Source organism: Comamonas resistens, from assembly GCF_030064165.1.
Lineage (GTDB): Bacteria > Pseudomonadota > Gammaproteobacteria > Burkholderiales > Burkholderiaceae_C > Comamonas > Comamonas resistens.
Genome location: NZ_CP125947.1, coordinates 797185 through 853575 on the forward strand (window position 1 = coordinate 797185; position 56391 = coordinate 853575).

A 56391-nucleotide genomic window follows, 5' to 3' on the forward strand; every position below is an offset into this window, starting at 1 on the left:
CATCGAAGGCTGGCTGGACCTGGATGTGGGCGCGCGTTGCCCGGTGACTGGCCATGGCGTGCCCAAGGCGGGCGAATAATGGCCAGGCTGGACAAGAAGCAGATGGGTAAAAAGCTTCAGACTGCCCCTCAGGATATTGCTGCGCAGTTGGATCTGAAGCCAGGCCAGAGCATAGAGTTGCTCAAGGCGCTGCATATTCTGACGCGCGAAGGCAAGCTCAACCAGGATTCGCGCCGCAAGCTCAAGCAGGTCTATCACCTCTATCAGTTCATCGAACCCTTGCTGGCCGAGTTGTCCAAGGATGAGCATGCGGTGACCTTGGCCGATCATGGTGCGGGTAAATCCTATTTAGGCTTCATCCTCTACGATCTGCATTTCAAGGCTCAGGGGCGTGGCCGAATTTACGGTATCGAAACCCGTGCGCCGCTGGTGGAGGCTTCGCAGAAGCTGGCCGCAGAGCTGGGTTTTGAGCGCATGGAATTTCTCAATATGTCGGTGGCCGAGTCCACGCGCGCCGACTTCATGCCAGCGCAGTTCGATGTGGTCACGGCGCTTCATGCCTGTGACACGGCGACCGATGATGCGATTGCCTTTGGTCTGGAGAAAAAAGCCAAGGCCATGGTGCTGGTGCCCTGCTGTCAGGCCGAAGTGGCTGCCTGCCTGCGCCAGACCAAGGCCATGAGCCTGTCGCGCACGCCACTGGCCGAGCTGTGGCGCCATCCCATTCATACGCGCGAGATGGGTAGCCAGATCACCAATGTGCTGCGCTGCCTGTATCTGGAGGCCTGCGGCTACCAGGTCACGGTGACCGAGCTGGTGGGTTGGGAACACAGCATGAAGAACGAGCTCATCGTGGCGCGCTATACCGGTCAGAAAAAGCGCAGCGCGGCCGAGCGGCTGCGCCAGCTGCTGGCAGAGTTCGGCATCGCCTCGCTGCAGGCCAGCCGCTTCCCCATGCTGCCAGCGGAAACGAAAAAAGATGAGCTGCCTACGCCTGCAGATCAATGATCTGATGCTTGTTTCTTGCTGATATGCAGGCCAGAACTGCGTCAGCAGCTCTGTTTATATGAGCCCTGCCAAGCTTGATTGCGGCAGGGCTTTTTTCATGCACCCAAGGCCCGCTGCGCAGCAACTAGCGCCTGGCTGCGCCCGATCTGTCATGCAGCAGTCATGGTGCTGACACGTTGGTTTTTTACAGTGCCTCCATCAATCTAATGGGAGGCATGTTGCATATGGGATGCGGCATACCCCCGATCTATGAGAGGGTCCGCATGAAACAGAAATTGTTGTGCAGTGCACTGGCTGGCGTCCTGTTGTCGCTCAGTGCCTGTGGTGGCAGCGACAGCAGCCCGTCCACGAGCGCGGCGCCGACCAAGAACGTGTTGTTCTTCCTGGGCGATGGCATGGGCATGACGACCATGACTGCGGCGCGCATCTACAGCGTGGGAGAGGATGGCGAGCTGACCATGGACCAACTGCCCGAGACGGCGTTTGTCCATACCTTCTCGAACGATGCCCAGGTGACCGACAGCGCACCTTCCATGGCAGCCTATATGACGGGCGTGAAGATGAACAACGAAGTCATCTCCATGACCGCTGCGACCAAGGCCACGGATGCCAACGGCAAGCCCTACCAGGTCAACTATGACAGCACCTGCCCGACTTCCAATGGTCAGGCCGTGCCCACGCTGCTGGAAGAGATGAAGGCCGCAGGCTATGGTACGGGTGTGGTTTCCACTGCGCGCATCACCCATGCCACGCCGGCTGCGACCTATTCGCATGTCTGCCACCGCGATGCCGAGAACACCATTGCCGCAGCCCTGGTGCCGGGCGGTTCCGGCTACAACGCCAAGCTTGGCGATGGCGTGGATGTGGTCTTCGGTGGCGGCTCCAGCTATTTCACACCCAAGGAGGACGGTGGCAGGCGCAACGACAAGCGCAATCTGATTGCCGAATTCAAGGCGCAGAAGTACAGCTTCGCTGCGAACAAGGCCGATTTCGACAAGCTGCCCGTGGACGGCAGCAAGATTGCCGGCCTGTTCACCAAGGACCATATGGCTTACGACCTGGACCGCGATGCGTCCAAGGAGCCTAGCCTGGCCGAGATGACGGACAAGGCCATCGATGCGCTGACGGCCAAGAAGAAGGGCTTCTTCCTGATGGTCGAAGGCGGTCGCATCGACCATGCGCTGCACGCCACCAATGCCCGTCGCGCGCTGCAGGACACCGTGGCTTTCGACAACGCCATCAAGGCGGCACTGCTCAAGATGCAGCAGGTCGACCCCGGCCTGAAGAACACGTTGATCGTCGTTACTGCCGACCACGACCACACGATGCACCTCAACGGCTACGCCCAGCGCACGGGCAAGACCGAATCCGGCAAGCCCGGCATTCTGGGCCTGGTCAAGGACTATGTGACTGGTCAGCCGTCCAAGGATGTGGGCGGCAACCCCTACACCATTATCGGCTTCGGCAATGGTCCTGGACGCAAGGATGTGCGCGGTCCCATCGACAGCACCACGCTGGAAAGCCCCGACTATCTGCAGGAAGCCGTGGTGCCGCTGGCCTCCGAAACCCATGGCGGTGCCGACGTGTTCCTGGGTGCCCAGGGTCTGGGAGCCGAAAACTTCTCTGGTGTGATCGACAACACCGAAGTGTTCAGCCTGATCAAGAAGAGCATCGGCCTGTGATGCCGCGCCTTGTCAAGACCGCATCCAAGGAATTCCAAATGCATTCGATTTTCCGCAAGACCTCTCTCGCCCTGGCCGCTTTTGCATCGCTGACCATGCTGGCGCCTGCCGCATACGCGGCTGGCGAGGCCAAGAACGTGATTTTCTTCCTGGGCGACGGCATGGGCCCGGTGACCGTCACGGCTGCTCGCATCTACAAAGGCGAGAAGCAACTGGCGGCCCAGCCTGGCTCGCTCAAGAGCAGTGAATATGCCAAGCTGCAGATGCAGTCGCTGCCCTATGCCGCGCGTGTCAAGACCTTCTCGCTTGACGGCCAGACCACGGACAGCGCGCCTTCCATGTCGGCTTATATGACTGGCGTGAAGATGAATAACGAAGTCATCTCCATGTCGGCAGAGACCTCGGCCGTTGACGGCAGCGGCAAGCAGTACATCAATGGCGAAGACACGACCTGCCCGCCCGGCAACGGCCGGCCCGCGCAGACCTTGCTGGAGCTCTCCAAGGCTCTGGGCCGCTCGGTAGGTGCGGTCTCGACGACGCGTGTCGGTCACGCCACGCCCGCTGCGACCTATGCCCATATCTGCAACCGCAATGGCTACAACACCATTGCCGAGCAGTCCGTGCCCGGCCACGCCAATTACAACCTCAAGCTCGGCGACGGTGTCGATGTGCTCATGGGCGGCGGCCAGCGCAATTATTTTCCGAAGTCCACGGCCGGCAGCAAGCGTTCGGACGAGGTCAATCTGGTGGACATGATGAAGGCCAAGGGCTATTCGTTCGTGAGCAAGGGCAGCGAGCTGGCCGCGCTCGACGCGACCAAGGCCGGCAAGCTGCTGGGCCTGTTCACGCAAAGCGAAATGTCCTATGAGCTGGACCGTGTCAAGCAGAACAAGGACGAACCCAGTCTGGCCGATATGACGACCAAGGCGCTGGATGTGGTGAGCCGCAACAACAAGGGCTTCTTCCTGATGGTGGAGGGCGGTCGAATCGACCATGCCCTGCACGGCACCAATGCCAAGCGTGCGCTGGAAGACACTCTGGCCTTCGACAAGGCCATTGAAAGCGCCATGGCCTATATGCAGAAAAAGGACCCGGGCCTGAAGAACACGCTGATCGTGGTGACCGCCGATCATGACCACAACATGGTGTTCAACGGCTACTCCAAGCTGGGCAATCCGATTCTGGGCAAGGTGGCTGACTACCAGAGCGGCAATCTGTCCAAGGATGCCAATGGCAAGCCCTATACCACTCTGGTCTTCGGCAATGGCGGCCGCCCCAATGGCACGGCTTCCAGCCAGGTCAACCCCGAGGATGGCAACAAGGCCTGGATTGCACCGGCTCGCGGCACATCACGCGACGACCTGACGGCCGTGGATACCACCGATGACAACTTCTTGCAGGAAGTGGGCATCAACCTGGGTACGCCCGGCTCCGAAACCCATGGCGGTGGCGACGTGATGCTGTTCGCCAGCGGCGCGGGCGCCAAGATCTTCAAGGGCACCATGGACAACACCAGGGTGTTCAGCAAGGTCAGGGAAGCCGCAGGCCTGTAATTTCCATGATCCGGGTTGGCTTGAGGCCAACTGCGACCGGAGCCGTGGCGCTTGCGCCCGGCGCCGGTTTTTGTGCATCTACCGTCTCCATCACCTGTCATTCATGAGCTCTTCCGCATTTCCTATTCGTTCCCTGTCTGGCATCTGGCTTGCGGCCGCCTGGCTGGCTTGCTCCATGGCGGCTTCGCCGGCCCTCGCGCAGACCGCCAAACCCGCATCCGCCACAGCTTCGGTCAACACCAAGGCGGCTGATGCCATGGTCCGTACTTCGGCTGCCGTGCAGGCCACGCCCGAGGCCGATCTGCGCATTAGCTACGAGGCCATGAGTGTTGGCAGTGACGGCGTACAGCGCAGCAGCATCTATACCAACCGTGTCTACCGCCGCAAGGGCCAGCTGTGGATTGAGCGTGAACTGCCCGCCGCGCTGCGTCAGAGTCAGGAGCATGGCCACGAGCATGAGCATGGCCCGCATGCGGGTCACGCACACGACGAGGCGCGTGCCGCGCCGTTGTCCGTGCGCCGCACGGATGATGGCAAGGTGGCGGTGGAGGTCGTGCTGGCCAAGCTGCGTCGCGTGATCTCGGTGGACCAGGCTCACCATGGCAATGTCGGATATGGCGGCTCGTTCGAGAATGTTTACTGGATCGTGCCGCCCACGGCGCTGCAGAGCATGGAGCGTGTGGGCAAGCCCCAGGCTGGTGTGCAGCGCTACAAGGCCGCGGCCGGCGAGCAGACCACGGTGGTCGATTGGGACATCACCAACCAGTTCGCTCGCCGCGTGGAGCGCGGCGATGCTCATGGCACGGAGCGCATCGTGGTCACTGCCACACGCCTGCCTGGGCCGCTGGCACAGCCCTGGAAGCGGATCGAAGGCTACGACCGCGGCGATTACTCCGATCTGCTGGACTGATCACATGGTCGGAGTCGTGAAAGCTTTCCGCCTATCCAGGCGTCTGGCCCGGTTTAGCGATCGCTCTGGGTCAGGCGCTGCATCAGCCCCTGGGTTGAGGCGTCGACTCCTTCCCAGTCCTGACTGTCCTGACGCTGATGCAGTTGCTTGGCGAGTTTTTTGCCAAGCTCGACTCCCCACTGATCGAAGCTGTTGATATTCCAGATAGCGCCGGACACAAAAATCCGGTGCTCATAGAGTGCAATCAGGGCGCCCAGCGATGCAGGATCCAGCTGCTGCAGCAGCAAAAAGCTGCTGGGGCGGTTGCCCGGGCAGAATTTCTCGGCCCCGTCTCCATCGCGTCCCACCATCAGGGCCTGGGCTTGGGCAATTGCGTTGACGACCAGGCTCTGGTGATGCTTGCCCAGATATTTGCCTCCGTCGCGTAAAGCAATGAATTCCACGGGAATCACATCCTGGCCCTGGTGCAGCATCTGAAAGAAAGCATGTTGCCCATTGGTGCCTGGTTCGCCCCAGATGACGGGGGCCGAAGGCACGGCCAGAGGCTGTCCGTCCTTGGTGACGCGCTTGCCATTGCTTTCCATCTCCAGTTGCTGCAGATAGGCGGTGAGCCGGCGCAGGCCGTGGCTGTAGGGGGCAATGCAGCGGCTGGAAAAATGACAGAAGTCGCGATACCAGACGTCGAGCAGGCCTAGCTGGACGGGCAGATTCTGTGTCGTGGGTGTCTCAAAAAAATGCGCATCCATCGCATGTGCACCGCCCAGCATGGCGCGAAACTGCTTTGAACCGATGGCAATCGCAATCGGCAGGCCAATGGCAGACCATAGGGAAAAGCGCCCGCCCACCCAGTCCCAGAAACCCAGCGTGCGTTGAATACCGAACTCTGCCGCTGCCTTCTTGTTGGTGGTGAGTGCGACAAAATGAGCATCGACGGAGCAGGCCGCCCCAGGGTCTTCGCTGCCACCCTGGTCCAGAAACCACTGCCGGGCCGAGCGGGCATTGAGCATGGTCTCGGCCGTGGTGAAGGATTTGGAGGCGATCAGAAACAGCGTGCTTTCAGGTTTGACCCGGCGCAGCACATGGCCCAGTTCGTGACCGTCGACATTGGAGACAAAGTAAAAATTCTTGCCCCTGTCTATCCAGTCTTCGAGTGCATTGACCACGACCTCGGGGCCAAGATGCGAGCCGCCTATGCCGATGTTGACGATATCGGTGATCTGCGGATTGTTCCTGAGCTGATCGGCCAGGGCCAGCATCTGGTCCAGCGTCTCATGCACATCTGCCAAAGCGGTCTGCATGGCGGGCGACCAGTGCTTGACGACGCAGGAGTTCGCCAGATTGCCGCCATCACGCGGTGTGCGCAGCAGCCAGTGCATGACGCTGCGCTGCTCGCTGGTGTTGATGGCCTCGCCCGCCAGCATGGCGTCGCGCTTGGCGTCGAGCTGGCTCTGCCTGGCAAGCTGCTGCAGCAGCGCAGCGGTTTCCGTGGTCCACAGGTTCTTGGACAGGTCGGCAAACACATGCGGTGCCTGCAGGCTCAAACTGCCCAGACGTTGCTCGTCCTGTGCAAAAGCCTGGCACAGATCCAGATGCTGAATCTGTGACTGGTAATGGGTTTGCAATAACTGCCAGGCGGGCAGTTCGTGACAAAGAGAAGTCAAAAGAATTTCCGTTCCATCAGGCGGCGGCCTGCTGCATCAGCACTTCGAGCTTGCGGGTATCGACGGCAAAAGCGCGTATGCCTTCGGCCAGCTTTTCGGTGGCCATGGCATCTTCGTTGAGGGCAAAGCGGAACGATGGCTGGTCGTACAGCACGCGTTCCAGCGCTTGCTCCTTGGCAGTTTGCGAGTTGAGGGCGGGGCGCAACTGGGCGCTCGTCTCATGGCTGGACAGTTGTGCCAGCAACTCGGGTGCAATGGTAAGCAGGTCGCAGCCGGCCAGCGCCAGAATCTGCCCGGTGTTACGAAAGCTTGCACCCATGACTTCGGTGGCGATATCGAAGTGCTTGTAGTAGTGATAAATCTGGGCGACCGAGCGAACGCCGGGATCGTTGGCGCCAGCCATGGCAGTTTCGTCCCATTGCGCGCCGGCCTGCTTCTTGTACCAGTCGTAGATACGGCCCACAAAAGGCGAGATCAACTGAACCTTGGCCTGTCCGCAGGCCACGGCCTGACAGAAGGAGAACAGCAGGGTCAGATTGGTGTGAATGCCGCGCTGCTCCAGCATGCGGGCGGCTTCAATGCCCTCCCAGGTGGCGGCAATCTTGATGAGTACCCGATCTGTGTGCACTCCCGCAGCTTGATAGAGCTCGATCAGGCGTTCGGCACGGGTGACGGTGGCGTTGGTATCGAAAGACAGGCGTGCATCGACCTCGGTGGAAACACGGCCTGGAATGGTATTCAGAATCTCGCAACCGAAGCGCACCAGAATCCGGTCCATGATTTCGCCGAGATCGCGATCCTTGAATTGGGCCACGGTGGCGCGCATCAGCGGAGCATATTCAGGCTTTTGAACGGCCTTGAGAATCAGAGAGGGATTGGTGGTTGCATCCTGAGGCTGAAATTGCGCCAGTTGATGAAAATCACCGGTATCTGCGACGACGGTGGTGAACTGCTTGAGAGCCTCCAACTGATTCATGTCCATCCTTTGCTGTTATTCAGACGATTGGATAAGTGTAGAGGGTGAATCTTCTGCAGAAAACGATGACAGCTCATGGTTTGTCGCGAGCTGTCACGTAAATGCTGTGATTCTGTGGATGCTGCTTCGGCTTATTGAGCTAAATATGGACGTTTTTCCATATTGCGCCGTCTGGGACTTCACTTCGGTCTTATGCTTGAGCATTCCTGCCCTTCAATTCTTCTGCCCTTATCTGCTGCTCCTATGCTTGATCGCATCACCGCCTCCCTTCCGTCCTTGGCGCCAGCAGAGCAGCGTGTGGCGCGTTTGGTGCTGGCGGATCCAAGGGTGTTTGCGCATCTGCCGGTACGTGAGCTGGCTGTGCGGGCGCATGTCAGCAAGCCGACCGTGGTGCGTTTTTGCCGCAGCATGGGGTATGACGGCCTGGCTGATTTCAAGCTCAAGCTGGCTGGCAGTGTCAGCGAAGGCGTGCCATTTATTCACCGCAGCGTGGACAGCGACGACAAGACCAGCGATGTCATGGTCAAGGTGGTGGATAACGCGGTGGCGGCCTTCTTGCAGTACCGCAATGCTGCCAGCACGGCTGCAATCGAGCAGGCCGCGCAGGCCATTGCCGCAACCTGGCAGACAGGCAAGCGCATCGAGTTCTATGGCGCGGGCAACTCGGGCATTGTGGCTCTGGATGCCCAGCACAAATTCTTTCGCCTGGGTGTGACCAGTCTGGCCACCAGCGATGGGCATATGCAGGTGATGAGTGCCACCCTGCTGGGGCCTGGTGACTGCGTGGTGATCATTTCCAACTCGGGTCGTACACGAGACCTGATGGATGCTGCAGATATCGCCCGCAAGAACGGAGCGACCACCATTGCCATCACGGCCAGCGGATCACCATTGGCATCGGCTTGCCAGATACATCTGGCGGCCGACCACCCCGAGGGCTATGACCGCTACAGCCCCATGGTGTCGCGCCTGCTGCATTTGCTCATCATCGACGTGCTGGCGACATGTGTGGCCCTGCGCATCGGTCCAGCACTGCAGCCTGCGCTGGAACAGATGAAAAACAACCTTAGAGCCAAGCGCTACACAGGCTAGTAGCTATTAAATCAGGAGTTTCAGACTTTCTCGATCACCATGGCAATGCCCTGGCCGACGCCAATGCACATGGTGCACAAGGCGTAGCGTCCACCCAGGGTGTGCAACTGGTTGACAGCGGTGGTGACCAGGCGTGCGCCTGATGCCCCAAGAGGGTGGCCCAGCGCGATGGCTCCTCCCCACTGGTTGACGCGGGAGTCATCGTCTTTCAGACCGAGTTCGCGCAGCACGGCCAAACCTTGAGCTGCAAAAGCCTCGTTGAGCTCGATGATGTCCATCTGTTCAAGCGTCAGGCCCGTCAGCTCCAATACCTTACGTGTGGCGGGTGCAGGGCCTATGCCCATGATGCGAGGCGGCACGCCAGCGACTGCCATACCGACGACGCGTGCCTTAGGGCGAAGTCCGTATTGTTTGACCGCTTCATCATTGGCCAGCAGCAATGCGCAGGCTCCGTCATTGACGCCGGATGCATTGCCTGCGGTTACCGTGCCTTCGGGGTGAACCACGCCTTTGAGCTTGCCAAGCGCTTCCAGCGTGGTAGCGCGAGGGTGCTCATCCTGGCTGACCAGTGTGGGCTCTCCCTTGCGTTGAGGAATGGCGACCGGCACGATTTCCTTGGCCAGATATCCTGCCGCGATTGCAGCGGCAGCCTTTTGTTGGCTGGCATGTGCCATGCGGTCTTGCGCATCGCGTTCGATCTTGAAATCGCTGGCTACGTTTTCTGCTGTCTCGGGCATGGAATCCACACCGTGGAGGGCCTTCATCTGTTTGTTGATGAAGCGCCAGCCAATCGTGGTGTCATGGATGGCATTGCTGCGGCTGAAGGCTGAGTCGGCCTTGGGCATGACAAAGGGTGCCCGGCTCATGCTTTCCACGCCACCGGCAATCACCAGCCGGGCTTCTCCCGATTTGATGGCGCGAGCCGCAATACCCACAGCATCCAGGCCGGAGCCGCATAGGCGGTTGATAGTGGCTCCGGCCACTTCCACGGGCAAGCCTGCCAAAAGGGATGCCATATGTGCCACATTGCGATTGTCCTCACCGGCCTGGTTGGCGCAGCCATAGATCACATCGCTCACGGCTTTCCAGTCCACGGTGGGATTGCGCTCCATCAGTGCCTTGATGGGGAGGGCGGCCAGATCATCGGTGCGCACGCCTGAGAGCGCGCCGCCATAGCGGCCAATGGGCGTGCGGATTGCGTCGCAGATAAAAGCCTGTGTGCTGCTTGCCATAAAGTCTCCGGATGTCTCGTCATGCAATGGATAGTTCCTGCCGCAGTCTAGAGGCGCCGGTAAAAAATGTCGGCGCACACTGGTGACAACGTCTGGCCGGATAATGAAAGTGCTGACTTCTGAATAGCTTGCAATCATGGCCCGTCTTCCCCGTCTTACGCTGGCAAATCTGCCGCATCACATCATCCAGCGCGGAAACAATGGCGGCGAGATCTTTGTGGACGCGCAGGACCGCCTGGTCATGCTGGATTTGCTGCGCGAGATGGCGCGGCGCTTCGAGGTCGATGTGCATGCCTATGTGCTCATGCCCAACCACTTTCATCTGCTGCTGACGCCCAGAACCGTGCAGGGCGTGCCCCATTTCATGCAGGCCGTGGGGCGTAGCTATGTGCGCTACTTCAACAACCGGCACGGACGTACCGGCACCCTCTGGGAGGGGCGCTACCGCTGCACCGTGCTGCAGGCCGAGCAGTGGCTGATGGCCACCATGGTCTCCATGGATCTCAATCCCGTGCGCGACGGGCTGGTGCAGCGCGCGGTGGACTGGCCCTGGTCCAGCTATGCGCACAACGCAGGCCTGCAAAGCGATGCGCTCATCAGCCCGCACGCACTTTTCTGGGCTCTGGGCAACACGCCGTTTGCCAGAGATGCTGCTTATGTCAGGGCCGTGGAGGCAGGTCTCGACCCGGACACCCAGGAGCAGATCAGCCATGCCGCACTGCGTGGCTGGGCGCTGGGCGAGCCCGATTTCATTGAAAATTTGCAACAGAAAACCGAGCGGCGCGTGAAGCGGCAGAAGGCCGGCAGGCCTGCAGCACGCACAGCTTCGGTGCACAAGGACTAGGTGGTTCTTTCAACCCCTTGTTTTTATTGGATTGCTTTGTGCTGTTTTTATGTGTCCCTAATTAAATGCAAATAAAAAAAGTTGGGAATTAATTGGAATCTGACCCCAATTAAAACTTATTGCATAACTTCATGTCCTGTCGTAATCTTGCGTTCCCCGCGATTGATATAAGAGGATTCCCCATGACGACTGCTGCCGAGATCAAGTATCTCCAGGACCACGGTCTGTACTCCAAGAGCAACGAACACGATGCCTGCGGTCTGGGCTTTGTGGCCCATATCAAGGGCCAGAAGCGCCATGACATCGTGCTGGGGGCACTGAAGATCCTCGAAAACATCGACCATCGCGGTGCGGTGGGCGCCGACCCCCTGATGGGCGACGGTGCTGGTATCCTGATCCAGATCCCCGATCAGCTCTACCGCGAAGAAATGGCCCGGGCCGGTACGGCCCCTGACGGTTCCGTGGGCGTGGCACTGCCCCCCGCCGGCGAATATGGCGTGGGCATGATCTTCCTGCCCAAGGAACATGCTTCGCGCCTGGCTTGCCAGCAGGAGATGGAGCGCGCCATCAAGGCCGAAGGCCAGGTGCTGCTGGGCTGGCGCGATGTGCCGGTGAACCGCGACATGCCCATGTCGCCTACCGTGCAGGAAAAGGAGCCCATCCTGCGCCAGGTCTTCATCGGCCGTGGCGCCGATGTCATCGTGCAGGACGCGCTGGAGCGCAAGCTGTACGTGATCCGCAAGACGGCCTCGGCTGCCATCCAGAACCTGGGCCTCAAGCACAGCAAGGAATACTACGTTCCGAGCATGAGCAGCCGCACCGTGGTCTACAAGGGCCTGCTGCTGGCCGATCAGGTGGGTGTTTACTATCGCGATCTGGCAGACGAGCGTTGCGTCTCGGCCATCGGTCTGGTGCACCAGCGTTTCTCCACCAACACCTTCCCCGAGTGGCCCCTGGCCCACCCCTACCGCTATGTGGCCCACAACGGTGAAATCAACACCGTGCGCGGCAACTACAACTGGATGCTGGCGCGCGAAGGCGTGATGGCCTCTCCCGTGCTGGGCGAAGACCTGCAAAAGCTCTATCCCATCAGCTTTGCCGGTCAGTCCGACACGGCCACCTTCGACAACTGCCTGGAACTGCTGACCATGGCCGGCTACCCCATCAGCCAGGCCGTGATGATGATGATTCCCGAGCCCTGGGAGCAGCACGAGGCCATGGACGAGCGCCGCCGCGCCTTCTATGAATACCACGCCGCGATGATCGAGCCCTGGGACGGCCCCGCCTCCATCGTGTTCACCGATGGCCGCCAGATCGGCGCCACGCTGGACCGCAACGGCCTGCGTCCCTCGCGCTACTGCATCACCGACGACGATATGGTGATCCTGGCTTCCGAAGCCGGCGTGCTGCCCGTGCCCGATAGCAAGATCGTGCGCAAGTGGCGCCTGCAGCCCGGCAAGATGCTGCTGATCGACCTGGAGCAGGGTCGCATGATCGAAGACGAAGAGCTCAAGGCCAACGTCGTCAACACCAAGCCCTATAAGCAGTGGATCGAGAACCTGCGCATCAAGCTCGACGAGGTGGAAATCCCCGCCGATTTCAAGGCCCCTGCAGCCAAGACCGAGCTGTCTCTGCTGGACCGCCAGCAAGCCTTTGGCTTCACGCAGGAAGACATCAAGTTTCTGCTGACACCCATGGCCGAAAAGGGCGAGGAAGGCATTGGCTCCATGGGCAACGACAGCCCGCTGGCTGTACTGTCCGACAAGAACAAGCCGCTCTACAACTATTTCCGCCAGATGTTCGCCCAGGTGACGAACCCGCCCATCGACCCGATCCGCGAAGCGATCGTGATGTCGCTGGTGTCGTTCGTGGGGCCCAAGCCCAACCTGCTGGACATCAACCAAGTCAACCCGCCCATGCGCCTGGAGCTGCAGCAGCCCGTGCTCGACTTCGAAGGCATGGCGCGGCTGCGCGATATCGAGAAGCACACCAACGGCAAGTTCAAGAGCTCGACGATCGACATCACCTACCCGCTGTCCTGGGGCAAGCAGGGTGTGGAAGCCAAGCTGGCCTCGCTGTGCGCCCACGCCGTGGACGAGATCAAGGGCGGTGCCAACATCCTGATCATCAGCGACCGCAACATGAGCGCCACGCAAGTGGCCATCCCTGCGCTGCTGGCCCTGTCTGCCATCCACCAGCATCTGGTGCGTGAAGGTCTGCGCACCACCGCCGGTCTGGTGGTGGAGACCGGCACGGCCCGCGAAGTGCACCACTTCGCCGTGCTGGCCGGCTACGGCGCGGAAGCCGTGCACCCCTACCTGGCGATGGAGACCCTGGTCGACATCTTCAGCCGCGAAGCTGCGCCCATCACTGCCGACAAGGCCATCTATCACTACGTGAAGGCCATCGGCAAGGGTCTGTCCAAGATCATGTCCAAGATGGGCGTGTCCACCTACATGTCCTACTGCGGTGCGCAGCTGTTCGAAGCCGTGGGCCTGAACAGCGAGACCGTGGACAAGTACTTCACGGGCACGGCCAGCCGCGTGGAAGGTATCGGCGTCTTCGAGATCGCCGAGGAAACCATCCGCAACCACGTGGCAGCCTTCAGCGACGACCCCGTGCTGGAAACCATGCTGGATGCCGGCGGCGAGTACGCCTGGCGTGCCCGTGGCGAAGAGCATATGTGGACACCTGACGTGATCGCCAAGCTGCAGCACTCCACGCGTGCCAACAACTTCAGCACCTACAAGGAATACGCCCAACTGATCAACGACCAGACCAAGCGCCACATGACGCTGCGCGGCCTGTTCGAGTTCAAGTTCGATCCCGCCAAAGCCATTCCCGTGGACCAGGTCGAGTCTGCCAAGGAGATCGTGAAGCGCTTTGCCACGGGTGCCATGTCGCTGGGCTCCATCTCCACCGAAGCCCATGCCACCCTGGCCGTGGCCATGAACCGCATCGGCGGCAAGAGCAACACCGGCGAAGGCGGCGAGGATCCCAAGCGCTATCGCAACGAGCTCAAGGGCATTCCCATCAGCAAGGGTGAAACCCTGGCCTCCATCATCGGCAAGGACAAGGTCGAGTCGGACATTGAACTGCAGGCCGGCGACTCGCTGCGCTCCAAGATCAAGCAGGTCGCGTCCGGTCGTTTCGGCGTGACTGCCGAATACCTGGCATCCTCGGACCAGATCCAGATCAAGATGGCCCAGGGCGCCAAGCCCGGCGAAGGCGGCCAGCTGCCCGGCGGCAAGGTCTCCGACTACATCGGTGCACTGCGTCACTCGGTGCCCGGTGTGGGCCTGATCTCGCCTCCTCCTCACCACGACATCTACTCGATCGAAGACCTGGCACAGCTGATCCACGATCTCAAGAACGTGGCTCCGCACGCCAGCATCAGCACCAAGCTGGTGTCCGAAGTCGGTGTGGGCACGATCGCCGCAGGCGTGACCAAGTGCAAGAGCGATCACCTGGTGATCGCAGGGCACGACGGCGGCACCGGTGCCTCGCCCTGGTCCTCCATCAAGCATGCGGGCGGCCCCTGGGAAATTGGCCTGGCCGAGACCCAGCAGACCCTGGTGTTGAACCGTCTGCGCGGCCGTGTGCGTGTGCAGGCCGACGGCCAGATGAAGACCGGCCGCGACGTGGTCATCGGTGCTCTGCTGGGGGCCGACGAGTTCGGCTTCGCCACGGCTCCGCTGGTGGTGGAAGGCTGCATCATGATGCGCAAGTGCCACCTCAACACCTGCCCCGTGGGCGTGGCCACGCAAGACCCCGTGCTGCGTGCCAAGTTCACCGGCAAGCCCGAGCATGTGGTGAACTATTTCTTCTTCATCGCCGAAGAAGTGCGCCAGATCATGGCCCAGCTGGGTATCGCCAAGTTCGACGACCTGATCGGCCGCAGCGACCTGCTCGACACCCGCAAGGGCATCGCGCACTGGAAGGCTCAGGGCCTGGACTTCAGCCGTCTGTTCGCCCAGCCCGAAGTGCCTGCCGACGTGGCCCGCTACCACGTGGAAAGCCAGGATCACCTGCTGGACAAGGCGCTGGACGTCAAGCTCATCGAGCGCTGCAAGCCCGCCATCGAAAACGGCGAGAAGGTGCGCATCATGGAAGTGGCGCGCAACGTGAACCGCTCCGTCGGTGCCATGCTCTCGGGCGCAGTGACCAAGCATCACGCCGAAGGCCTGCCAGACGACACCATCCGTATCCACTTCGAAGGTACGGGCGGCCAGTCCTTCGGTGCCTTCCTGTGCAACGGCATCACGCTGAACCTCAGCGGCGAAGCCAACGACTACACCGGCAAGGGCCTGTCCGGCGGCCGTGTGGTGGTGCATCCCAGCCATGAGTTCCGTGGCTCGACCACGACCAACACCATCGTGGGCAACACCGTGATGTTCGGTGCCACCAGCGGTGAGGCCTTCTTCAGCGGCGTGGCCGGCGAGCGCTTTGCCGTGCGCCTGTCGGGTGCCACGGCGGTGGTCGAAGGCGTGGGTGACCACGGCTGCGAATACATGACCGGCGGTACCGTAGTCGTGCTGGGCAAGACCGGTCGCAACTTCGCGGCCGGCATGAGCGGCGGCGTGGCCTATGTCTACGACGAGGACGGCAAGTTTGCCGAGCGTTGCAACACCGCTTCGGTGAAGCTGGAGAAGGTGCTGCCGCACGACGAGTTTGTCTCGCGTGTCGATCCCGGCATCTGGCACCGCGGCCAGAGCGACGATCAGCAACTGCGCAATATGGTGGAGGCTCACAGCCGCTGGACGGGTTCCAAGCGTGCCCGTGATCTGCTGGACAACTGGGCCGCAGCGCGTGCCAAGTTTGTCAAGGTGTTCCCGACCGAGTACCAGCGTGCACTCGGCGAGATCTTTGAACGCAAACAGAAGGAAAAGCAAGCTGCGAAAGCGCCAGCAGCTCCTCAAAAAGAAGCAGTAGCCGCCAAGTAAACACGGCTCGAAGCGGTGGCGGCCAGGCGGCCACCGCACTGCAAGCGAACACAGATTTCAAGGATTAAAGATCATGGGAAAGACCACCGGCTTCATGGAATACGAGCGCATCGAAGAGGGCTATGCCCCCGTTGCGGAACGTCTCAAGCACTACAAGGAATTCGTCATCGGCCTGACGACCGATCAGGCCAAGGTGCAGGCTGCACGCTGCATGGACTGCGGCACGCCGTTCTGCAACAACGGCTGCCCGGTCAACAACATCATTCCGGACTTCAACGACCTCGTGTACCAGGGTGACTGGAAGAACGCCATCACCACGCTGCACAGCACCAACAACTTCCCCGAGTTCACGGGCCGCATCTGCCCCGCACCCTGCGAAGCGGCCTGTGTGGCCAACATCAATGGCGACGCCATCGGCATCAAGTCCATCGAGCACTCCATCATCGACCGTGCCTGGAGCGAAGGCTGGGTCAAGCCCCTGCCTGCCAAGCACAAGACCGGCAAGAAGGTGGCCGTGGTCGGTGCCGGCCCTGCAGGCATGGCAGCGGCCCAGCAGCTGGTGCGCGCCGGCCACGACGTGACCCTGTTCGAGAAGAACGACCGCGTGGGCGGCCTGCTGCGCTACGGCATTCCCGACTTCAAGCTGGACAAGGGCCTGATCGACCGCCGTGTCGAGCAGATGGTGGCCGAAGGCCTGAAGATCCGCACCGGCGTGCTGATTGCCGGCAAGGACGGTCTGGGCAAGGATTCCAAGGTCACCAACTGGGCCAAGGAAACCATCAGCCCCGAGCAGCTCAATGCCGAGTTCGACGCCGTGCTGCTGACCGGCGGCTCCGAGCAGTCGCGTGATCTGCCCGTGCCCGGCCGCGATCTGGAAGGCGTGCACTTCGCGATGGAGTTCCTGCCCCAGCAGAACAAGGTCAACGCGGGCGACAAGCTCAAGGGCCAGATCCGTGCCGACGGCAAGCATGTCATCGTCATCGGCGGTGGCGACACCGGCTCCGACTGCGTGGGCACCTCCAACCGCCATGGCGCCAAGAGCGTGACCCAGTTCGAGGTCATGCCCATGCCGCCCGAGCAGGAGAACAAGCCTCTGGTCTGGCCTTACTGGCCGATCAAGCTGCGCACCTCGTCCAGTCACGAAGAAGGCGTGGTGCGCGAGTTCGCGATCTCGACCAAGGAGTTCGGCGGCGAAAAGGGCAAGGTCAAGAGCCTGACCACCGTGCAGGTCGAGTTCAGGGACGGCAAGCTGAGCGAAGTGCCCGGCACGGAAAAGGTCTGGCCCGCCGATCTGGTGCTGCTGGCCATGGGCTTTGTGAATCCGGTGGCCACTGTGCTCGAAGCCTTTGGCGTCGACAAGGATGCACGCGGCAACGCCAAGGCCAGCACCGACTTCATCGGCGGCTATGCCACCAGCGTGCCCAAGGTGTTCGCCGCCGGCGACATCCGCCGCGGCCAGTCGTTGGTCGTGTGGGCTATTCGCGAAGGCCGCCAGGCAGCGCGTGCCGTGGACGAGTTCCTGATGGGCGCCAGCGAACTGCCGCGTTGAGCCGCAGCCTTGCGAGTCAAGGCCTTTCCAAGGTTCTCATAGGCGCCCTCAAGGGCGCCTTTTTTATGGCAAAACTGATTGCTAGCTGAGCTGATAGCAGCTTGCGCTTGATGAATCAGGGTTTGAAGCAGATTCAACTGCTGCTTTCAGTGCAGGTGCGCGCAAGCTGCTATCAAAAAAGATCTGTCTCAGCCAGAGCAACTGGGGTACGGCATCGGCGCTGCACCAGAGCACGGCGTTCTGCTGCCATTGCTCGCCCCAGATCCGGGCCGTGAGCGCGTCCATGCCCCAGATCAGCACGCTGGCTTCGCCGGGCCATCGGCCCTGCGGGTCCTCGCCGAAGCCGGTGCCGAAGACCCAGCCTTCAGCCGCCAAGGCTTCGCACAATTGGCGCATGCGTAGGGCATTGTCATTGGCGTTGAGCAGTTGTCCGTGTGGATTGCAGGCCGTCAGATAGGTAGCGCAGCAGACTCGGTGCTGCGCGTAGCCAGCCAGCAGCCGGGGCTGATGCGTGCCGACCTGCAGCCACCAATCGCTTGCGGGGCCGGATTCACCATGTACGCGGTATATGGCGCGGCAATAGGCTCGCTGCAATGACACAGGCAGCCCTGTTTTTTGCTGATTCATGGCCTGTTTATCAAGCTTCGAATGCGGTGAACGGGATTATTTTGTAGTGGGCTGGTGGAGCTTACAGCGCCCGCGACTGAAGCCTTGATTGGGTGGCGCAGGTGCTTGTACCAAGCTTTCTTGCCATAAATGTTTCAATTGATGCTTTTAAGCAAAATACAAAACAAAAAGAACTCAAAAGACACATTGGCTGACATATTGGGGTGGATGTGGTGTTTACCCCAGTGGTTAAGAGTTTTTGACAAACGAAAATCAAAATTAAATACAAAATAACTATCTAGATACTCAAAAACACACTCTAAGGACGAGGCCGTGAACGCTTTCCTGCGAAGCTGCGTGTTCTGTTGCGCATTGTTGTACAGCTGGTGTACCCAGGCTGCGGAGCCGACGGTTGCTGTTTATTACGGAGACAAGGCCTCGCTGAGCGAATTGAGTCTGTATGACATTGCTGTCGTCGAGCCCGACCATGGTTACGATCCCGTGCGCTTTCGCAAGCAGGCTCCAGGCAGTGATCTCTATGCCTATGCCTCGGTGGCCGAGGTGCAGCCCAGCAGAGGGTACTTCCAGAAGATTCCGGCGGAGTGGAAGATGGCTCGCAATGGCGCCTGGCGTTCGATCGTGGTCGACCAGACTCCTGCACAGTGGCCTGCCTTCTTCGCGGACGAGGTGATCGCTCCGCTCTGGGACAAGGGCTTTCGGGGATTTTTCCTGGATACGCTGGATTCCTACCGTCTGGCGGAGCGCTTTGATGAAGCTGCGCAGCAGGAAGGGCTGGTCCGTGTCATCGACACCCTGCATCAGCGCTTTCCCGGCATCAAGCTGATCCTCAACCGCGGCTTCGAAATCGTGCCACGCGTGCGCGACAAGATTCAGATGGTGGCGGCGGAGTCGCTGTATCGCGGCTGGGATGCCAACCTCAAGCGCTATGTCGAGATACCGGCCAAGGAGCGGGACTGGTTGCAGCAGCAACTGCAGACCATTCGTGAGCGCGACAAGCTGCCGGTATTGTCCATTGACTATGTGGCCCCGCATGACCGCGACACGACGCGCGCCACCGCACAGCGTATCGCGCAGCTGGGCTTTATTCCCTGGGTGACTGATGCCGGTTTGCAGACCCTGGGCATAGGCGCCGTGGAAGCCGTGGCACGCCGTTTGCTGGTTCTCTACAACGGCTCCGATGACCCGGCACTCAACTATTCCTCGGCACATCGCTTCCTGGAAATGCCCATCAATTACATGGGCTATATCGTGGACTATGCCGATGTGCGCTCCCCGTTGCCGGCCGACGTGGGGCGTGACCGCTATGCGGGGGTGGTGAGCTGGTTCGGGGGAGCCATCCCCGATGAGCGCTTCAAGGATGTGCGCAGCTGGGTGGTGCGCCAGGTCCAGCAGGGCATGCCGCTGCTGATGATGGAAGCCCCCGGCCTGCCCCTGGATCGTACGCTGGCGACCACGCTGGGCGTGCGCAGCATGGAGGGCGCGCCGACCTTTCCACTGAAAAAGGCCGAGCAGGCGCCGCTCATGGGGTTCGAGACCGAACCCGGGATGCCGGCTCATGACTATACGGGCTGGCTGTTGACGCCGCAGCTGCAGCAGCAAAGCCGGCAACTGCTTTCCTTTGACGATGCCAAGGGCCAGCGCTTTGTCTCTGCAGCCATCACGCCCTGGGGCGGTTTCGTGATGACTCCCTATGTGTTGACGGATGTGCCGGGTACGGAACAGTCGCGCTGGGTAGTCGATCCTTTCGCCCTGCTCAAGCAGGCCTTGCGACTCAGTGACATTCCGGTCCCCGATGTGACCACCGAGAACGGTCGCCGCCTGCTGCTGGCCCATGTGGATGGAGACGGTTTCCCATCCAAGGCCGAAGCACCTGGCGCCCCCTTTGCCGGCGAGATGCTGCGCCGCGAGATCCTGGAGCGCTACCGCATTCCGCATACGGTATCCGTCATCGAAGCCGAGGTGTCTCCCCAGGGGCTGTACCCGAAATGGGCGGACCAACTCGAAGGCATTGCCAAGCGCATCTTCGCCATGCCGCATGTCGAGATCGCCAGCCATTCCTACTCCCACCCCTATCTGTGGGATCGGCGCGTAAGCCACGGCCTGTTTGCGGAAAGCAAGGAGGTCGACCTGAATCTCAATATTCCGGGCTATCAGATGGACCTGCGCCGCGAGATCATCGGCTCGGCCGACTACATCCAGAAGCGCCTGGCGCCCGAGGGCAAGCCGGTCAAGGTATTTCTGTGGACCGGCGACACGGCGCCCAGCGCCGAGGCTCTGGCGATCTCCGATGCGGCCGGGCTGCTCAACATGAATGGGGGGGATACCTCCATCACACGCAGCAGCCCATCGCTGACCGAAGTCAAGAGCTGGGGGATCCGGAAAGGCGGGCATCTGCAGATCTACGCCCCCGTCACCAACGAAAACATCTATACCAACCTCTGGCATGGTCCGTTCTATGGTTTCGAGCGTGTCATCGAGACTTTCGAGATGACCGATGCGCCGCGGCGCCTCAAGGCTGTGGATATCTACTACCACTCCTATTCGGCCAGCAAACAGGCCAGCCTCAAGGCCTTGCACAAGGCCTACCAATGGGCACTGAGACACAAGCTGCACCCGATCTACGGCTCGGAATACATACGCAAGGTCGAGGATTTCTACGAGTTCGCTATCGGTCGTGAAGGCGAGGGCTGGCGTTTGCGTGGTCCCGGGCGGCTGCGCACGCTGCGCCTGCCTCCGAGTCTGGGCACGCCTGTAGTGGCCGAAAGCACTGGCGTTGCCGGCTATGCGCCGGGAGTGGACGGCAGCTATCTGCACCTGGCTAGCGGCGCGGCTCGGATGGTAGTGCGCGCAGGTGCCGTGCCGGCGGCATCCATTCCCTATCTGGTGGATGCCAACGCCCGGCTCAAGGACTGGCAAACCCAGGCCGACGGTAGCCTGCGCTTCACGCTGGAAGGCCATGTGCCGCTGGAGTTGCGCATGTATCTGCCGCCTGGCTGCTCGCTGAGCTCAGCCACCGCCGATTCCTCCATCAGCGCGGTTTCCACTGCGGACCGCTCTGCCATCCGTTCCTTCAGAAGTGCTAACAACAGTGCCCAACTCCAAGCGCAATGCCGTGCGTTCTGAGCGCCCGACCACGGTCCCTCCCTGGCTGATCGCACTGCTGGCAGTGCTGATAGGCGGAGCCTTGTGGATGCTGTTTCCCAAGCAGGCGCTGGAGCGCCGGCTCGCGGATACGGCGGACGACTCCGAGCTCTCGCTCAACTATCTGAACAATCTGCTCAAAAGTGATCCCGGCAACGAGCGCCTGCAAGCTTTGCTCAAGGCCAAGCAGCAGCGGCTGGACGCCATCAAGCAGGCGGCCGAGGAGGCGCGCAAGCAGGCCCTGCCCAGTGCTGCGGCACAGGCCTGGGATCGCTGGCAGACGCTGTACCAGCGCTATCTGGAGACCAAACAACAGGGCCATGGATCAGCTGGTCAGGCCAAGCAGCTGGCATCTACGGTGATGCAGGCGCTCAAGGCTGTGCCGCGCGGCGATCTGAGTCAGGAGCAAAGCCTTTATCTGGCATCTTCGGCGCTGGTGCTGAATGATGAGTCTCAGGCCCTGAAAATCTATGAGGAGCTGGCCAGCAAACAGGTATCTCCCGAGCGCAAGGCGCAGGTCTACGAGGCCGCGGCACGCCAGGCGCTGGGGCTGTCCATGTACGAGCAGTCCGTCAGGCTGTGGCGCGAGGCCAGCGCCGCGACGCAGGATGTGCAGCAGTCGCGCGACTATATGTGGCAGGCCTTGCAGGTGCTGCAGGCCAGCAACCGTGCCCAGGAGGCACTGGCTCTGGCGCGCGAGCAGCAGGAGCTGTTGGGCAGCGACCCCGAGACGCTGCGTCGGCTGATAGGCCTGGCGCGTGCTGCCGGTGCTTCGGCCGAGGCCGAGCGCTATGCCAAGCAGTTGCTCAAGCTGTCGCTGCTGCAGCAATGGCAGGGCATGCAGGCAACGGCTGTTGCCGATATGAGCGGCGAGGCCGACGATGGCGCCTGGGCGCTACGCCCCGTGCTTTGGAAGGCGCCGGGATGGACGCTGCAGCGCACGGCTGCTCCGGCCAAGAGCCAGGCACCAGGACTGCCGTTCGACGACAAAACCTATGAGCTGGGCTACCAGGTGTTCCTCGAGAACCGAAATCTCGAGGATGCCTGGCGCGTGGCCGCAGCTGCTGTGAACCAGGCCCCGGGCAATATGGTATGGCGCGAGCGTCTGGCCCAGGTGGCCGAGTGGAGCGGTCGCCAGCAGGTGGCCCTGGATAACTGGCTGGCCATCGCTCAGGCCACGCAGAGTGAGGCTGCCTGGCAGTCCGTGATGCGGTTGGCGCCGGGATTGTTCGACGATCGGGCGCTGGTGGCTGGGATCAAGCATGAACTGGGCCGCCGTCCTGGTGATGCAGCGCTGCAGCTGGCTCTGATCCAGGCCTACGAGCGCCAGGCAGAGCCGCAACCGGCGATCGACTATTTGCTGGCTCACGGGAATACGCCGCAAGCGCAGATTTTGCTGGCCCAACTGGCCGAACGTGCGGGCCAGCCCGTGGTGGCACTTAATGCCTGGAAGCGCCTGCTCAGCGATCCCGCTCAGCGCGTTCCTGCCAATGTCATGCCGGCTGCGGTGTTGGCATTCCTGCAAGGCGAGCGGGAACTTGGCCTGAGCTGGCTGGACGATGCTCAGGCGAGAATACCAGCCGGTATGGGGGCCGAAGCCGAGACCGAATACTGGCGCTTGCTGGGCGATATGGCACAAAAGCAGAACCAGGAGGCTTTGTCGTTGAAGGCCTTTCGGCGCCTTTTGGAGATGCCGGATGCAACGGCACGGGATTTCGACGAGGTCATCAACCTGCTGATGCGTACGAACCGGAGTGAGGCAGCGCAGGTCTCCCTGCGCGCCTGGGAGCAGTTCCATGATCCGCGTCATCTGACCCAGGCCTTTTACATGCTGGAAGACCAGGGGGACTGGGACAGTGTGGGCCGGCAACTCGATCTGGTCATGGTGGACCCCAAGGTGGCCAGCATTTTGCTGACGCAGCCGGCCTTTCTGCATGCCGCAGCGCTTTACTACCAGCATGTGGGCCAGGGGACTAAAGCCCTGGAGCTGCTGCAAAAAGGTCTGGCCCTGGATGGGAGTTCGACCCTGATGCGCCAGTCGCTGCTGTGGTTGCTGATAGACACGCAAAATGCCGCGCTGCTTGCACCCCTGCTGGCCCAGGCTGAGCCGACCTGGGCCCAGGATCCGGAGATGCACGATGCGCTGGCGGCTGCCTATATGGCGTTGTCCCGTCCGGCCGTGGCACTGCAGCGCTATCTGCGTCCCCATCTGCAGGAGAACGGTGACGACTTTCTCTGGATGATGAGCTATGCCGATGCACTCGAGCAGAATCAGCAGGCTGATCTGGCCTGGAGACTCAGGCGCGAGCTGTGGACCAAGCAGGCTCTCCAGACGAGGGATGCCGGGCTGGCCGATACCGCGACAGGCAAAGCCAAGGGTAGCAAGCTGCGCCGCTGGTTGAACCCCAAGGATCTGAGCAAGGTGCAGAGCCAGGCTCGCAACCGGCTGATGCTCTCGCAAGCGCACGGCGATGACGAGCTGGTCCTGCTACGTGAGCTCATGCGCATGGACCGCAATGCGGACCGAGATCTTTCCCCGGCGGCTGTGGAGCTGGCCATTGCCTGGTTGCAGGACAAGGGCGAATACTCGACCGAGCGGGGCTATCTGTGGCAGCAATATGCGCTGAGCCGCAGCAAGCGGGCGAACCGGCCGCTGTGGGCCGAGATTACCGTGGCACTGGCCGAAAAGGATCACGCCCAGGTCGGCCAGTTGCTGGAGCAATATGACGCCAGCCTGTCACGCTACGATCGCATCAATGCCGCGGCCCTGACGGGCGACGGCCGACTGGCGCAGTCGGCGGCCTTCGAGACCCAGCACGATCAGCCCGACGATGACAGTCTGCATCTGGCTCTCACGGAACAGCTGCTGGCCTTCAGCGACCATGCAGGCCTGCAGCTTCACAGCCGGCGGCTGGACGGCATAGATGAGAGCGCGCAGCGCCTGAGCTGGCATCTGGCGCTGAGTCCACGCTGGGCTTTGGACATCGACGCCGATCACACGCGTCGCACTGTGAACGGTCGCGGTTTCGTGCAGGCGCCTTCGTCAGAACATGGTCTGGGCCTGCGCCTGACGCGCAAGACTCAGGAGTCCAGTAGCGAGTTCATGCTGGGCCAGCGCCAGGGCCTGGCCAGCTATACGCCCATGCAGATCTCGCACACCCAGTCCCTGGACAACCGTCTGAGCCTGCAGGCTTCGCTGGGCCGCGATTTGCCGACACAGGAAACGTTGCCCATGCGCATGGGGGGCATGAAGGATCGCGCGGCTGTGGGTGCAACCTATAGGCTGTCGCGGCTGGACCAGCTCAGCCTGGAGTATGCCCACGAGCGCTTTCATGTGCAGACCGGTGCGCGTGTGGGTCTGGGCAACCAGACTACGCTGCAATACACCCATAGCTATCGAAGCGAAGCGCCCATGGTCCAGTTCGATGCCTTCACTTCCTGGCACCGCTACAGCCGCAACAACCCTGGAGACCTGAACGGCCGGGATGCCGCGGTGCTGCGCTATCTGCCACCGGGCAGCGATGCCGGTATCGACTATCTGCTGCCCGGCAATTTCCGTTTCTCGGGGGTGCGGATCTCGGCCAATATGCCTTATGCACAGGAGTATTCGCGAGCACTGCGGCCGTTTGCCAGTCTGGCGCTAACCCACCACAGCATCAATGGTGCGGGTTACGACTTGAGCTTTGGCCTGGCCACCAGCGTGCTGGGGGCGGACCACCTGATGCTGGGGTTGAATTTTTCCAAATCGGGTGTGAACACCACCGGCACCACCCGTGAGCTGCAGCTCACCTACCGCCTCCACTACTGAAGATTTCAAGGAGATCTCCCATGACTGACCGTACTTTTCTCTCCTCCCGCATCCGCATGCTCACGGGCGCAGCCCTGCTGGGGTTGCTCGCTGCCTGTTCCACGCTGGACTATGGCAAGTCCCCGGCCCTGGAGAAGAATGCCAGCTGGGCGGTGCTGCCGTTCGAGAACCATACGGAAACCCCCATGGCCGGAAGCCGGGCTGAAAGCATTGCCACGGCCTTGTTGAGCAGCCAAGGCATCGGTGCCGTCAAGCGCTATACAGGTGAGGCCCAGCAGGAGACGCTGTTCGACGGCCGCGATGCCAAGCGCCGCGAAGATGCTCTGGCCTGGGCGCGCAGCGAAGGGGTGCGCTACGCCTTGCTGGGTGCGGTTGATGAATGGCGCTACAAGGTCGGCGTGGACGGCGAGCCTGCTGTCGGCGTGGCCCTGGAGATCGTCGATATGAACAGCGGTGCCACGGTCTGGAGCGGTGCTGGCGGTCAAAGCGGATGGAGCCGCGAGGCATTGTCGGCAGTCGGGCAGAAGCTGATTCGCAAGCTGCTGGGCACGGGCCTGGCCAGCGCCCGATAAGCACTGAACAGGACTTCCAGCCATGCAAGATCACGCCACTACACCCACAGCCACTCCGGATTCCGCGCGCCGTGTGGGCATTGCCGCGGAATTCAGAAGCTCGCCGCTGGGGCTGCTGGTGCAAACCAGCGAGCGCCCCGGGGTGGTGGCGGCCGAGACCTTGCTGCTGCCTCTGCTGGCATTGCTGATAGGTTATGTTTTCAGCCGCAGTGATCCGCTGTGGGTGCATGCCGAGTTCCCCTGGTCCTGGTTTGCTCCCATGATCGTGGCCCTGCGCTACGGGCCTATCGCGGGCCTGTCGGCGGCCGGTGTGCTGCTACTGGGTTGGTTGGGGTTCAATCGTGAGGACGTGAGCAGTTTTCCCCAGCAGTACTTTCTGGGTGGCCTGATAGTGGTGATGATCGTGGGTGAGATCTCCAGTCTCTGGCGCGCCCGCATACGGCGCGCGCGCACCGCGCAGTACTACATGGACCAGCGTACCGAGCAGCTCGTACGCCAGCACTATCTGCTACGCCTGTCGCACGACCAGCTGGAGCAGGAGCTGATCGGCCGCCCGGTGTCGATGCGCGATGCGATCAGCGTGCTCAGCGGGCTCAGTGGCGCGCCCGGCGATGCGCAGAGCCTGCTCAATCTGCTTGCGCAGTTCTGTCAGATCAGTGCAGCCAGTCTGGTGGCGGTGCACGACGACAAACTTGAGCTCCAGCCGATTGCGCAGTTGGGCGGTGTCCATGAGATCAGGCCCGAGGATCCGCTGCTGCGCCAGGCACTGGAAGCCCGTGTGCTGACCCATGTCTCCCAGGGCCTGCGGGAGGCGCAGCAAACCCGCTATCTGGTAGTGGCTCCGATGCTGGATCTGAGCGGCGAAATCTATGGCCTGCTGCTGGTGGAGGAGATGCCTTTCTTTGCGCTTAAGGAGGAAACGCTGCAGACCATCAATCTGCTGCTGGGCTATTACACGGACAGCGTGGCGGCCAATCGACTGGCTCAGCCGTTGTTGCAGGCCTATCCCCAATGCCCGCAGCCGTTTGCGTCCGAGCTGCAACGCATGGAGCATGTGAATCGTAATGCCGGTCTGAGCAGCTTGGTCGTGATGCTCGAGCTTTCGCCGCAGGCGGTACAGAGTCAAATGGCCCAGCAATTAATGCGCCTGGAACGCATGCTGGATCGCTCCTGGTTGATCGAAGGCCGGAGCGGCAAGCAGTGGCTGGCCATCCTCATGCCGCTCGGAACCAGCGCCACGGCCGAGGGATATCTGAGTCGTATCGAGGTCTGGTTGGGCCAGCGCGGCCTGGAATCCTTGGGCGCAGCCGGTATCTTCCCGCACACCATCTTGCTGGATCGCTGCTCGGCCTCGAGCGTGCTCGAGCAGATCGACAGGATGAGCCATGATTAATGTCAAGCTGGCGCTGTCCGCTCTGCTGGCTGAGATCGCCTCCTGGAGCAGTTTGTGGCTGCTGCACAACCACTCGGATGCGGCGCTGCTCAGCTATCTGGTCGTGCATGCGCTGGCCAGTGTGTTGCTGGCGCTGTGCTTGTCCCCGTTTCTGGTGTCAACGGCTGATGCGCGGCAGCAGCGCCTGCCGTTGGTCGCTCTGATGGCCTTGCTCTCCTATGCCGTGCCAGTGGTCGGTTTTGTTGGCTCGGTGGTCGCCACCGTGGCGTTGCACCGGCGGCGCGGTTTTGCGGCACGCAAGCAACTCTCTTCGCTGCCGCTGCCGGAGTTCGATTCACACCAGCAGGCGAGCGGCGGGCGGCGGCAGGTGGGCCTGCAGTCCTTTCTGGCCAATCAGGCGGTCCCCGTGCCTTTGCGCATGCGCTCCCTGGCGGCCCTGGGTCATGTGTCCGGGCGCATTGCCTCGCCCATGCTGCGCATGGCGCTGAGCGACTCCAGCGATGATCTGCGACTACTGGCCTACAGCATGCTGGATGCTCAGGAGCGCCAGCTCAGCCAGTCCATCCATCAGGAGCTACAGACGCTGGAACGTGCGCGGGCAGTCGAGGGGGATGAAGCCGGCCCGCGCGGTTTGCAGGCTGCCTGGGCGCTTTCCGATCTGTACTGGGAGCTGATTTACCAGGGCTCGGCGCAGGGCGATGTGCGCGACCACGCCATCAAGCAGTCGCTGCATTACTGCGACCAGGTGCTGGACCAGCGTCCGGATACCGCGCTGCTGCTTCTGCGCAAGGGGCGCTTGCTGCATCTGCTGGCCGATGGCGACGGCGACGGCGACGGCGACGGCGCACAGTTCTACTACCAGAGGGCACTGGACCTGGGTCTGCCGGCGGCCCGCGTCATTCCCTATCAGGCCGAGCTGATGTTCGAACAGCGTCAGTTCGCCAAGGTGCAGGAGCTGATGCGCAGGCTCGAGGATCAGCAGGTCCTGCCCCGTCTGCGTCCCTGCATCCAGTACTGGAGTGCCCCATGAGTTCCTTTCCCAAGGCCGCACGGGCCGATATCGCTTTGCTGCTTGAAGGCACTTTTCCCTATGTGAGCGGCGGTGTGTCGAGCTGGGTCAACCAGATCCTGAAAGCCTACCCGCAGCATAGTTTTGCCATCGTCTTCATCGGTAGCCGGCGCGAGGACTATGGCGATTTCCGCTACGAGTTGCCACCCAATGTGGTGCATTTCGAGGAGCATTTTCTTTATGGCCGCGCATCGGGGATACCGCAGCCAGCGCCGCGCCGGGGTGATCCCGAGGCCATGTCCAAGCTGCAGCAATTGCTGAGGGCACTCGAGCGACGCGACAAGAGCCCCGCAGGCAGGACGGAGGTGCTGGCGGCCATGCGCGCTGTCGCCATGGAGCTGCTGCCCGGCGGCAGGCTGCCGCAGGAAGACTTTCTGCACAGCGAATATATGTGGGAGCTGATACAGGACAGCTACCGGCGCCATTGCACCGACCCATCGTTTGTCGACTTCTTCTGGACAGTGCGCATCATGCTGCAGCCGCTGTGGCTGCTGGCACGCATCGCCCAGGAGCTGATCCCGGTGCGTGTGCTGCACACGGTCTCCACGGGCTATGCGGGCTTTCTGGGAGCCATGCTGCACCATCTGCGCGGATTGCCGCTGGTGCTGTCCGAGCATGGCATCTATACCAAGGAGCGGCAGATCGACTTGCTCCAGAGCCAGTGGATACACGACAACCGCAATATCTTCCAGCGCGATCCCATGGAGGTCTCCTTTTTCCGGCAGATGTGGATACAGTTCTTCGATCTGATGGGGCGTTTTTGCTACGAGGCGGCCGATCCCATCATTGCGCTGTTCGAGGCCAATCGCCTGAGGCAGGTGGCTGACGGCGCTGAGCCTGCGCGCACCAGCAATATCCCCAACGGCATCTGCGTGGAGCGCTTTGCTCCGCTGCGTGCCCAGCGTCCGGCCGTGACGCCGCCCGTACTGTGCCTCATAGGCCGGGTGGTGCCTATCAAGGACATCAAGACCTTCATCCGTGCCATGCGCCGTGTGGTCAATCATCTGCCAGAAGCGCAGGCCCTGATTGCCGGTCCCACGGCCGAGGATCCGGCCTATGTGGAGGAGTGCCGCAATCTTGTGGGCAGCCTGGGCCTGCAGGAGCAAGTGCGCTTTCTGGGCATGCAGAAGATCGATGATCTGTTGCCGCGTGTAGGTCTGGTGGTGCTTTCGTCCATCAGCGAGGCCCTGCCTCTGGTGCTGCTGGAGGCGCAGGCCGCGGGCGTGCCCGTGGTCAGCACCGATGTGGGTTCCTGTCGCCAGCTCATCGAAGGACTGGAGCCCGAGGACCGCGCACTGGGTGCTTGCGGCCGCGTGGTCGGTATCGCCAATCCGGCGGCCCTGGCCGATGCTGCCCTGGAGTTGCTGCAGTCGCCCGAGGCCTGGCAGGCGGCCAGCGCTGCAGGGATTGCACGCGTGGAGCGCTATTACTCCGATCACCTGCTGTTCGACCGCTACCGGCAGGTCTATGACCGGGCCATGCAACATTCCGAGGAATATCACTGATGGCTGGCATTGGTTTTGAACTGCGCCACCTGCTGCGCAAAAACACGCTGACCAGCATGCTCCAGGCCTATGCCTATGCGGGCGTGATCGGTTCGGGCCCCTGGGTGTTCTCCATCATCGGCATTTTGCTGGTCGGGGTGTTCAGCCTCAGCGTCGTGGCTCCGCCGCTGCTGGTGACCCAGTTCCAGACCTCGGTGACCTATCTGGTGGCCTGCAGCCTGATACTGACCGGTGCGGCGCAACTGATGTTCACGCGCTTTATTTCGGACCGGCTGTTTCTCAAGCAGGATGAAACCGTGTTGCCCAATCTGCACGGATTGCTGTTGCTGATCCTGGCCGTCGCCAGTTGCGTGGGTACGCTGGCCCTGTTCCTGGTGCTGCCGGGTCAGAGCCTGCTGTACCGGATGCTGATGCTGGCCGGCTTTGCGTTGATGTGTGTGGTCTGGATGCTGACCGTTCTGCTATCCGGTCTCAAGCATTACAAGGCCATCACCGCGCTGTTCGGGGTCAGCTATGCGCTCATCGTCGTGCTGTCGCTGCCTCTGCGCCGCTGGGGGCTGGAAGGGTTGTTGAGCAGCTTTGTGCTCGGCAATATTGTGCTGGTGGCCGGTATGTGGGTTATCGTGCTGCGCGCTTTCCCGCTCCGCAAATGCTGGATTGCCTTCGACTTCATGCAGCGCTCGCTGATCTTTCCGGTGCTGATCGCCGTCGGTCTGCTTTACAACCTGGGCATCTGGGCTGACAAGTTCATGTTCTGGTATTTCCCACCGACCTCGCAGCAGATCATCGGTGGGCTCAGGGCCTCTCTGATCTACGACCTGCCGGTTTTCCTTTCCTACCTGTCCATCATTCCGGGCATGGCGGTGTTCCTGGTACGCATAGAGACCGATTTTGTCGAGTACTACGACAAGTTCTTCGATGCGGTGCGTGGTGGTGGCTCCCTGAGCTACATACAGTCCATGCGCAACGAGATGGTGTACGCGATACAGGCCGGTCTGGGCGAGATCGCCAAGGTGCAGACGTTGGCGATTCTCGTGACCTTTGTCACCGGTCCGGCCGTGCTGCATCTATTGGGCATATCGCAGCTATACCTGCCGCTGCTGCATGTGCAGGTGGTCGGCGCCGGCCTGCAGGTGGGCGTGATGGCTGTGCTCAATGTGTTCTTCTATCTCGACGAGCGGCGCATCGTGCTTCTGCTTTGTGTGCTGATGGTGGCGCTGAACATCATCTTTACCGGCATCTCGCTGGCGTTGGGAGCGGCTTTCTATGGCTATGGCTTCTGCCTGGCGATGCTGGCAACCCTGTGTACGGGCCTGTTTCTGTTGACGCGCGAGCTGGACCGGCTGGAATACAAGACCTTTATGCTGCAGTAACCGGGACCGGCCATTGAGCTCGCCCAGGCGCAATGGCCGCGGCGTGGCCCATGCGCCGAGCAAGTTCACGGTTTTGCGATCGGCGAGTGACGTTGTGCCCCGTCTGCGCGACAATAGCGGATTCGGCGCTGGCGGCAGCCCGGCTTCGGGGCGGCTATGGCTGCCCTGGACGGGAGACAAAGCCCCTGCCTTCGCTTTTTCCACTTCAAATATTGACGCCATGAAAAAACGTACCCTGCTGGCCTCGGTGGCCCTGACTGCAATTTTGGCTGCCTGCGGCAAGAACGAGCCCGCAAGCAACACTGCTGCAGCTCCTGCACCGGCTCCTGCGGCTGCTGCCACTAAGCTGGTGGTGGGTCTGGACGACAACTTCCCGCCCATGGGTTTCCGTGACGACAAGAACGAGCTGATCGGTTTCGACATCGACATGGCTCGTGAAGCTGCCAAGCGCGCCAATATTGAAGTGGAGTTCAAGCCCATCGACTGGAACGCCAAGGAAGCCGAATTGCTGGGCAAACGCGTGGATGCGCTGTGGAACGGTTTGACGATTCTGGAAGAGCGCAAGGCCAAGATCCTGTTCTCCGACCCCTACATGGTCAACAAGCAGATCGTTATCGTGAAAGCCGGCTCGCCCATCAAGACCAAGGCTGATCTGGCCGACAAGATCGTGGGCGCTCAGGAAGGCTCCAGTGCCGTGACGGCTCTGGAGAAGGACAAGGAACTGTCCTCCAAGTTCAAGGAAACCAAGCTGTTCGGCGACAACATCGCCGCGCTGATGGATCTGGAGGCTGGTCGTCTGGATGCCGTGGTGGTGGATGAGGTCGTGGGCCGTTTCTATGTGAACAAGAAGCCTGAAAACTATGTGGTTCTGGCCGAAGATTTCGGTACCGAAGACTACGGCGTGGGCTTCCGCAAGGACGACGAAGCCACTCGCAACAAGATCAACGACGCGCTGACCGAGATGAAGAAAGACGGCAAGGCTGCTGAAATCGCTCAGAAGTGGTTTGGCGCGGACGTCATCAAGCACTGATCATTTCTGATGGTGCTGCACCGGCAATGCATGGCATTGCCGGTTTTTTTTGCTTTGCAATGACAATGCGCGCAGGCGATCACTTTCTTCGCCGTGCGCCTGTGCCTGTGGCAGGCTTGACAGCCAGGGCGCCACACTGAAGGCCTTTCGATGGACTATGTAATCTCGCTGCTGGGGCCCATGACCAATGGGGCACTGGTCACCCTCAAGCTTTTTGTCATCACGCTGGTGCTCTCCATTCCCCTGGGGCTGGCGCTGGCGTTGATGCGTCTTTCCCGCCTCAAGCCGCTGAGCACGGCCGTGGGCGGCTATATCTGGCTGATGCGCGGCACGCCTTTGATGCTGCAACTGCTGTTTGTGTATTTCGCGCTGCCCTTTGTGCCTTATATCGGCATGCGCCTGCCGGACTTTCCGGCTGCCGTCGTGGCCTTTGCGCTGAACTACGCCGCCTACTTTGCCGAAATTTTCCGTGCCGGCATCCAGTCGGTGGATCGCGGTCAGTACGAAGGCGCCAAGGTGCTGGGCATGAGCTATGCCCAGACCATGCGCCGCATCGTGCTGCCCCAGATGTGGGCGCGCATTCTGCCACCTGTCAGCAATGAGACCATCACCCTGGTCAAGGACACCTCGCTGATCTATGTGCTGGCGCTCAACGATCTGCTGCGCGTGGCGCGCGGCGTGGTGCAGCGGGACTTCACCTTCACCCCGTTCATTGTGGCTGCGGCCTTCTATCTGATCATGACCCTGGTGCTGACCTGGGGCTTCCAATACTTCGAGAAACGCTATGCCAAGTACGACGCCTGATGTGATGATTTCCGCCCAGGGCATCCACAAGGCCTTTGGCGGCAACGAGGTGCTGCGCGGTGTCTCTCTCGACCTGCTGCGCGGTGAGGTGGTGGCTGTCATCGGCCCTTCGGGTTCGGGCAAGAGCACGTTTCTGCGCTGCCTCAACCACCTCGAAACCATTGACCGCGGCAACATCACCATAGAAGGGGAGGCCCTGGCACGTTCGGAAGGCGAGGGCAAGGCCCAGTATGTGGACGATGCCGAGATTCGCCGCATTGGCCGCAAGATGGGCATGGTGTTCCAGTCCTTCAATCTGTTTCCGCATCTGACGGTGCTGGAAAACGTCATCGAGGCGCCTATCATCGTCAAGGGCATGAAGCGCGAGCAGATCGTGCCCAAGGCCGAGGCTTTGCTCAAGAAGGTCGGTCTGCTGGAAAAGCGGGATGCCTATCCCAACCGCCTCTCGGGTGGTCAAAAGCAGCGTGTGGCCATCGCCCGTGCGCTGGCCATGGAGCCGGACATTCTGCTGTTCGACGAACCCACTTCGGCGCTGGACCCCGAGCTGACCGGTGAGGTGCTGCGCACCATGCGCGAACTGGCCGAGGAGCACATGACCATGCTGGTCGTGACCCATGAGATGGGTTTTGCCCGTGAAGTGGCCAACCGCGTGATCTTCATGGACGGCGGCCACATCGTGGAGCAAGGCCCGGCCGAGACCTTTTTCGCGTCGCCGCAACATGGGCGGACCAAGGCGTTTCTACACAATATGTTGTAAAAATACCGCAAATACTGTTGTTCCAAATAGTATGGGAAATGCCTTTAAGCCCAATTTCAGATTGGGCTTTTTGCTATTTTTTAAGTAGCTCCCGTTTTTGCATGACATGGCATAATCGCCCGAAACATTCATTCGTGTATGTTTAATTCCGGCCGCTTCCAGCAATTTTGATGCGGGCTCGGCAAAATACGCGTTCGACTCCTCACCGCCCTAATTCACCTCCGCATGTCTCTCAACGCACCCTTTGTGGAATTGCGCAATGTCACCTTTGGCTATGGTGAACGTGTCATTCTGCGCGATCTGTCCTTGCAGGTGCCGCGTGGCAAGGTCACGGCCCTGATGGGGGCCTCCGGTGGGGGCAAGACCACGGTGCTGCGCCTGATCGGCGGCCAGAACCGTGCCCAGAAGGGTGAGGTGCTGTTTGACGGTCAGGACGTCACGCAGATGGACGTGTCGCAGCTCTACGCTGCGCGTCGCCGCATGGGCATGCTGTTCCAGTTCGGTGCGCTGTTCACCGATATGAGCGTGTTCGACAACGTGGCGTTTCCACTGCGCGAACATACCGACCTGCCCGAAGAGTTGATCCGCGACATCGTGCTCATGAAGCTGCATGCCGTGGGCCTGCGCGGTGCGCGCCAGCTCATGCCCAGCGAAGTCTCGGGCGGCATGGCGCGACGTGTGGCGCTGGCTCGTGCGATTGCGCTGGACCCCGAACTCATCATGTATGACGAGCCTTTTGCAGGGCTGGATCCGATTTCCCTGGGCACGGCTGCTCAGCTGATTCGCGAGCTCAACGACGCCATGGGCCTGACATCGATTCTGGTCTCCCACGACCTGGAGGAAACCTTCCGCGTGGCTGACCATGTGGTGATCCTGGGCGGCGGCACGGTCGCTGCACAAGGCACGCCCGACGAGGTGCGCGCCAGCACCGATCCGCTGGTGCAGCAGTTCATCCATGCCAGAGCCACAGGCCCTGTGCCCTTCCATTACCCCGGCGTGAGTGCCGAGGACGACTTTGGTGTTTCGGCCGAAAGCCGGAGGCGCGCATGAATCCCTTGCATCCTGCGCACATCGGTGCCGTCGTGCGCAAACAGCTGATCAATATGGGCATGGGTGCCCGTCTGCTGTGGCAGTTGCTGACCCTGATGGGGCCGGCGCTCAGACGTCCGCGCCTGATCGGCGACCAGATTCACTTCCTGGGCAATTATTCGCTGGCCATCATTGGCGTCTCGGGCCTTTTTGTGGGCTTTGTACTGGGATTGCAGGGCTACTACATCCTGCAGCGCTATGGCTCGTCCGAGGCCTTGGGCATGATGGTCGCCCTGAGCCTGCTGCGCGAACTGGGGCCCGTGGTCACGGCCTTGCTGTTTGCGGGTCGCGCAGGCACGGCGCTGACGGCGGAGATCGGTTTGATGAAGGCCGGCGAACAGCTGTCCGCCATGGAAATGATGGCGGTAGACCCCGTCAAACGTATCCTGGCTCCGCGTTTTTGGGCGGGGCTGATCACCATGCCTTTGCTGGCCGCCGTCTTCAGTGCCGTCGGCATCATGGGCGGCTGGCTGGTGGGGGTAGTGATGATCGGTGTGGACAGCGGTGCCTTCTGGGGGCAGATGCAGTCCGGTGTGGACTGGTGGGCGGACCTGGGAAATGGCGTCATGAAAAGTTTTGTCTTCGGCCTGGCCGTGACATTCGTGGCCCTGCTTGAAGGCTATGCGGCCAAGCCCACGCCCGAAGGGGTTTCCAGGGCCACCACGCGTACGGTGGTGGTGGCATCGTTGACGGTGCTGGGACTGGACTTTCTGATGACGGCCACCATGTTCAGCATCTGAGGCTGGCAGCAGACAAAAGGTAAAAAATCATGCAACAGAACAAAAGTGATGTGTGGGTTGGCATGTTCGTGCTGATCGGGGTGCTGGCTCTGGTGTTTCTGGCCCTGCAGTCGGCCAATCTGCTGAGCCTGAACTTTGAAAAAACCTATACGGTGACCGCGCGTTTTGACAACATCGGCGGGCTCAAGCCCAAGGCCGCAGTCAAGAGTGCAGGCGTGGTCGTGGGTCGGGTCGAGGGTATCAATTTCAACGATCAGACCTTCCAGGCCGATGTGCAACTGAGCATGCAGACCCGTTATGCCTTCCCCAAGGACAGTTCGCTGAAAATTCTGACGAGCGGCCTGCTTGGTGACCAGTACATTGGTATCGAGGCAGGTGCCAGCGAAGAAAATCTCAAGAGCGGCGACCGCCTGACCTCTACACAGTCTGCCGTGGTGCTGGAAAATCTGATCGGCCAGTTCCTTTATGGCCGTGCCGAGCAGGGTGGCGGTGATGCAGCGGACTCCAATGCAGGAGCGACCAAACAATGACATGCCAACAATTGCAAAAAACACAGTCAAATCAGGTCTCAGCCCTTACACGCACAGCGCTGCTAGCTAGCGTATCGGTAGCGGCTCTGCTCACGGGCTGTGCCACGACCACCGGTGGTCCTGCCAATCCGGCGGACCCGCTGGAGTCCATGAACCGCAGCATCTACTCCTTCAACGAAGGTCTGGATGAGGCCGTGTTCAAGCCCGTGGCCACGGCCTACCAGACCGTGACTCCGCGCCTAGCTCGCGCCGGCGTGACCAACTTCTTCGACAACCTGGGTGACGCGTGGTCGCTTGTGAACAACCTGCTGCAAGGCCAGGGTGAGGGCGCCTACAACTCCATGGTGCGCTTCAGCGTCAACACCGTCTTCGGTATTGGCGGTCTGTTCGACGTGGCCAGCGAGGCCGGCATCCAGCGTGCCAAGCAGGACTTTGGCCAGACCCTGGGCCGCTGGGGCGTGCCCACCGGTCCTTATCTGGTGCTGCCGTTCTGGGGTCCGTCCACGATTCGTGATACCGCCGGCTTGGTCGTCGATGCTTACGGCTACCCCGCCAATACCCTCGATGATGTGCGCTGGCGTAACAGCCTTTACGCGCTGCGTGTCGTGAACCGCCGTGCCGATCTGCTCAAGGCCGGCGATGTGCTTGATTCGGTCGCGCTCGACAAGTACAGCCTGGTGCGCGATGTCTATCTGCGCTCACGCATTGGCGGCGCGGTGTCTGGCGGAGATGGTCGTCTGGAGAACTATGACGATGACGACAACGCTGGCAAGCTGCCTCCAGAAGGCCAGTAAGGCCGGATGCAGACCGTTACAAACCAAGATGCTCAAGTCCTGCCGGTGCGATGACACTTGCAGGCTTCGTGGAGAAAGCAATGAAGATTACTCGTCGTATGTGGGGCATGGCTGCTGGTGCCATGCTTGCTTTGAATCTGGGTCTGCCTGCGCAGGCGGCTGAAGAAACGCCTGATCTGCTGGTCAAGCGCGTCTCCTCCGACGTGCTGGAAACCATCAAGAAAGACGCCTCGCTGCGCAATGGCGATACCGGCAAGATCAATGCGCTGGTCAATGACAAGGTCATGCCCTATGTGGATTTCCGTCGCATGACGTCGGCTGCTGTCGGCCCGGCCTGGCGCCAGGCCACACCCGATCAGCGTCAGCGTCTGCAGGATGAATTCAAGGCCCTGTTGATCCGCACCTACTCTGGCGCTCTGTCCCAGGTCGGTGACCAGACCATTACCGTCAAGCCGCTGCGCATGGCCGCGGGCGACACCGATGTGCTGGTGCGCACCCAGGTCAATGGTCGCGGTGACCCTGTGCAGCTGGACTTCCGTCTGGAAAAGCAGGCTGGCGGCTGGAAGATCTACAACCTGAATGTGCTGGGCGTGTGGCTGGTGGAAACCTATCGCAACCAGTTTGCCCAGGAAATCAATGCCAACGGCATCGACAGCCTGATCAAGACTCTGGCCTCGCGCAGCTCCATGCCTGCGAATGTGGGCAAGTAAGTCGCTGCAGCCCGCTCTGTCATGGCATCGACCTCATCCCAAGCTCTGCAGCTGCCCAAGGAGCTGACCTACCGTCAGGCACGCGAGTGCCTGCTGCATCTGCGCCCGCAGGTGGTGGCTTTTGCGGCCTCGCTGGTGCCGGTGGATGCCAGTGCGGTCAAGGTGTTTGACTCTGCCGCGCTGGCCGTGTTGCTGGCTTGCCGGCGGGCTGCGCTGGAAGCGGGCAAGCGACTGGTGATCGAAGGCCTGCCCCAGGGGTTGCAGTCCATGGCGGCTCTCTATGGCGTGGATGGCCTGCTGATGCCGCAGGCCTTGCCCGACTCCAGCACGGCGCAGCAGCGCTGATTCACTGGAAACCGCCCGGATTCCCCGCGGCGGCAGAGGTGGCGGCGAAGTCCTAGAATCAAAGGCTCCATGTCCGCAGTCTCATTCCAATCCGTCTCCAAGTCCTACCGAACCCCCAAGGGGGAATTCCAGGCGCTCAAATCGGTGAGCCTGGATATAGAGGAAGGTGAATTCTTCGGTCTGCTCGGCCCCAATGGCGCGGGCAAGACCACGCTCATCAGCATTCTGGCGGGGCTTTCCAAGGCCACCGGTGGTCGCGTGCTGGTGCAGGGCAGCGATGTCCAGGCCAATTACGCCGATGCACGCCGCAAGCTGGGCATCGTGCCGCAGGAACTGGTGTTCGACCCCTTCTTCAATGTGCGCGAAGCGCTGAAGTTCCAGTCCGGCTATTTCGGCGTCAAGAACAATGACGACTGGATCGACGAGCTGCTGGACAGCCTGGGCCTGACGGACAAGGCGCACAACAATATGCGCCAGCTCTCGGGCGGCATGAAGCGCCGCGTGCTGGTGGCGCAGGCCCTGGTGCACAAGCCGCCCATCATCGTGCTCGACGAGCCCACGGCCGGCGTGGACGTGGAGTTGCGCCAGACGCTGTGGCATTTCATTGCCAAGCTCAACAAGCAGGGCCATACGGTGCTGCTGACCACCCATTATCTGGAAGAGGCCGAGGCTCTGTGCAGCCGCGTGGCCATGCTCAAGCATGGCGAGATCATCAAGCTTTCCACCATGAGCGAGCTGCTCAAGTCTGCCTCCAGCAATGTGCTGCAGTTCAAGACCGATAGCGCTCTGCCCAAGCCTGTGGCCGATCGCGCGCGTGTCACGGGTCGCATCGTGCAGATTCCCGCAGCCAACGCTGGCGATGTGGAGCAGCTGCTGGCCGCGCTGCGCGAAGGCGGCGTGACGCCCGAGGATGTGGAAATCCGCCGTGCCGACCTGGAGGATGTGTTCATCCGCGTCATGAATGAAGAGGGCCAGAAGGCCGGAGGTGCCGCATGAACGGCTGGCAAACCCTGCTCAAGAAGGAAGTGCTGCGCTTCTGGAAGGTGAGCTTTCAGACCATTGCCGCGCCCGTGCTCACGGCCGTGCTGTATCTGCTGGTCTTCGGCCATGTGCTCGAAGGCCGGGTCATGGTCTATGACCGCATTCCCTACACCGCGTTTCTGATTCCCGGCCTGGTGATGATGAGCATGCTGCAGAACGCGTTTGCCAACAGCTCGTCCAGCCTGGTGCAGAGCAAGATCATGGGCAATATGATCTTCGTGCTGCTCACGCCGCTGTCGCACTGGGCCTGGTTCAGCGCCTATGTGGGCGCGGCCATCCTGCGCGGCCTGCTGGTGGGCGCGGGCGTGTTCATCGTCACGCTGTTCTTTGCCATTCCGGACTTTGCGGCGCCGCTGTGGATTCTGGTCTTCGGCTTTCTGGGCTGCGCTCTCATGGGCACGCTGGGCCTGATCGCCGGCCTGTGGGCCGAGAAGTTCGACCAGATGGCGGCCTTCCAGAACTTTCTGATCATGCCGCTGACCTTTTTGTCCGGCGTGTTCTATTCCGTGCATTCGCTGCCCGGTTTTTGGCAAACCGTCAGCCATGTGAACCCGTTCTTCTACATGATTGACGGCTTTCGCTACGGCTTCTTCGGCCAGAGCGATGTCTCTCCGTGGCTGAGCTTTGCCATCGTGGGCGCGGCCTGGCTGGCCGTGAGCGCGCTGGCAGTGCATCTGCTGCGCATCGGCTACAAGATTCGTAACTGATTAAGGACTTACGCAAACAAGGATGTACCAAGATGGCTTCCCTGCGGCAAAGCGCTTGCCCGAGCCTGATTTGCGTAAGTCGTGTGATTTTTAGATTCCCGCGCTGCGGCATGCGAGACAATGTCCGGTTTCGTGTGCCCAGCGCCCAAAGGCTTTTTTCATGACTGCAGACCAACTCAAAGACCTGATCGCCGCCGGCCTGCCCTGCGAGCATATTGCGCTGGAGGGCGACGGCCGACATTGGTTTGCCACCATCGTCTCGGCCCAGTTCGAGGGGCAGCGCCTGCTGGGTCGTCAGCGGCTGGTCTATGCCACGCTGGGCAACCGCATGGCCACCGACGAGGTCCATGCCCTGTCCATGAAGACCTACACGCCTGCCGAATGGGCAGCCGCCCAGGCCTGAGGCGCACGAAATCATCTGATTTGATAGCTGCCAGCGCTTGATGGATAAGCGCTTGCGGTCATTTTTAATTCCATCATCGATTCAAGGCCTGAAGCCATGGACAAACTCAAGATCCACGGTGGTCGTCCTCTCAAGGGCGAAGTGATCATCTCTGGCGCCAAGAACGCCGCTTTGCCGGAAATGTGCGCCGCACTGCTCACCAATGAGCCTGTGCATCTGCACAATGTGCCGCGTCTGCATGACGTGGCCACCATGCGCAAGCTGCTGGCCAATATGGGCGTGCAGACCGAGACCCATGGCGAGCGCGGCGGCATGAGCTTCGTCGCTCCGGACAGCCTGACGCCCGAAGCGCCTTACGAACTGGTCAAGACCATGCGCGCTTCTGTGCTGGCCCTGGGGCCGCTGCTGGCCCGCTTCGGCCGCGCCAAGGTCTCGCTGCCCGGCGGCTGCGCCATTGGCTCGCGCCCCGTGGATCAGCACATCAAGGGCTTGCAGGCCATGGGTGCGCTGATCACCGTGGAAAACGGCTATATGAACGCCAGCCTGCCCGAGGGCAGGACTAGGCTCAAGGGCGCGCGCATCACCACCGACATGGTCACGGTGACGGGTACCGAGAACTTCCTGATGGCGGCAGCCCTGGCCGACGGCCAGACCGTGCTGGAGAACGCTGCCATGGAACCCGAGATCACCGATCTGGCAGAGATGCTGATCAAGATGGGTGCGAGGATCAGCGGTCACGGCACCAGCCGCATCGTGATTGAAGGCGTGGACAAGCTGCACGGCTGCGAGCATGACGTGGTGGCCGACCGTATCGAGGCCGGCACCTTCCTCTGCGCCGTGGCTGCCACGGGCGGTGAAGCCTTGCTGCACCATGCACGTGCCGACCATCTGGGCGCCGTGATCGACAAGCTCAAGGAAGCCGGCGTGCAGGTGGAATGCGTGGAGGCGGGCCTGAAGGTTTCGTCTTCGGGCAAGCTCAAGGCGCAAAGCTTTCGCACCACCGAATATCCGGGCTTCCCCACCGATATGCAGGCCCAGTTCATGGCCCTGAATCTGGTGGCCGAAGGCGCCAGCGTGGTGACGGAGACCATCTTCGAAAACCGCTTCATGCACGTCAACGAGATGATGCGCCTGGGTGCGCATATCACCACCGACGGCCGCGTGGCGACCATCGAAGGCGGCAAGCGCCTGTCCGGTGCCACCGTGATGGCCACCGATCTGCGTGCCTCGGCCAGTCTGGTGATTGCCGGCCTGTTGGCTGAAGGTGAAACCATCGTCGACCGCATCTACCATCTGGATCGTGGTTACGACCGCATGGAAGACAAGCTGCGCGCCCTGGGTGCAGACATCGAGAGAATTTCGCAATGACCGCAACTCCCGTGACCATTGCCCTGTCCAAGGGCCGTATCTTCGAAGAGACCGTGCCTTTGCTGGCTGCTGCCGGTATCGAGGTGACGGAGGATGTGGAAAAGTCGCGCAAGCTGATTTTCGACACCAACCAGCCCGATGTGCGTGTGGTGCTGGTGCGCGCCTCGGACGTGCCCGTGTATGTGCAGTACGGCGGCGCGGACCTGGGCGTATCGGGTCTGGATTCGCTGATCGAGCATGGCGGCCAGGGCCTGTATCTGCCGCTGGACCTGCAGATTGCCAAGTGCCGCGTCAGCGTGGCTGTGCGCAACGGTTTCGACTACGAGCGCGCCGTCAAGCAGGGTGCGCGTCTGCGCATTGCCACCAAATACCCCGAGATCGCGCGCAACTTCTTTGCCAAGAAGGGCGTGCACGTGGACATGGTCAAGCTCTACGGCTCCATGGAACTGGCTCCGCTGACCGGCATGGCCGATGCCATCGTCGACCTGGTGTCCACCGGCAATACGCTCAAGGCCAATGATCTGGTCGAGGTCGAGCCCATCATGGACATCAGCTCGCGTCTGGTGGTCAACCAGGCTTCGCTCAAGCTCAAACAGGCTCCGCTGCGCCACATCATCGATGCATTCACGGCAGCCGTGGCTGCCAAGAATAACGGCTAACTTTGCTTCTCTTTGCAGGTAATTACTATGGAATTCGTAGCTGCTCCCGCCCGTCTATCAACCGCAGATGCCGCATTCGAGCATGATTTTGCCCAGCGTCTGCATTGGTCGGCTGACACGGATGCGGCCATCGAGCAGCGCGTGGCCGACATCCTGGCCGATGTGCAAGCCCGTGGTGATGCTGCCGTGCTGGAGTACACGGCCCGCTTTGACGGCCTGAGCGCCGACAATCTGGCGGCGTTGGAGCTGAGCAAGGATGAGCTCAAGGCCGCTTTCGACAGCCTGCCTGCGCAGCAGCGTGAGGCTCTGGAATTCGCCGCCCGCCGTGTCCGCGTGTATCACGAGGCGCAGAAGAAGGCGAATGGCGAAAGCTGGAGCTATCGTGATGAAGACGGGACCTTGCTGGGCCAGAAGGTCACTCCGCTGGATCGCGTTGGTATTTACGTGCCTGGTGGCAAGGCCGCTTACCCATCAAGCGTGTTGATGAACGCAATTCCCGCCCATGTGGCTGGTGTGCCTGAAATCATCATGGTCGTGCCCACGCCAAAGGGTGAAAAGAATGCATTGGTGCTGGCTGCGGCCTATGTGGCCGGCGTGACGCGTGCCTTCACCATCGGCGGTGCTCAGGCCGTGGCGGCTCTGGCCTACGGCACGGCCACCGTGCCCAAGGTGGACAAGATCACCGGCCCCGGCAATGCCTATGTGGCCAGCGCTAAGAAGCGTGTGTTTGGCATGGTGGGCATAGACATGATTGCCGGCCCTTCGGAAATTCTGGTCCTGGCCGATGGCACGACCCCGCCCGAGTGGGTGGCCATGGATCTGTTCAGCCAGGCCGAGCATGATGAGCTGGCCCAATCCATCCTGCTGTGCCCCGATGCGGCTTACATCGATGCGGTGCAGCGCGAGATCGACCGTCTGTTGCCCGAGATGCCCCGCAAGGCCATCATCGCCAAGAGCCTGACAGACCGCGGTGCGCTGATTCTGACCCGCGACATGGAAGAGGCCTGTGCCATCTCCAACCGTATCGCGCCCGAGCACCTTGAAGTCTCCAGCCGCGACCCGCACAAGTGGGAGCCTCTGCTCAAGCACGCTGGCGCCATCTTCCTGGGGGCCTACACCAGCGAAAGCCTGGGCGACTACTGCGCAGGCCCCAACCATGTGCTGCCTACCAGCGGTACGGCGCGCTTTTCCTCGCCTCTGGGTGTGTATGACTTCCAGAAGCGCAGCTCCATCATCGAGGTCAGCGAAGCCGGTGCCCAGACCCTGGGCAAGACCGCTGCCGTGCTGGCCTATGGCGAAGGTCTGCAAGGCCATGCCCGCGCGGCCGAGATGCGCTTGAAGTAAGCCTCTTGCCCCCTGCCAGGCCGCGCATGTTCTGCGCGGCTTTTTTGTGCTCGCCGGGACTGTACGAAATGCTCTCAAGATGTTTTTTGCACTCGTGCTTTTGCCGGTTTGCGAAGACACTGCCCTGCATCACATCATCAAGAGGAGCGATTTCATGCGTAAAAGCATTGGTTCACGGTGGCAGTTCTTGCTGGGGCTGTTGTTCGTTGCCGGTCTTTCGGCATGCAGCATGCAGCCACCTGCGGCGACCGTAACCCAAGACAGTGCCTCCGCTTCCGGTGCCAGCTATGGCACATCGGCCAGGGCCGCAGCGCCTGCGCCAAGGGCGGCCAAGGCCGAAGCCACGCTGGGCACGCAATGGGGCGAGGGACGTGAATCGGTCACCAAGGTGGTGCGCGCTTCACGGTTGACGCCGGACCAGCCTCGCTTTGTGGGGCAGATGCGCTACTCCGACGAGGCCAGCATCCGCCGCGCCCTGGGGCAATATGCGGAGCGTCAGCTCAATGCCCTGCTGGCCGACGGCGATGTGGAAATGCAGATTGGCAGCGGCCAGGGCCAGCCGCCTTTGCGTATCTTCAGCTCCCGTGGTGGGCAAGACTATTACGTGGCAGGCCGTGCTGGTGAGCGCTATGAGCTGATCTACACCAATCGCAGCAATCGGTTTTACGAGGTGGTGGCCACGGTCGATGGCCTGGATGTGCTGACGGGGCAGCCCGGCAGCGTGCGCAATGAAGGCTATCTGCTGCGTCCTGGCGAGCGGCTGGTGATTGACGGCTTTCGCAAGAATGACCGGGAGGTTGCCGCTTTTCGCTTCTCGAACAAGGACCGCGCCTATGCCAACAACACACCGGCCGGCGACGCACGCAATGTGGGTGTGATCGGCTCGGCCTTGTTTGAGGTGCGTCTGGACGAGCGTGACCCGGATCTGCCCGTGAACCCTGTGCCCGCGGCGCAGCGCGGCCAGCCACAAGCTTTTCCAGCCGATGGCGGCCGCTATGCACCGCCTCCGCAATACCGCCGTTGATCTGACGAGCGGTATGCCAAAAAAGGCCCGCAGAGCGGGCCTTTTTTTGTCGTGTCGCTGGCTTAGGGGCGCCGGGTGAATAGGCCCTGGCCTTCATCGTCATAGAACTCCAGCCAGATGTTTTGAGCCGGACCTGCATCGCCGGCCTCGAAGACGGCCAGCGAGATGCTGTGGGGAGCGGCGCTCTCATTGCCTGGAACAAAGCTGAACTGCGTGCCGCTCCAATGCTGAAGTATGTAGCTCTGAGGCTGAGGGCCGATGCTCAGTTGCAGCTTGTCGTTGGCGATGCTGATCTGCAAAGGGCCGTAATACGCATTGTCATAGACCCCGACATAGCGCTGCAGCGGCCCGGGCGGCACCGGCGAGGAGGGGGGCTTCTGGTGCAGCAGGGAGCCGGTAGGCGCCATCAAGGGGGCGATTTTCTCGCTGTACAAGGTCCACCATTCCTGTGTGAGGCGACCGTTCTCCATCAGGTCCACGAACTGGCGGCACAGGGTTTCGGGGATGCCGATGGGAATGCCGTTGGTGAGTACGACGACGGCCGCATCCAGCGATGGCATGAGCATGAAACAGGTGGCGGCTCCCAGCATGAAAGCGCCGGAGTGGCTGACGAATTTCAGTCCCGCATCGGTGGCGCCCACATTGAAGCCGAAACCATAGTGCCCGCCAAGTGCCTGAGGCTGCCAGGCCGGCTGCAGGGCGGAAGCGGCGACCAATTGCTGTCCCTGCCAGCGGCCCTGAGCCAGCAGCAGGGCCAGCCAGCGTGCCATGTCGTTGACGCTGGAGCTGGCGCCGCCTGCCGGAGACTGTGGGTCGGCATTGCGTGGCGTGCTGGGCTGCCAGCTGCCATCGTCGGCGCGCACATGGCCGACCGCCCGATTGGCCTGCCGCATGAATTCTGCGTGAACCGAGGTGGTTCGAGTCATGCCCAGCGGCGCATACAGCGTTTGCTGCGACAGGCTGGCCCAATCGGTTCCGGCCGCTTTGGCCACGGCAATGGCGGCCGCTGTCAGCCCGGCATTGGTGTAGGCGTATTCGAGCCCTAGTTGTTTGACGGGCAGCAGGCGCAGCCGCTCCAGAACCTCGCGCTGTCCGTAGCCCAGTTCCTCAAGCTTGTCGCCGGCATGGTCGGGCAGGCCGCTGCGATGGGCATAAAGGTCGCCCACGGTCAGTAATGCGGTGCTGCCGGGGTTGCGCAGAGCGAACCATGGCAGCAGCTCCTGCATGCGGCTGTCCCACGAGACCCGGCCTTCGCCAACCTGGCGCGCCACCACCGTGGCCCCCAGCGATTTCGAAACCGACGCCAGCTGGAAGGTGGTGTCGGCATTCACGGCATCGCTGCGTCCGGCCTGGCATACGCCCAGGCCCTGGGCGGCAATGGTCTGGTTGCCATGCACCACGGCCCAGGCCAGGCCGGGAATGCCGGTGATCTTTCGTAACTGCTCGGCAAGCTCCGGCAGTTTCCGGGCTGCGTCTGCGGCGCTCAGACCTTTGTGGCTATCGTCGTCTCCGGCGCAGCCGGGCAGTGCCAAGCCTGCACTGGAGCCTATCCCCAGGCCGGCTCCGATTCGGAGGCTTCGGTTCAGCATCTGGCGCCGCGTTGGCCAGGTCTGGGCTTGTCCGCTCATGGTTTGCTCCCTCTTTTGTTTATAGGTTTGTGAGTCACAGATTCTTGCGAAGTATGGGCTGGGGCAAGTGAATTGGCAATTTGCACTAATGACACGAATTTCGTGTGACACTAATTTCGTGTACTATGCGAGGCATGAAGAACGTCACCATCACCGTGGAAGACAGCGTGCTCGAATGGGCTCGCGTGGAAGCCGCTCGTCGCGGCACCAGTGTTTCGCGCATGCTGGGTGACTTCATGGCCGAGATGCAGCGCCGCGAAGACTCGTATGAGCGCGCCTATCTGGCCTGGCGCACCGATGAGCGCAACTGGCAGGCCGAGTCTGCCTCTGCATCCAAAGCCGTGGCGCGCAGTGCAAGCCCCAAGCGCGCTGGTGCGCAAAAAGAGATGAGAGCCGGAGCTGCCCAATGAGCGCCATGACCACGGTGTTTGTCGACACATCGGTGCTGGTGGCGGCCGAGGATGTGGCCGGTGCCGATCTGTACACCGCCACACTGAGCTGGCTGGATGCGCTATGGCGCAGCCGCACGGGCCGCACCGGCAACCAGGCACTGGTCGAGTTCTACGATCAGGTCACCACCGCCGCCAACCCCATGCCCCAGGGCGATGCCCGCGCTGCGATTCGCCGCTATCAGACCTGGACACCATGGAAGACCGATGCCGCCACGCTGGAAACCGCCTGGGCCGTGCAGGCCCGCCATGCCCTGGACTTTGGCGATTGCCTGGCCGTGGCCTGTGCCCAGCACAGCGGCTGCAGCCATATTCTGAGTCTGCATCTGCCCCATGGCGCAGAGTTCGGCGGCGTGACCGTGGTGCACCCGCTGCAGCAGGCAGCCCCCCAGGATCCAGAAGCGTGAGTGTCGCCAAACCAGGCCAAGCCCACCTCCGTGTGAAAGAGTGAATCCCATGACGACTCCAGATATCTCCTCCCAGGCTTTGCAACGCATTCGCGCCGATGTGCGCGCCATGCAGGCCTATCATGTGCAGGATTCGCAGGGCCTGCTGAAGATGGACACGATGGAGAACCCCTACCGCCTGTCTGCCGCGTTGCAAAAACAGCTGGGCGAGCGTCTGGGGGCGCTCGAAATCAACCGCTACCCCGGCGAGCGCCTGGAAGTGCTCAAGAAAATGCTGGCCGACTACGCTGGCGCACCTGCGGGCTCGGCTGTGCTGCTGGGCAATGGTTCGGACGAGATCATCACCTTGCTGGCGCTGGCAACGGCTCAGCCCACCGAAGGTGCCCGCGCCAAGATGCTGGCACCCATGCCCGGCTTTGTGATGTATCCGCTGTCGGCCAAGCTGCAGGGGCTGGACTTTGTCTCCGTCAATCTGACGGCCGACTTCGACCTGGATGTGCCCGCCATGCAGGCCGCGATCGCTGCGCAAAAGCCCGCCATCACCTATATCGCCTACCCCAACAACCCCACGGCCACGCTGTGGGAAGAGGACAAGGTGCAGGCCATCGTCGACGCCGTGGCGCAGATCGGCGGCCTGGTCGTCATGGATGAGGCCTACCAGCCCTTCGCCAGCCGCAGCTGGATCACGCGCATGAAGGCCGAGCCCGAACGCAACCAGCATGTGCTGCTGATGCGCACGCTCAGCAAATTCGGTCTGGCCGGTGCACGCCTCGGTTATCTGATCGGCCCGGCGGCCCTGGTGCATGAGATCGACAAGGTGCGCCCGCCCTACAACATCAGCGTGCTCAACTGCGAAACCGCCATCTTCGCGCTGGAGCACGAGTCGCTGTATGCCGAACAGGCTGCCGCCATCCGCGCCGAACGCCAGCCGCTGATCGATGCGCTGGCTGCTCTTGAAGGCGTGGAAAAAATCTGGCCCTCCGAGGCCAATATGGTGCTGCTGCGCGTGGCTGACGCGGGCAGGGCACAAGCCGAAATGAAAAAGCGTGGCGTGCTGGTCAAGAACGTCTCGGCCATGCATCCGCTGCTCAACAACTGCCTGCGCCTGACCGTGGGCACCCGCGAAGAAAACGCCCAGATGCTGGCGGCCCTCAAGGAGTCTTTATGAACAATCTGGTGACCACCTCCGCAGCACCGCTGCCACGTACCGCTGAAGTCACCCGCAACACGGCCGAAACCCGTGTGGCCGTGCGTGTGAACCTGGACGGCACGGGCAAGGCCAGCCTCAATTCGGGTATCGGTTTCCTCGACCACATGCTCGACCAGATCGCGCGTCACGGCCTGATCGACATGGACATCGAATGCGCGGGCGATCTGCATATCGACGGCCACCACACGGTGGAGGACATCGGCATCACCCTGGGCCAGGCCTTTGCCAAGGCCATTGGCGACAAGAAAGGCATTCGCCGCTACGGCCATGCCTATGTGCCGCTGGACGAAGCGCTGTCGCGCGTGGTCATTGACTTCTCGGGCCGCCCCGGGCTGCACATGGATGTGAAGTTCACGGCCGGCAGCATCGGTCAGCTCGACACGCAGCTGGTCTTCGAATTCTTCCAGGGCTTTGTCAACCATGCCGGTGTGACCTTGCACATCGACAACCTCAAGGGCTTCAACGCTCACCACCAGTGCGAAACCATTTTCAAGGCCTTTGCGCGTGCCATGCGCTTCGCGCTGGAGCATGATGAGCGCATGGCGGGCGTGATTCCCTCGACCAAGGGTGCTCTGTAATCAGGAGCTTCTTGCGCCTGTTCACACAGCATCTCGAAGCTTTTTGTTTATAAAAGCCAATCTCTACAAGCGGTAGCTGCTATGAGTTTGAAGAACAACACCGTGGCCGTGGTCGATTACGGCATGGGCAATCTGCGCTCTGTCTCCCAGGCTGTGCGCACGGCCGCAGCGGACACGGGCTGGGAGGTGGTCGTTACGGCCGATCCCGAGGCGGTCCAAGCGGCCAACCGCGTGGTCCTGCCAGGTCAGGGCGCCATGCCCGACTGCATGCGCGAGCTGCGCGAGGCCCATGACGGCGGCCTGCAGCAGGCCGTGCTCGATGCGGCCGCCAACAAGCCGCTGTTCGGTGTCTGCGTGGGCATGCAGATGCTGCTCGACCATAGCGATGAAGGCGATGTGCCGGGCCTGGGGCTGATTCCCGGCGATGTGCGCAAGTTCGATCTGGCCGGCAAGAACCAGGCCGACGGCAGCCGCTTCAAGGTGCCGCAAATGGGCTGGAACCGCGTGCATCAGACCCTGCATGGCGGCAAGCCCCATGCGCTGTGGGCAGGCATTCCCGACGGCAGCTTCTACTACTTTGTGCACAGCTTCTATGCGCAGGTGCAGCAAGGCGAGCATTGCGCTGCCGAGGCCGACTATGGCGGCCTCTTTGCATGTGCTGTTGCACGCGATAATATTTTCGCCACCCAGTTCCACCCCGAGAAAAGCTCGGACCAGGGGCTGGCGCTGTTCCGCAACTTCCTGGGCTGGAAGCCCTGAAGTTTTCTTTGTGCACTGGCCATTTCTGACGGCCAAACTTGCTAGCAGATCACCATCATGTTGCTCATCCCCGCTATCGACCTCAAGGACGGCCACTGCGTACGCCTGATTCAGGGTGATATGGACCAGTCCACAACCTTCGGTGAGGACCCCGCCGCCATGGCCGCCAAGTGGCTGGATGCGGGCGCCCGTCGCCTGCATCTGGTGGATCTGAACGGCGCCTTTGCGGGCCAGCCCAAGAACCTGTCGGCCATCAAGAGCATCCTCAAGGAAGTCGATGGCGAGATTCCCGTGCAACTGGGCGGTGGCATCCGTGATCTGGACACCATTGAACGCTATATCGATCTGGGCATCGAATACCTGATCATCGGCACGGCGGCCGTGAAGAACCCCGGTTTCCTGCAGGATGCCTGCAGTGCCTTTCCCGGCCACATCATCGTGGGCCTGGACGCCAAGGACGGTAAGGTGGCCATCGACGGCTGGAGCAAGCTCACCGGCCAGGACGTGATCGAGACGGCCAAGCGCTTCGAGGGCTGGGGTGTGGAATCCATCATCTACACCGACATCGGCCGCGACGGCATGCTGACCGGCATCAACATCGACGCCACCGTCAAGCTGGCTCAGTCGTTGAAGATTCCCGTCATCGCCTCCGGTGGTCTTTCCGGCATGTCCGACATCGAAGCGCTGTGCAAGGTGCAGGACGAGGGTGTGGAAGGCGTGATCTGCGGCCGTGCCATCTATACCGGCGATCTGGACTTTGCCGCAGGCCAGGAACGCGCGGACGAACTCACCGGTGAATGATTCGATATTTCAGGCCCGAACCCAAGTCCAAACGACCAACTGGCAAGGGCTGCCCGCTATCGCTTTAAAGCTGGGTCAGGGTGACTCGGCCTTGATCTGCCTGCAAGGCGCGCAGGTGCTGTCCTGGGTCAGCCAGGGGCAGGAGCGTCTGTTCCTCAGCCCGTTGGCCGTCCACGATGGCCGGACCGCCATTCGCGGCGGCATTCCGGTCTGCTTTCCCCAGTTCAATCAGCGTGGCCCCCTGGTCAAGCATGGCTTTGCCCGCATCATGAGCTGGGCGGCCGATAAGGCCCAAGCGCTGGGCAACGATGGCGTGCAGCTGAAGTTGCGCCTGAAAGACACCGAAGCCACGCGCGCCGTCTGGCCACACGAATTTGAAGCGGTGCTGACTGTGCAGCTCACGCCCGGTCAGTTGCGTGTGGAATTGGCTGTGAACAACGGCGGTACACAAGACTTGCCATTCACTGCTGCACTGCACAGTTATTTGCGCGTGCCGGATGTTGAGCAAGCTGCTTTGCAGGGCCTGCAGGATTTGAGCTATTGGGATGCGGTGGCCGACACCCATCCCCGGCAGCAAGGCGCGCTGCGCTTTGGTGTGGAGACTGACAGTGTCTATCCGCGCGCTGACGAACCTCTGCAGTTGCTGGCTGGAAATCAGCCCTGGCTGCAGATTGCACAGGACGCGGCATGGAGCGAAACCGTGGTCTGGAACCCCGGCCCAGCGCTGTGCGCCACGCTCAAGGATATGGAGCCTGCCAGCTGGCAGCAGATGCTCTGCGTGGAAGCTGCAGCCATTGACGCAGCGGTCATCGTCGCTCCCGGCCAATGCTGGAAAGCAGCCCAGCATCTGACAGCGCACTGATCTGCGCTGCCCTTGTTTTTCATCGTTCAGAGAGTTCATCATGCTTGCCAAACGCATCATTCCCTGTCTTGACGTCACCGGTGGCCGCGTGGTCAAGGGCGTCAACTTTCTGGAGCTGCGCGATGCGGGCGACCCGGTGGAAATCGCCGCGCGCTACAACGCCCAGGGTGCGGACGAGCTGACTTTTCTGGACATCACCGCCACCAGCGATGGCCGCGATCTGATCCTGCCCATCATCGAGGCCGTGGCCTCGCAGGTCTTCATTCCGCTGACCGTGGGCGGCGGCGTGCGCACGGTGGACGATGTGCGCCGTTTGCTCAACGCAGGGGCCGACAAGACCAGCTTCAACTCGGCCGCCATTTCCAACCCCGACACCATCAACGCCTGCAGCGACAAGTACGGCGCGCAGTGCATCGTCGTGGCCATCGATGCCAAGCGCCGCACGCCCGAAGACGAGCAGCGCATAGGCCCTGCCGGCACGCCCATGGGCCCGGGCTGGGATGTGTACAGCCATGGCGGTCGCAAGAATGTGGGCCTCGATGTGGTGCGCTGGGCCGAAGAAATGGCCAGGCGCGGCGCCGGCGAGATCCTGCTGACGAGCATGGACAAGGACGGCACCAAGAGCGGCTTTGACCTGAAGCTGACCCGCGCCGTGGCCGATGCCGTGGGCGTGCCCGTGATCGCCTCGGGCGGTGTGGGCAATCTGGACGATCTGGCCGATGGTGTCACCATAGGCGGCGCCGATGCCGTGCTGGCCGCCAGCATCTTCCACTACGGTGAATACACGGTGCAGCAGGCCAAGGAATGCATGCGCGCGCGCGGCATTCCCGTACGCTTGTAAACATTGACGCTATTTAATCAATAGCTTTTGGCGCTGATTGGAAGTCATATTTTCGTGATTTCATATGAAATATGACGAGAAAAAAGCGCTAGCCGCTATGAAATCAGGAATCACCATGGAATGGCTAGATCAAGTCAAATGGGATGAAAAGGGCCTGGTGCCCGTCATCGCCCAGGAAAAAGACACAGGCGATGTGCTGATGTTTGCCTGGATGAACCGTGAGGCGCTGGCCAAGACGGCCGAGCTGGGCCGCGCCGTGTACTTCAGCCGTTCACGTGACAAGCTCTGGTTCAAGGGCGAGGAATCGGGCCATGTGCAGACCGTCCACGAGCTGCGCATCGACTGCGATAACGACGTCGTTCTCATGCAGGTCACGCAGACCGGACACGAGCCCGGCATTGCCTGCCATACGGGTCGGCACAGCTGTTTTTACAGCGTGTTGCGAGATGGACAGTGGACGCCCATTGATCCGGTCTTGAAAGATCCTGATTCCATCTACAAATAACTGACATGACTTCTTCTCAAGATTCTCTGGCCCGCCTGGCGGCGGTGATCGAAAGCCGCAAGCCCGCCAACGGTGGCGACCCCGAGAAAAGCTATGTGGCGCGCCTGCTGCACAAGGGCCCCGATGCCTTTCTCAAGAAGATCGGCGAGGAGGCCACCGAGGTCGTGATGGCGGCCAAGGATGCCGAGCACGGTGGTGACAAGGGCGAATTCCTTTACGAAGTGGCGGACTTGTGGTTTCACTCCATGATTGCCCTGGCACACTTTGGTCTCACGCCCGCGCAGGTCATCGCCGAGCTGGAGCGCCGTGAAGGTCTCAGCGGTCTGGAGGAAAAAGCCCTGCGCAAGGCCAATGAACGTGCCGAGCAGGAGAAAGGAAATGCCTGATGAATGATCGAGACGTTGTGGATGTGCACAGCAGCACCCAGTCCGAAATCGAAGGCCTGAAGGCCTGGGGCTGGGTCAGCTATCTGCTGCACCTGATCGTGGCCGTGGCCGCCGTGCTGCCGGGTGCGCAGGTCAGCGTGTTTTTGCTGATCGTGGCCGTCATCATCGACCTGGTCAAACGTGACGATGCGCGCGGCACCTGGCAGGAGAGTCATTTCTCCTGGCGTCTGCGCAGCGTGCTGTGGGCCGCCGTGCTCTACGCCGTCACCTTCCCGTTCTTCCTGCTGGGCCTGTTGATCTTCAACCCCGCCTGGGTGGTGATCTCCATCTGGTTCCTCTACCGCATCGTGCGCGGCATGGTCGCCATGAACAAGAACCAGTCCGTTCAGTCCTGAATCCCAAGGACTGACCCTAAGCCCCTGTGAGGACCGCAGGGGCTTTTTTGTACCTGATGCTGCTGCAGTGCAGCAGAACAACGCTGACATCGTCTTGCGCGATGCATGGCTGGGCGAAAGCACTGCGAGCCGCTAACCTGTGCCTTCATCTTCACGAATCACAGGACGGCGCATGGCTGCAGCAACACCGCACACACTCAATCTGGCCTTGCAGGGCGGGGGATCGCATGGCGCCTTGACCTGGGGTGTGCTGGATGCGTTGCTGGAAGACGATGGACTGGTCTTTGAGGGCATCAGCGGCACCAGCGCCGGAGCCATGAACGCCGTGGTGCTGGCGCATGGCTTTGCCCAGGCAGCCGCGCAGGAGAAAAAACCGGCAGATGCCCTGCATCTGGGGCGGGATCTGGCCCGCCAGGCGCTGCGCGAGCTCTGGGAGGGCGTGGGAACCATGGGAACCATGGGCAATATTCTGTGGGGCGTGCCGCTGCCGGGCGTGCCCATCATGGGCGTACTCAACCAGTTCCTGTCTCCCTACCAGACCAATCCGCTCAATATCAACCCGCTGCGCCAGCTGCTGACCCGCGTGGTGGACTTCGACACCCTGGTGCATCCGGAAAACGCTGCCGTGGTTCCCAAGCTCTTTGTCTGCGCCACCAATGTACGCACGGGCCGCGGCAAGATCTTCACCGGGGAGCAGGTCACGGCGGACGCCATCATGGCCTCGGCCTGTCTGCCCCAGATGTTCAAGGCCGTGGAAATCGATGGCGAGCATTACTGGGACGGCGGTTTTTCGGGCAACCCGGCGCTGTATCCGCTGCTGTACGAGACCAAGAGCCGGGACATCCTGCTGGTGCAGATCAACCCCAAGGAGTCGGACAAGCTGCCCGATAGCGCCAGCGAGATCATGGACCGCATGAACGAGGTGACCTTCAACGCGGGCTTGCTGGCCGAGCTGCGAGCCATCGAGTTCGTGGTGCGCATGCTGGAGCAAAAACGCCTGGACTCGGATCGCTACAAGCATGTGCTGATGCACCGCATCGATGGCGGCGAGGTGCTCAAGCCCTTTGGTGCATCCAGCAAGGCGCGGGCCGATATCACCCTGGTGCGCGAGCTGTTCTCTCTGGGGCGCGAGCGCGCCCAGGAATGGCTGCACCGCAACCGCGAGCATCTCGGTGTGCGGCAGACGCTGCGATTCAACGACAATATGGTCTGACCTCCCTGAGGCGCTTTGCGCCATCCCCCAGGGGGCGACGGCCTCTATTGCGGAGCGGCCCTTGTTGGCCGTCCCTGGCTTGGATCGCGCCAGGCTCACAAGGATGAGTGGCGCAACCATTGAATTGACAAGCACCCATGCACGACCACGATTCCCACTACGATTCCAGCTGTATTTTCTGCCGCATTGCCAGGGGGGAGATCCCTTCGCGCAAGGTGTACGAGGATGAGGAAATCTTTGCTTTCCACGACATCAATCCATCGGCCCCGGTGCATTTCCTGATGATCCCCAAGAAGCACATTCCCTCCCTGGCCCAGGTTGGTGCCGAAGATGCGGCGCTGCTGGGACGCATGATGGTGCTGGCACCCAAGCTGGCGCTGGAACAGGGCTGCAATCCCTATCCCGATGGTGGCTTCCGTGTCATGGTCAATACCGGCACCGAAGGTGGTCAGGAAGTCCATCACCTGCATCTCCACGTCAAGGGCGGCCCCCGTCCCTGGCTCAAGGGCTGATTCAAGGGCCGATCGCAGCCAAACCATCGCCATACAGGGCTTGCACCCAGATACAGCTCCGAGTGGCGGGCTTTTTGGGCCATTGCAGACAATCTGACACAGGCGCCGTCTAAAATGGTTTGCAATTCTTAGGAGAGATTCTCATGGGCTCGTTTTCTATCTGGCACTGGCTGATCGTGCTGCTCATCGTGGTTCTGGTGTTCGGCACCAAGAAGCTCAAGAACATCGGCAACGATCTGGGCGGCGCCGTCAAGGGTTTCAAGGATGGCATGAAGGAAGGCACAACCGACCCCGCATCCACTCCCGCTGCTGGTCAGGTTGCCAGCCAGCAGGCTGCAGACAAGGCCACCATCGACGTGGAAGCCAAGCAAAAGAGCTGATCGCTGGCAACTTGGCACTGATAGATGTTTGATATTGGCCTGTCCAAGATGGCTCTGATCGGAGCCGTGGCCCTGGTGGTCATCGGCCCCGAGAAGCTGCCGCGCGTTGCCCGCATGGTGGGCACGATGCTGGGCCGGGCGCAGCGTTATGTGGCCGACGTCAAGGCGGAAGTCAACCGCTCCATGGAGCTGGATGAGTTGCGCAAGATGAAGGAAACGGTCGAGGGTGCTGCGCGGGATGTGGAGTCCAGCATTCGCACCCAGGCCTCTGACCTCGAAAAGGACTTGAGCGATGCGACCAAGGATTTGCGCGACGACGCGCATATGACTTCCGCATCGTCGTACGAGTCCTATGGCTCGGATGGCGGCTATGGCAGCTATGGCGAGTCCGATACGCACAGCGCCGTGGTGCCCAGCTACCGACACCCGCGCAAGAACTGGCGCCTCAAGCGTGGTGCCGTGCCGCAGTGGTACAAGGCGCGCGCAGGCGTGCGCACCAAGGTTCAGTCGGGTGCAGCGCGCGTGGCGCGTTTTCGGCCCAAGAAGTTCCATTGAGCATGCGCGGACGCAGCCTGCAGATCCTTGGCTCGCCTGCTGAGGCAGCAGGTTTTGCTCCGGCAGTTCGCCTCTTGCCCGTGTCAGCGGGCGTTGTTGTTTCAAGCGTGCGGAGCCCCATCGGCTTCGACGCGGTTTTGCACCATGTCCGAACCCTCTAAAGAAGACGAACTGGCCGGCACCGAGCAGCCGTTTGTGCAGCACCTGATGGAGCTGCGTGATCGACTGCTGTACTGCATCTACGGCATTGGCGTGGCGCTGGCCATTCTGTTTTTCTGGCCCGGCCCAGACGGGCTGATCGACTTTATCGCTCATCCCATCAAGGAGCACATGCCGCCCGGCGCCAAGCTGATTGCAGTGGGCGTGTTCTCGCCGTTCTTTGTGCCGCTCAAGGTGCTGATGATGGTGGCCGTGCTGTTGGCGCTGCCCTGGCTGATGTACCAGATATGGGCTTTTGTGGCGCCGGGCCTGTACAGCCATGAAAAGAAGTTTGCGCTGCCGCTGATCCTGTTCGGCAGCCTGCTGGCTTATGCCGGCATTGCCTTTGTGCAGTTCTTCGTGCTGGGCAATATGTTCAAGTTCATCCAGCACTTCACACCGGCCAGCGTGGCGGCGACGCCGGATATC

The 56391-nt window shown here is 61.5% G+C and carries 53 protein-coding genes (2 of these 53 cut by a window edge); 48 read left to right on the forward strand and 5 right to left on the reverse strand.

Annotation, left to right across the window (positions count from 1 at the left end):
* From QMY55_RS03605 to QMY55_RS03625, 5 genes are all read left to right on the forward strand, one after another.
* Nucleotides 1-79: the 3' end of a DUF1415 domain-containing protein gene (locus tag QMY55_RS03605; RefSeq protein WP_283487340.1), read on the forward strand. Its footprint begins 539 nt before the window's first position; 79 of the gene's 618 nt are visible here — the last part of the coding sequence; its start codon lies off the left edge, out of view; its stop codon occupies nt 77-79.
* Nucleotides 79-1008, forward strand: coding sequence for a class I SAM-dependent methyltransferase (locus tag QMY55_RS03610; RefSeq protein ID WP_283487341.1), 930 nt, complete (start codon nt 79-81; stop codon nt 1006-1008). The genes QMY55_RS03605 and QMY55_RS03610 overlap by 1 nt, the downstream gene beginning before the upstream one ends.
* 263 nt (nt 1009-1271) lie before the next feature.
* Entirely contained in the window at nt 1272-2690 is a 1419-nt protein-coding gene (locus QMY55_RS03615; protein ID WP_283487342.1) for an alkaline phosphatase, read from the forward strand.
* 38 nt (nt 2691-2728) lie between these two features.
* Complete coding sequence (locus tag QMY55_RS03620; RefSeq protein ID WP_283487343.1) at nt 2729-4243, forward strand: alkaline phosphatase; 1515 nt, start codon at nt 2729-2731, stop codon at nt 4241-4243.
* A gap of 103 nt (nt 4244-4346) precedes the next feature.
* Nucleotides 4347-5153 (forward strand): hypothetical protein, encoded by an 807-nt coding sequence (locus QMY55_RS03625; RefSeq protein ID WP_283487344.1) that lies wholly within the window; start codon nt 4347-4349, stop codon nt 5151-5153.
* Between the two features lie 53 nt (nt 5154-5206).
* Here the strand turns inward: QMY55_RS03625 and pgi are convergent, their stop codons facing one another.
* Nucleotides 5207-6814: a glucose-6-phosphate isomerase gene (pgi, locus tag QMY55_RS03630; RefSeq protein WP_283487345.1), complete on the reverse strand. Its 1608-nt coding sequence runs from the start codon at nt 6812-6814 to the stop codon at nt 5207-5209.
* A gap of 16 nt (nt 6815-6830) precedes the next feature.
* Nucleotides 6831-7790 carry a transaldolase gene (tal, locus tag QMY55_RS03635; protein ID WP_283487346.1) on the reverse strand — a complete coding sequence of 320 codons (960 nt, stop codon included), beginning with the start codon at nt 7788-7790 and terminating at the stop codon, nt 6831-6833.
* Nucleotides 7791-8033: 243 nt separating this feature from the next.
* Between tal and QMY55_RS03640 the strand changes: the two genes are divergently transcribed.
* Nucleotides 8034-8882: a MurR/RpiR family transcriptional regulator gene (locus QMY55_RS03640; RefSeq protein ID WP_283487347.1), complete on the forward strand. Its 849-nt coding sequence runs from the start codon at nt 8034-8036 to the stop codon at nt 8880-8882.
* Nucleotides 8883-8902: 20 nt separating this feature from the next.
* On the opposite strand, the gene pcaF is transcribed toward QMY55_RS03640, so the two are convergent.
* The gene (gene pcaF / locus QMY55_RS03645; protein ID WP_283487348.1) at nt 8903-10114 is read right to left on the reverse strand and encodes a 3-oxoadipyl-CoA thiolase; all 1212 of its coding nucleotides are present in this window, start codon (nt 10112-10114) and stop codon (nt 8903-8905) included.
* Nucleotides 10115-10250: 136 nt separating this feature from the next.
* Between pcaF and QMY55_RS03650 the strand changes: the two genes are divergently transcribed.
* The 3 genes from QMY55_RS03650 to QMY55_RS03660 all read left to right on the forward strand — a co-directional run bounded on the left by QMY55_RS03650 (nt 10251) and on the right by QMY55_RS03660 (nt 17450).
* Complete coding sequence (locus QMY55_RS03650; protein ID WP_283487349.1) at nt 10251-10958, forward strand: transposase; 708 nt, start codon at nt 10251-10253, stop codon at nt 10956-10958.
* A gap of 182 nt (nt 10959-11140) precedes the next feature.
* Nucleotides 11141-15901 (forward strand): glutamate synthase-related protein, encoded by a 4761-nt coding sequence (locus tag QMY55_RS03655; RefSeq protein WP_283487350.1) that lies wholly within the window; start codon nt 11141-11143, stop codon nt 15899-15901.
* A 73-nt stretch (nt 15902-15974) separates the two neighbouring features.
* Entirely contained in the window at nt 15975-17450 is a 1476-nt protein-coding gene (locus tag QMY55_RS03660) for a glutamate synthase subunit beta (protein ID WP_283487351.1), read from the forward strand.
* Between the two features lie 81 nt (nt 17451-17531).
* Here QMY55_RS03660 and QMY55_RS03665 read toward each other — a convergent pair whose 3' ends face one another.
* Nucleotides 17532-18077, reverse strand: coding sequence for a DUF3293 domain-containing protein (locus QMY55_RS03665; RefSeq protein WP_283487352.1), 546 nt, complete (start codon nt 18075-18077; stop codon nt 17532-17534).
* 312 nt (nt 18078-18389) lie between these two features.
* Here QMY55_RS03665 and QMY55_RS03670 point away from each other — a divergent pair, with 312 nt between their 5' ends.
* From QMY55_RS03670 to QMY55_RS03780, 23 genes are all read left to right on the forward strand, one after another.
* Entirely contained in the window at nt 18390-21200 is a 2811-nt protein-coding gene (locus QMY55_RS03670; RefSeq protein ID WP_283487353.1) for a bifunctional glycoside hydrolase 114/ polysaccharide deacetylase family protein, read from the forward strand.
* Nucleotides 21166-25026: a tetratricopeptide repeat protein gene (locus QMY55_RS03675; protein WP_283487354.1), complete on the forward strand. Its 3861-nt coding sequence runs from the start codon at nt 21166-21168 to the stop codon at nt 25024-25026. The genes QMY55_RS03670 and QMY55_RS03675 overlap by 35 nt, the downstream gene beginning before the upstream one ends.
* A gap of 20 nt (nt 25027-25046) precedes the next feature.
* A complete protein-coding gene (locus QMY55_RS03680; protein ID WP_283487355.1) occupies nt 25047-25598 on the forward strand; it encodes a penicillin-binding protein activator LpoB in 552 nt (183 codons plus the stop codon).
* A gap of 22 nt (nt 25599-25620) precedes the next feature.
* On the forward strand, nt 25621-26991 hold the full coding sequence (locus tag QMY55_RS03685) for a PelD GGDEF domain-containing protein (RefSeq protein WP_283487356.1): 1371 nt from the start codon (nt 25621-25623) through the stop codon (nt 26989-26991).
* A complete protein-coding gene (locus tag QMY55_RS03690; RefSeq protein WP_283487357.1) occupies nt 26984-28021 on the forward strand; it encodes a hypothetical protein in 1038 nt (345 codons plus the stop codon). Before QMY55_RS03685 ends, QMY55_RS03690 begins: the two co-directional genes overlap by 8 nt.
* Nucleotides 28018-29565 (forward strand): GT4 family glycosyltransferase PelF, encoded by a 1548-nt coding sequence (pelF, locus tag QMY55_RS03695; protein ID WP_283487358.1) that lies wholly within the window; start codon nt 28018-28020, stop codon nt 29563-29565. Before QMY55_RS03690 ends, pelF begins: the two co-directional genes overlap by 4 nt.
* Nucleotides 29565-30938 carry an exopolysaccharide Pel transporter PelG gene (pelG, locus tag QMY55_RS03700; RefSeq protein ID WP_283487359.1) on the forward strand — a complete coding sequence of 458 codons (1374 nt, stop codon included), beginning with the start codon at nt 29565-29567 and terminating at the stop codon, nt 30936-30938. Before pelF ends, pelG begins: the two co-directional genes overlap by 1 nt.
* A gap of 220 nt (nt 30939-31158) precedes the next feature.
* Nucleotides 31159-31968: an amino acid ABC transporter substrate-binding protein gene (locus tag QMY55_RS03705; RefSeq protein WP_283487360.1), complete on the forward strand. Its 810-nt coding sequence runs from the start codon at nt 31159-31161 to the stop codon at nt 31966-31968.
* 150 nt (nt 31969-32118) lie between these two features.
* Nucleotides 32119-32772, forward strand: a complete 654-nt coding sequence (locus QMY55_RS03710) for an amino acid ABC transporter permease (RefSeq protein ID WP_283487361.1) — start codon at nt 32119-32121, stop codon at nt 32770-32772.
* Entirely contained in the window at nt 32753-33529 is a 777-nt protein-coding gene (locus QMY55_RS03715; RefSeq protein ID WP_283487362.1) for an amino acid ABC transporter ATP-binding protein, read from the forward strand. The genes QMY55_RS03710 and QMY55_RS03715 overlap by 20 nt, the downstream gene beginning before the upstream one ends.
* A gap of 225 nt (nt 33530-33754) precedes the next feature.
* Nucleotides 33755-34579, forward strand: a complete 825-nt coding sequence (locus tag QMY55_RS03720) for an ABC transporter ATP-binding protein (RefSeq protein WP_283487363.1) — start codon at nt 33755-33757, stop codon at nt 34577-34579.
* A complete protein-coding gene (gene mlaE, locus QMY55_RS03725) occupies nt 34576-35358 on the forward strand; it encodes a lipid asymmetry maintenance ABC transporter permease subunit MlaE (protein WP_283487364.1) in 783 nt (260 codons plus the stop codon). Before QMY55_RS03720 ends, mlaE begins: the two co-directional genes overlap by 4 nt.
* Before the next feature lie 29 nt (nt 35359-35387).
* Nucleotides 35388-35888 carry an outer membrane lipid asymmetry maintenance protein MlaD gene (gene mlaD / locus QMY55_RS03730; protein WP_283487365.1) on the forward strand — a complete coding sequence of 167 codons (501 nt, stop codon included), beginning with the start codon at nt 35388-35390 and terminating at the stop codon, nt 35886-35888.
* Complete coding sequence (locus QMY55_RS03735; RefSeq protein ID WP_283487366.1) at nt 35885-36682, forward strand: MlaA family lipoprotein; 798 nt, start codon at nt 35885-35887, stop codon at nt 36680-36682. Before mlaD ends, QMY55_RS03735 begins: the two co-directional genes overlap by 4 nt.
* An 80-nt stretch (nt 36683-36762) precedes the next feature.
* Complete coding sequence (locus tag QMY55_RS03740) at nt 36763-37392, forward strand: MlaC/ttg2D family ABC transporter substrate-binding protein (protein ID WP_283487367.1); 630 nt, start codon at nt 36763-36765, stop codon at nt 37390-37392.
* 21 nt (nt 37393-37413) lie between these two features.
* Nucleotides 37414-37737, forward strand: a complete 324-nt coding sequence (locus tag QMY55_RS03745; protein ID WP_283487368.1) for an STAS domain-containing protein — start codon at nt 37414-37416, stop codon at nt 37735-37737.
* A gap of 69 nt (nt 37738-37806) precedes the next feature.
* The gene (locus QMY55_RS03750) at nt 37807-38733 is read left to right on the forward strand and encodes an ABC transporter ATP-binding protein (RefSeq protein ID WP_283487369.1); all 927 of its coding nucleotides are present in this window, start codon (nt 37807-37809) and stop codon (nt 38731-38733) included.
* Nucleotides 38730-39485, forward strand: a complete 756-nt coding sequence (locus QMY55_RS03755; protein ID WP_283487370.1) for an ABC transporter permease — start codon at nt 38730-38732, stop codon at nt 39483-39485. The genes QMY55_RS03750 and QMY55_RS03755 overlap by 4 nt, the downstream gene beginning before the upstream one ends.
* Nucleotides 39486-39645: 160 nt before the next feature.
* The gene (locus QMY55_RS03760) at nt 39646-39888 is read left to right on the forward strand and encodes a BolA family protein (protein WP_003062090.1); all 243 of its coding nucleotides are present in this window, start codon (nt 39646-39648) and stop codon (nt 39886-39888) included.
* A 96-nt stretch (nt 39889-39984) separates the two neighbouring features.
* Nucleotides 39985-41256, forward strand: coding sequence for a UDP-N-acetylglucosamine 1-carboxyvinyltransferase (gene murA, locus QMY55_RS03765; RefSeq protein WP_283487372.1), 1272 nt, complete (start codon nt 39985-39987; stop codon nt 41254-41256).
* Nucleotides 41253-41915: an ATP phosphoribosyltransferase gene (gene hisG, locus QMY55_RS03770; RefSeq protein WP_283487373.1), complete on the forward strand. Its 663-nt coding sequence runs from the start codon at nt 41253-41255 to the stop codon at nt 41913-41915. The genes murA and hisG overlap by 4 nt, the downstream gene beginning before the upstream one ends.
* A gap of 27 nt (nt 41916-41942) precedes the next feature.
* Entirely contained in the window at nt 41943-43259 is a 1317-nt protein-coding gene (gene hisD, locus QMY55_RS03775) for a histidinol dehydrogenase (RefSeq protein WP_283487374.1), read from the forward strand.
* A 154-nt stretch (nt 43260-43413) separates the two neighbouring features.
* Nucleotides 43414-44283 (forward strand): hypothetical protein, encoded by an 870-nt coding sequence (locus tag QMY55_RS03780; protein WP_283487375.1) that lies wholly within the window; start codon nt 43414-43416, stop codon nt 44281-44283.
* A gap of 62 nt (nt 44284-44345) precedes the next feature.
* Here the strand turns inward: QMY55_RS03780 and QMY55_RS03785 are convergent, their stop codons facing one another.
* Nucleotides 44346-45911 carry a serine hydrolase gene (locus QMY55_RS03785; RefSeq protein WP_283487376.1) on the reverse strand — a complete coding sequence of 522 codons (1566 nt, stop codon included), beginning with the start codon at nt 45909-45911 and terminating at the stop codon, nt 44346-44348.
* 134 nt (nt 45912-46045) lie between these two features.
* On the opposite strand from QMY55_RS03785, the gene QMY55_RS03790 reads away from it, so the two are divergent.
* From QMY55_RS03790 to tatC, 16 genes are all read left to right on the forward strand, one after another.
* Nucleotides 46046-46321 (forward strand): hypothetical protein, encoded by a 276-nt coding sequence (locus tag QMY55_RS03790; protein WP_283487377.1) that lies wholly within the window; start codon nt 46046-46048, stop codon nt 46319-46321.
* Entirely contained in the window at nt 46318-46767 is a 450-nt protein-coding gene (locus tag QMY55_RS03795; RefSeq protein WP_283487378.1) for a PIN domain-containing protein, read from the forward strand. The genes QMY55_RS03790 and QMY55_RS03795 overlap by 4 nt, the downstream gene beginning before the upstream one ends.
* 49 nt (nt 46768-46816) lie before the next feature.
* Nucleotides 46817-47935, forward strand: a complete 1119-nt coding sequence (gene hisC / locus QMY55_RS03800; RefSeq protein WP_283487379.1) for a histidinol-phosphate transaminase — start codon at nt 46817-46819, stop codon at nt 47933-47935.
* The gene (gene hisB, locus QMY55_RS03805) at nt 47932-48555 is read left to right on the forward strand and encodes an imidazoleglycerol-phosphate dehydratase HisB (RefSeq protein ID WP_283487380.1); all 624 of its coding nucleotides are present in this window, start codon (nt 47932-47934) and stop codon (nt 48553-48555) included. Before hisC ends, hisB begins: the two co-directional genes overlap by 4 nt.
* A gap of 81 nt (nt 48556-48636) precedes the next feature.
* Nucleotides 48637-49314: an imidazole glycerol phosphate synthase subunit HisH gene (gene hisH / locus QMY55_RS03810; RefSeq protein WP_283487381.1), complete on the forward strand. Its 678-nt coding sequence runs from the start codon at nt 48637-48639 to the stop codon at nt 49312-49314.
* 57 nt (nt 49315-49371) lie between these two features.
* A complete protein-coding gene (gene hisA, locus QMY55_RS03815; protein ID WP_283487382.1) occupies nt 49372-50115 on the forward strand; it encodes a 1-(5-phosphoribosyl)-5-[(5-phosphoribosylamino)methylideneamino]imidazole-4-carboxamide isomerase in 744 nt (247 codons plus the stop codon).
* Entirely contained in the window at nt 50108-50977 is an 870-nt protein-coding gene (locus QMY55_RS03820; RefSeq protein WP_283487383.1) for a D-hexose-6-phosphate mutarotase, read from the forward strand. The genes hisA and QMY55_RS03820 overlap by 8 nt, the downstream gene beginning before the upstream one ends.
* Nucleotides 50978-51017: 40 nt before the next feature.
* Nucleotides 51018-51818 carry an imidazole glycerol phosphate synthase subunit HisF gene (gene hisF, locus QMY55_RS03825; RefSeq protein WP_283487384.1) on the forward strand — a complete coding sequence of 267 codons (801 nt, stop codon included), beginning with the start codon at nt 51018-51020 and terminating at the stop codon, nt 51816-51818.
* A 115-nt stretch (nt 51819-51933) separates the two neighbouring features.
* Nucleotides 51934-52323: a phosphoribosyl-AMP cyclohydrolase gene (gene hisI, locus QMY55_RS03830; protein WP_283487385.1), complete on the forward strand. Its 390-nt coding sequence runs from the start codon at nt 51934-51936 to the stop codon at nt 52321-52323.
* A 5-nt stretch (nt 52324-52328) separates the two neighbouring features.
* The gene (locus tag QMY55_RS03835; RefSeq protein ID WP_283487386.1) at nt 52329-52709 is read left to right on the forward strand and encodes a phosphoribosyl-ATP diphosphatase; all 381 of its coding nucleotides are present in this window, start codon (nt 52329-52331) and stop codon (nt 52707-52709) included.
* Complete coding sequence (locus tag QMY55_RS03840; protein WP_283487387.1) at nt 52709-53104, forward strand: DUF4870 family protein; 396 nt, start codon at nt 52709-52711, stop codon at nt 53102-53104. The genes QMY55_RS03835 and QMY55_RS03840 overlap by 1 nt, the downstream gene beginning before the upstream one ends.
* Before the next feature lie 172 nt (nt 53105-53276).
* Nucleotides 53277-54317 (forward strand): patatin-like phospholipase family protein, encoded by a 1041-nt coding sequence (locus tag QMY55_RS03845; RefSeq protein ID WP_283487388.1) that lies wholly within the window; start codon nt 53277-53279, stop codon nt 54315-54317.
* Between the two features lie 137 nt (nt 54318-54454).
* Nucleotides 54455-54829 carry a histidine triad nucleotide-binding protein gene (locus QMY55_RS03850; protein ID WP_283487389.1) on the forward strand — a complete coding sequence of 125 codons (375 nt, stop codon included), beginning with the start codon at nt 54455-54457 and terminating at the stop codon, nt 54827-54829.
* Between the two features lie 143 nt (nt 54830-54972).
* Nucleotides 54973-55209, forward strand: coding sequence for a Sec-independent protein translocase subunit TatA (tatA, locus tag QMY55_RS03855; protein WP_283487390.1), 237 nt, complete (start codon nt 54973-54975; stop codon nt 55207-55209).
* Between the two features lie 24 nt (nt 55210-55233).
* Nucleotides 55234-55764, forward strand: a complete 531-nt coding sequence (gene tatB, locus QMY55_RS03860) for a Sec-independent protein translocase protein TatB (protein ID WP_283487391.1) — start codon at nt 55234-55236, stop codon at nt 55762-55764.
* 144 nt (nt 55765-55908) lie between these two features.
* Nucleotides 55909-56391, forward strand: partial view of a twin-arginine translocase subunit TatC gene (tatC, locus tag QMY55_RS03865; RefSeq protein WP_283487392.1) — the 5' portion only. It continues 327 nt past the right edge of the window; the window shows 483 of its 810 coding nt (coding positions 1-483); the start codon lies at nt 55909-55911; its stop codon lies beyond the right edge, outside the window.

What these genes read in the sequence shown, in the direction of transcription:
- QMY55_RS03640 (WP_283487347.1), top strand. Translation starts at nt 8,034, where the DNA reads ATGCTTGATCGCATCACCGCCTCCCTTCCGTCCTTGGCGCCAGCAGAG.
- hisB (WP_283487380.1), top strand. Translation starts at nt 47,932, where the DNA reads ATGAACAATCTGGTGACCACCTCCGCAGCACCGCTGCCACGTACCGCT.
- mlaD (WP_283487365.1), top strand. Translation starts at nt 35,388, where the DNA reads ATGCAACAGAACAAAAGTGATGTGTGGGTTGGCATGTTCGTGCTGATC.
- hisG (WP_283487373.1), top strand. Translation starts at nt 41,253, where the DNA reads ATGACCGCAACTCCCGTGACCATTGCCCTGTCCAAGGGCCGTATCTTC.
- QMY55_RS03740 (WP_283487367.1), top strand. Translation starts at nt 36,763, where the DNA reads ATGAAGATTACTCGTCGTATGTGGGGCATGGCTGCTGGTGCCATGCTT.
- hisA (WP_283487382.1), top strand. Translation starts at nt 49,372, where the DNA reads ATGTTGCTCATCCCCGCTATCGACCTCAAGGACGGCCACTGCGTACGC.
- QMY55_RS03625 (WP_283487344.1), top strand. Translation starts at nt 4,347, where the DNA reads ATGAGCTCTTCCGCATTTCCTATTCGTTCCCTGTCTGGCATCTGGCTT.
- mlaE (WP_283487364.1), top strand. Translation starts at nt 34,576, where the DNA reads ATGAATCCCTTGCATCCTGCGCACATCGGTGCCGTCGTGCGCAAACAG.
- QMY55_RS03660 (WP_283487351.1), top strand. Translation starts at nt 15,975, where the DNA reads ATGGGAAAGACCACCGGCTTCATGGAATACGAGCGCATCGAAGAGGGC.
- pelG (WP_283487359.1), top strand. Translation starts at nt 29,565, where the DNA reads ATGGCTGGCATTGGTTTTGAACTGCGCCACCTGCTGCGCAAAAACACG.
- QMY55_RS03615 (WP_283487342.1), top strand. Translation starts at nt 1,272, where the DNA reads ATGAAACAGAAATTGTTGTGCAGTGCACTGGCTGGCGTCCTGTTGTCG.
- QMY55_RS03715 (WP_283487362.1), top strand. Translation starts at nt 32,753, where the DNA reads ATGCCAAGTACGACGCCTGATGTGATGATTTCCGCCCAGGGCATCCAC.
- QMY55_RS03835 (WP_283487386.1), top strand. Translation starts at nt 52,329, where the DNA reads ATGACTTCTTCTCAAGATTCTCTGGCCCGCCTGGCGGCGGTGATCGAA.
- hisH (WP_283487381.1), top strand. Translation starts at nt 48,637, where the DNA reads ATGAGTTTGAAGAACAACACCGTGGCCGTGGTCGATTACGGCATGGGC.
- QMY55_RS03680 (WP_283487355.1), top strand. Translation starts at nt 25,047, where the DNA reads ATGACTGACCGTACTTTTCTCTCCTCCCGCATCCGCATGCTCACGGGC.
- QMY55_RS03745 (WP_283487368.1), top strand. Translation starts at nt 37,414, where the DNA reads ATGGCATCGACCTCATCCCAAGCTCTGCAGCTGCCCAAGGAGCTGACC.
- tatB (WP_283487391.1), top strand. Translation starts at nt 55,234, where the DNA reads ATGTTTGATATTGGCCTGTCCAAGATGGCTCTGATCGGAGCCGTGGCC.
- QMY55_RS03850 (WP_283487389.1), top strand. Translation starts at nt 54,455, where the DNA reads ATGCACGACCACGATTCCCACTACGATTCCAGCTGTATTTTCTGCCGC.
- tatA (WP_283487390.1), top strand. Translation starts at nt 54,973, where the DNA reads ATGGGCTCGTTTTCTATCTGGCACTGGCTGATCGTGCTGCTCATCGTG.
- QMY55_RS03735 (WP_283487366.1), top strand. Translation starts at nt 35,885, where the DNA reads ATGACATGCCAACAATTGCAAAAAACACAGTCAAATCAGGTCTCAGCC.
- QMY55_RS03785 (WP_283487376.1), bottom strand. Translation starts at nt 45,911, where the DNA reads ATGAGCGGACAAGCCCAGACCTGGCCAACGCGGCGCCAGATGCTGAAC.
- QMY55_RS03780 (WP_283487375.1), top strand. Translation starts at nt 43,414, where the DNA reads ATGCGTAAAAGCATTGGTTCACGGTGGCAGTTCTTGCTGGGGCTGTTG.
- QMY55_RS03795 (WP_283487378.1), top strand. Translation starts at nt 46,318, where the DNA reads ATGAGCGCCATGACCACGGTGTTTGTCGACACATCGGTGCTGGTGGCG.
- QMY55_RS03760 (WP_003062090.1), top strand. Translation starts at nt 39,646, where the DNA reads ATGACTGCAGACCAACTCAAAGACCTGATCGCCGCCGGCCTGCCCTGC.
- QMY55_RS03655 (WP_283487350.1), top strand. Translation starts at nt 11,141, where the DNA reads ATGACGACTGCTGCCGAGATCAAGTATCTCCAGGACCACGGTCTGTAC.
- QMY55_RS03750 (WP_283487369.1), top strand. Translation starts at nt 37,807, where the DNA reads ATGTCCGCAGTCTCATTCCAATCCGTCTCCAAGTCCTACCGAACCCCC.
- hisC (WP_283487379.1), top strand. Translation starts at nt 46,817, where the DNA reads ATGACGACTCCAGATATCTCCTCCCAGGCTTTGCAACGCATTCGCGCC.
- QMY55_RS03845 (WP_283487388.1), top strand. Translation starts at nt 53,277, where the DNA reads ATGGCTGCAGCAACACCGCACACACTCAATCTGGCCTTGCAGGGCGGG.
- pcaF (WP_283487348.1), bottom strand. Translation starts at nt 10,114, where the DNA reads ATGGCAAGCAGCACACAGGCTTTTATCTGCGACGCAATCCGCACGCCC.
- murA (WP_283487372.1), top strand. Translation starts at nt 39,985, where the DNA reads ATGGACAAACTCAAGATCCACGGTGGTCGTCCTCTCAAGGGCGAAGTG.
- pelF (WP_283487358.1), top strand. Translation starts at nt 28,018, where the DNA reads ATGAGTTCCTTTCCCAAGGCCGCACGGGCCGATATCGCTTTGCTGCTT.
- QMY55_RS03665 (WP_283487352.1), bottom strand. Translation starts at nt 18,077, where the DNA reads ATGAATCAGCAAAAAACAGGGCTGCCTGTGTCATTGCAGCGAGCCTAT.
- QMY55_RS03720 (WP_283487363.1), top strand. Translation starts at nt 33,755, where the DNA reads ATGTCTCTCAACGCACCCTTTGTGGAATTGCGCAATGTCACCTTTGGC.
- QMY55_RS03650 (WP_283487349.1), top strand. Translation starts at nt 10,251, where the DNA reads ATGGCCCGTCTTCCCCGTCTTACGCTGGCAAATCTGCCGCATCACATC.
- QMY55_RS03620 (WP_283487343.1), top strand. Translation starts at nt 2,729, where the DNA reads ATGCATTCGATTTTCCGCAAGACCTCTCTCGCCCTGGCCGCTTTTGCA.
- QMY55_RS03610 (WP_283487341.1), top strand. Translation starts at nt 79, where the DNA reads ATGGCCAGGCTGGACAAGAAGCAGATGGGTAAAAAGCTTCAGACTGCC.
- tal (WP_283487346.1), bottom strand. Translation starts at nt 7,790, where the DNA reads ATGAATCAGTTGGAGGCTCTCAAGCAGTTCACCACCGTCGTCGCAGAT.
- hisI (WP_283487385.1), top strand. Translation starts at nt 51,934, where the DNA reads ATGGAATGGCTAGATCAAGTCAAATGGGATGAAAAGGGCCTGGTGCCC.
- hisD (WP_283487374.1), top strand. Translation starts at nt 41,943, where the DNA reads ATGGAATTCGTAGCTGCTCCCGCCCGTCTATCAACCGCAGATGCCGCA.
- QMY55_RS03705 (WP_283487360.1), top strand. Translation starts at nt 31,159, where the DNA reads ATGAAAAAACGTACCCTGCTGGCCTCGGTGGCCCTGACTGCAATTTTG.
- QMY55_RS03790 (WP_283487377.1), top strand. Translation starts at nt 46,046, where the DNA reads ATGAAGAACGTCACCATCACCGTGGAAGACAGCGTGCTCGAATGGGCT.
- hisF (WP_283487384.1), top strand. Translation starts at nt 51,018, where the DNA reads ATGCTTGCCAAACGCATCATTCCCTGTCTTGACGTCACCGGTGGCCGC.
- QMY55_RS03690 (WP_283487357.1), top strand. Translation starts at nt 26,984, where the DNA reads ATGATTAATGTCAAGCTGGCGCTGTCCGCTCTGCTGGCTGAGATCGCC.
- QMY55_RS03755 (WP_283487370.1), top strand. Translation starts at nt 38,730, where the DNA reads ATGAACGGCTGGCAAACCCTGCTCAAGAAGGAAGTGCTGCGCTTCTGG.
- QMY55_RS03840 (WP_283487387.1), top strand. Translation starts at nt 52,709, where the DNA reads ATGAATGATCGAGACGTTGTGGATGTGCACAGCAGCACCCAGTCCGAA.
- QMY55_RS03685 (WP_283487356.1), top strand. Translation starts at nt 25,621, where the DNA reads ATGCAAGATCACGCCACTACACCCACAGCCACTCCGGATTCCGCGCGC.
- QMY55_RS03710 (WP_283487361.1), top strand. Translation starts at nt 32,119, where the DNA reads ATGGACTATGTAATCTCGCTGCTGGGGCCCATGACCAATGGGGCACTG.